At 53.1% G+C, this 57,671-nt stretch carries 51 protein-coding genes and 1 pseudogene (2 of these 52 only partly in view); 23 read left to right on the top strand and 29 right to left on the bottom strand.

Features of this window, described 5'->3' with window-relative positions; translation table 11 throughout:
• Positions 1-240, top strand: partial view of a D-alanyl-D-alanine-carboxypeptidase/endopeptidase AmpH gene (ampH, locus tag WC1_RS18680; RefSeq protein WP_003021428.1) — the 3' portion only. 918 nt of this gene lie to the left of the window's left edge; only the last 240 of its 1,158 coding nucleotides appear in the window; the start codon falls outside the window, past its left edge; the stop codon is at positions 238-240.
• Between the two features lies 1 nt (position 241).
• Here the strand turns inward: ampH and iprA are convergent, their stop codons facing one another.
• Both iprA and WC1_RS18690 read right to left on the bottom strand, forming a co-directional pair.
• Positions 242-865: a hydrogen peroxide resistance inhibitor IprA gene (gene iprA / locus WC1_RS18685; RefSeq protein WP_003847633.1), complete on the bottom strand. Its 624-nt coding sequence runs from the start codon at positions 863-865 to the stop codon at positions 242-244.
• Positions 866-954: 89 nt separating this feature from the next.
• Positions 955-3,858 carry an autotransporter outer membrane beta-barrel domain-containing protein gene (locus tag WC1_RS18690; RefSeq protein WP_016149685.1) on the bottom strand — a complete coding sequence of 968 codons (2,904 nt, stop codon included), beginning with the start codon at positions 3,856-3,858 and terminating at the stop codon, positions 955-957.
• Between the two features lie 488 nt (positions 3,859-4,346).
• Here WC1_RS18690 and hemB point away from each other — a divergent pair, with 488 nt between their 5' ends.
• Positions 4,347-5,321: a porphobilinogen synthase gene (gene hemB / locus WC1_RS18695; RefSeq protein ID WP_003021420.1), complete on the top strand. Its 975-nt coding sequence runs from the start codon at positions 4,347-4,349 to the stop codon at positions 5,319-5,321.
• A 59-nt stretch (positions 5,322-5,380) separates the two neighbouring features.
• Here hemB and tauD read toward each other — a convergent pair whose 3' ends face one another.
• Genes tauD through tauA form a run of 4 tightly spaced genes read right to left on the bottom strand, consistent with a single transcriptional unit; the run spans position 5,381 to position 8,797 of the window.
• On the bottom strand, positions 5,381-6,229 hold the full coding sequence (tauD, locus tag WC1_RS18700; RefSeq protein WP_003021417.1) for a taurine dioxygenase: 849 nt from the start codon (positions 6,227-6,229) through the stop codon (positions 5,381-5,383).
• Positions 6,226-7,056 carry a taurine ABC transporter permease TauC gene (tauC, locus tag WC1_RS18705; protein ID WP_003021414.1) on the bottom strand — a complete coding sequence of 277 codons (831 nt, stop codon included), beginning with the start codon at positions 7,054-7,056 and terminating at the stop codon, positions 6,226-6,228. Before tauC ends, tauD begins: the two co-directional genes overlap by 4 nt.
• The gene (gene tauB, locus WC1_RS18710) at positions 7,053-7,820 is read right to left on the bottom strand and encodes a taurine ABC transporter ATP-binding subunit (protein WP_003838608.1); all 768 of its coding nucleotides are present in this window, start codon (positions 7,818-7,820) and stop codon (positions 7,053-7,055) included. Before tauB ends, tauC begins: the two co-directional genes overlap by 4 nt.
• Positions 7,821-7,834: 14 nt before the next feature.
• Positions 7,835-8,797, bottom strand: coding sequence for a taurine ABC transporter substrate-binding protein (tauA, locus tag WC1_RS18715; protein WP_003021410.1), 963 nt, complete (start codon positions 8,795-8,797; stop codon positions 7,835-7,837).
• Positions 8,798-9,132: 335 nt separating this feature from the next.
• On the opposite strand from tauA, the gene WC1_RS18720 reads away from it, so the two are divergent.
• From WC1_RS18720 to WC1_RS18755, 8 genes are all read left to right on the top strand, one after another.
• Entirely contained in the window at positions 9,133-9,762 is a 630-nt protein-coding gene (locus WC1_RS18720; protein WP_003021406.1) for a response regulator transcription factor, read from the top strand.
• A complete protein-coding gene (locus tag WC1_RS18725) occupies positions 9,762-11,303 on the top strand; it encodes an MASE1 domain-containing sensor histidine kinase (RefSeq protein WP_016149684.1) in 1,542 nt (513 codons plus the stop codon). Before WC1_RS18720 ends, WC1_RS18725 begins: the two co-directional genes overlap by 1 nt.
• A gap of 85 nt (positions 11,304-11,388) precedes the next feature.
• Positions 11,389-12,693: an MFS transporter family glucose-6-phosphate receptor UhpC gene (uhpC, locus tag WC1_RS18730; RefSeq protein WP_003021400.1), complete on the top strand. Its 1,305-nt coding sequence runs from the start codon at positions 11,389-11,391 to the stop codon at positions 12,691-12,693.
• On the top strand, positions 12,690-13,721 hold the full coding sequence (locus tag WC1_RS18735) for an ABC transporter substrate-binding protein (protein ID WP_003021397.1): 1,032 nt from the start codon (positions 12,690-12,692) through the stop codon (positions 13,719-13,721). Before uhpC ends, WC1_RS18735 begins: the two co-directional genes overlap by 4 nt.
• 69 nt (positions 13,722-13,790) lie before the next feature.
• Positions 13,791-15,869, top strand: coding sequence for an ABC transporter permease (locus tag WC1_RS18740; protein ID WP_016149683.1), 2,079 nt, complete (start codon positions 13,791-13,793; stop codon positions 15,867-15,869).
• Positions 15,870-15,880: 11 nt separating this feature from the next.
• Positions 15,881-16,927: a ferric ABC transporter ATP-binding protein gene (gene fbpC, locus WC1_RS18745; protein WP_016149682.1), complete on the top strand. Its 1,047-nt coding sequence runs from the start codon at positions 15,881-15,883 to the stop codon at positions 16,925-16,927.
• Between the two features lie 620 nt (positions 16,928-17,547).
• The gene (locus tag WC1_RS18750) at positions 17,548-19,422 is read left to right on the top strand and encodes a hypothetical protein (protein WP_016149681.1); all 1,875 of its coding nucleotides are present in this window, start codon (positions 17,548-17,550) and stop codon (positions 19,420-19,422) included.
• Complete coding sequence (locus WC1_RS18755) at positions 19,391-19,807, top strand: hypothetical protein (protein ID WP_016149680.1); 417 nt, start codon at positions 19,391-19,393, stop codon at positions 19,805-19,807. The genes WC1_RS18750 and WC1_RS18755 overlap by 32 nt, the downstream gene beginning before the upstream one ends.
• Before the next feature lie 39 nt (positions 19,808-19,846).
• Here WC1_RS18755 and WC1_RS23295 read toward each other — a convergent pair.
• The 10 genes and pseudogenes from WC1_RS23295 to WC1_RS18800 all read right to left on the bottom strand — a co-directional run.
• Positions 19,847-20,025 (bottom strand): annotated as a pseudogene (locus WC1_RS23295) (penicillin binding protein PBP4B); the annotation flags it as partial.
• A gap of 56 nt (positions 20,026-20,081) precedes the next feature.
• A complete protein-coding gene (gene mmuM / locus WC1_RS18760) occupies positions 20,082-21,017 on the bottom strand; it encodes a homocysteine S-methyltransferase (protein ID WP_016149679.1) in 936 nt (311 codons plus the stop codon).
• Complete coding sequence (mmuP, locus tag WC1_RS18765) at positions 21,004-22,407, bottom strand: S-methylmethionine permease (protein ID WP_003838622.1); 1,404 nt, start codon at positions 22,405-22,407, stop codon at positions 21,004-21,006. Before mmuP ends, mmuM begins: the two co-directional genes overlap by 14 nt.
• Positions 22,408-22,681: 274 nt before the next feature.
• Positions 22,682-23,896: a 3-(3-hydroxy-phenyl)propionate transporter MhpT gene (gene mhpT / locus WC1_RS18770; protein ID WP_016149678.1), complete on the bottom strand. Its 1,215-nt coding sequence runs from the start codon at positions 23,894-23,896 to the stop codon at positions 22,682-22,684.
• 68 nt (positions 23,897-23,964) lie between these two features.
• The gene (gene mhpE, locus WC1_RS18775; protein WP_003021379.1) at positions 23,965-24,978 is read right to left on the bottom strand and encodes a 4-hydroxy-2-oxovalerate aldolase; all 1,014 of its coding nucleotides are present in this window, start codon (positions 24,976-24,978) and stop codon (positions 23,965-23,967) included.
• Positions 24,975-25,925: an acetaldehyde dehydrogenase gene (gene mhpF, locus WC1_RS18780; protein ID WP_003838629.1), complete on the bottom strand. Its 951-nt coding sequence runs from the start codon at positions 25,923-25,925 to the stop codon at positions 24,975-24,977. Before mhpF ends, mhpE begins: the two co-directional genes overlap by 4 nt.
• On the bottom strand, positions 25,922-26,731 hold the full coding sequence (mhpD, locus tag WC1_RS18785) for a 2-keto-4-pentenoate hydratase (RefSeq protein ID WP_016149677.1): 810 nt from the start codon (positions 26,729-26,731) through the stop codon (positions 25,922-25,924). The genes mhpF and mhpD overlap by 4 nt, the downstream gene beginning before the upstream one ends.
• Before the next feature lie 9 nt (positions 26,732-26,740).
• Positions 26,741-27,607, bottom strand: coding sequence for a 2-hydroxy-6-oxonona-2,4-dienedioate hydrolase (gene mhpC, locus WC1_RS18790; protein WP_016149676.1), 867 nt, complete (start codon positions 27,605-27,607; stop codon positions 26,741-26,743).
• A gap of 28 nt (positions 27,608-27,635) precedes the next feature.
• On the bottom strand, positions 27,636-28,580 hold the full coding sequence (gene mhpB / locus WC1_RS18795) for a 2,3-dihydroxyphenylpropionate/2,3-dihydroxicinnamic acid 1,2-dioxygenase (RefSeq protein WP_016149675.1): 945 nt from the start codon (positions 28,578-28,580) through the stop codon (positions 27,636-27,638).
• Position 28,581: 1 nt separating this feature from the next.
• Entirely contained in the window at positions 28,582-30,246 is a 1,665-nt protein-coding gene (locus WC1_RS18800) for a bifunctional 3-(3-hydroxy-phenyl)propionate/3-hydroxycinnamic acid hydroxylase (RefSeq protein WP_016149674.1), read from the bottom strand.
• A gap of 191 nt (positions 30,247-30,437) precedes the next feature.
• On the opposite strand from WC1_RS18800, the gene WC1_RS18805 reads away from it, so the two are divergent.
• The 3 genes from WC1_RS18805 to WC1_RS18815 all read left to right on the top strand — a co-directional run bounded on the left by WC1_RS18805 (position 30,438) and on the right by WC1_RS18815 (position 32,232).
• Positions 30,438-31,250, top strand: a complete 813-nt coding sequence (locus WC1_RS18805; RefSeq protein WP_003838640.1) for a DNA-binding transcriptional regulator — start codon at positions 30,438-30,440, stop codon at positions 31,248-31,250.
• Positions 31,251-31,385: 135 nt separating this feature from the next.
• Positions 31,386-31,691, top strand: a complete 306-nt coding sequence (locus tag WC1_RS18810) for a putative quinol monooxygenase (protein WP_003838643.1) — start codon at positions 31,386-31,388, stop codon at positions 31,689-31,691.
• Between the two features lie 19 nt (positions 31,692-31,710).
• Entirely contained in the window at positions 31,711-32,232 is a 522-nt protein-coding gene (locus WC1_RS18815; protein WP_003838645.1) for a hypothetical protein, read from the top strand.
• Between the two features lie 82 nt (positions 32,233-32,314).
• Here WC1_RS18815 and WC1_RS18820 read toward each other — a convergent pair whose 3' ends face one another.
• From WC1_RS18820 to WC1_RS18830, 3 genes are all read right to left on the bottom strand, one after another.
• Positions 32,315-32,746, bottom strand: a complete 432-nt coding sequence (locus WC1_RS18820) for a hypothetical protein (RefSeq protein WP_003838647.1) — start codon at positions 32,744-32,746, stop codon at positions 32,315-32,317.
• Between the two features lie 237 nt (positions 32,747-32,983).
• On the bottom strand, positions 32,984-33,460 hold the full coding sequence (locus WC1_RS18825; RefSeq protein ID WP_003838649.1) for a cold-shock protein: 477 nt from the start codon (positions 33,458-33,460) through the stop codon (positions 32,984-32,986).
• 86 nt (positions 33,461-33,546) lie between these two features.
• Complete coding sequence (locus WC1_RS18830) at positions 33,547-33,792, bottom strand: YmjA family protein (RefSeq protein WP_003021350.1); 246 nt, start codon at positions 33,790-33,792, stop codon at positions 33,547-33,549.
• Between the two features lie 377 nt (positions 33,793-34,169).
• Here WC1_RS18830 and WC1_RS18835 point away from each other — a divergent pair, with 377 nt between their 5' ends.
• The gene (locus WC1_RS18835) at positions 34,170-34,946 is read left to right on the top strand and encodes an MBL fold metallo-hydrolase (RefSeq protein ID WP_003838652.1); all 777 of its coding nucleotides are present in this window, start codon (positions 34,170-34,172) and stop codon (positions 34,944-34,946) included.
• An 18-nt stretch (positions 34,947-34,964) separates the two neighbouring features.
• The gene (locus WC1_RS18840) at positions 34,965-35,915 is read left to right on the top strand and encodes a GlxA family transcriptional regulator (RefSeq protein ID WP_016149672.1); all 951 of its coding nucleotides are present in this window, start codon (positions 34,965-34,967) and stop codon (positions 35,913-35,915) included.
• Here WC1_RS18840 and WC1_RS18845 read toward each other — a convergent pair.
• Positions 35,912-36,520: a class I SAM-dependent DNA methyltransferase gene (locus tag WC1_RS18845; protein WP_016149671.1), complete on the bottom strand. Its 609-nt coding sequence runs from the start codon at positions 36,518-36,520 to the stop codon at positions 35,912-35,914. The two genes, WC1_RS18840 and WC1_RS18845, sit on opposite strands and share 4 nt — an antisense overlap.
• Positions 36,521-36,684: 164 nt before the next feature.
• Between WC1_RS18845 and WC1_RS18850 the strand changes: the two genes are divergently transcribed.
• The 4 genes from WC1_RS18850 to WC1_RS18865 all read left to right on the top strand — a co-directional run bounded on the left by WC1_RS18850 (position 36,685) and on the right by WC1_RS18865 (position 42,704).
• Complete coding sequence (locus tag WC1_RS18850; protein WP_016149670.1) at positions 36,685-37,767, top strand: LacI family DNA-binding transcriptional regulator; 1,083 nt, start codon at positions 36,685-36,687, stop codon at positions 37,765-37,767.
• A 121-nt stretch (positions 37,768-37,888) separates the two neighbouring features.
• On the top strand, positions 37,889-40,972 hold the full coding sequence (locus WC1_RS18855; RefSeq protein WP_016149669.1) for a beta-galactosidase: 3,084 nt from the start codon (positions 37,889-37,891) through the stop codon (positions 40,970-40,972).
• A 51-nt stretch (positions 40,973-41,023) separates the two neighbouring features.
• Positions 41,024-42,277 (top strand): MFS transporter, encoded by a 1,254-nt coding sequence (locus tag WC1_RS18860; protein WP_003847667.1) that lies wholly within the window; start codon positions 41,024-41,026, stop codon positions 42,275-42,277.
• Between the two features lie 154 nt (positions 42,278-42,431).
• The gene (locus WC1_RS18865) at positions 42,432-42,704 is read left to right on the top strand and encodes a YceK/YidQ family lipoprotein (RefSeq protein WP_003838662.1); all 273 of its coding nucleotides are present in this window, start codon (positions 42,432-42,434) and stop codon (positions 42,702-42,704) included.
• A 44-nt stretch (positions 42,705-42,748) separates the two neighbouring features.
• Here WC1_RS18865 and prpE read toward each other — a convergent pair whose 3' ends face one another.
• The 4 genes from prpE to prpB form a co-directional block, all read right to left on the bottom strand.
• On the bottom strand, positions 42,749-44,635 hold the full coding sequence (prpE, locus tag WC1_RS18870) for a propionate--CoA ligase (RefSeq protein ID WP_003838664.1): 1,887 nt from the start codon (positions 44,633-44,635) through the stop codon (positions 42,749-42,751).
• A gap of 40 nt (positions 44,636-44,675) precedes the next feature.
• Entirely contained in the window at positions 44,676-46,127 is a 1,452-nt protein-coding gene (locus WC1_RS18875) for a bifunctional 2-methylcitrate dehydratase/aconitate hydratase (RefSeq protein WP_016149668.1), read from the bottom strand.
• A 163-nt stretch (positions 46,128-46,290) separates the two neighbouring features.
• Positions 46,291-47,460: a bifunctional 2-methylcitrate synthase/citrate synthase gene (gene prpC / locus WC1_RS18880; RefSeq protein WP_016149667.1), complete on the bottom strand. Its 1,170-nt coding sequence runs from the start codon at positions 47,458-47,460 to the stop codon at positions 46,291-46,293.
• An 80-nt stretch (positions 47,461-47,540) separates the two neighbouring features.
• Positions 47,541-48,422, bottom strand: a complete 882-nt coding sequence (gene prpB, locus WC1_RS18885; protein WP_003021316.1) for a methylisocitrate lyase — start codon at positions 48,420-48,422, stop codon at positions 47,541-47,543.
• A gap of 252 nt (positions 48,423-48,674) precedes the next feature.
• Between prpB and prpR the strand changes: the two genes are divergently transcribed.
• Positions 48,675-50,285 carry a propionate catabolism operon regulatory protein PrpR gene (prpR, locus tag WC1_RS18890; protein WP_016149666.1) on the top strand — a complete coding sequence of 537 codons (1,611 nt, stop codon included), beginning with the start codon at positions 48,675-48,677 and terminating at the stop codon, positions 50,283-50,285.
• 32 nt (positions 50,286-50,317) lie between these two features.
• Here the strand turns inward: prpR and yahO are convergent, their stop codons facing one another.
• Positions 50,318-50,593: a DUF1471 family periplasmic protein YahO gene (gene yahO / locus WC1_RS18895; protein ID WP_003021310.1), complete on the bottom strand. Its 276-nt coding sequence runs from the start codon at positions 50,591-50,593 to the stop codon at positions 50,318-50,320.
• Positions 50,594-50,865: 272 nt separating this feature from the next.
• Between yahO and WC1_RS18900 the strand changes: the two genes are divergently transcribed.
• The 3 genes from WC1_RS18900 (at position 50,866) to WC1_RS18910 (ending at position 54,292) form a co-directional block, all read left to right on the top strand.
• Entirely contained in the window at positions 50,866-51,498 is a 633-nt protein-coding gene (locus WC1_RS18900) for a LysE family transporter (RefSeq protein WP_016149665.1), read from the top strand.
• A 79-nt stretch (positions 51,499-51,577) separates the two neighbouring features.
• Positions 51,578-52,966: a diguanylate cyclase gene (locus WC1_RS18905; RefSeq protein WP_016149664.1), complete on the top strand. Its 1,389-nt coding sequence runs from the start codon at positions 51,578-51,580 to the stop codon at positions 52,964-52,966.
• Between the two features lie 219 nt (positions 52,967-53,185).
• Positions 53,186-54,292 (top strand): 4Fe-4S binding protein, encoded by a 1,107-nt coding sequence (locus WC1_RS18910; protein ID WP_016149663.1) that lies wholly within the window; start codon positions 53,186-53,188, stop codon positions 54,290-54,292.
• Between the two features lie 73 nt (positions 54,293-54,365).
• On the opposite strand, the gene WC1_RS18915 is transcribed toward WC1_RS18910, so the two are convergent.
• The 4 genes in view from WC1_RS18915 to WC1_RS18930 are tightly spaced (at most 15 nt apart) and all read right to left on the bottom strand, a layout consistent with a single transcriptional unit that may run on beyond the window.
• The gene (locus tag WC1_RS18915) at positions 54,366-55,259 is read right to left on the bottom strand and encodes a MurR/RpiR family transcriptional regulator (protein ID WP_003021298.1); all 894 of its coding nucleotides are present in this window, start codon (positions 55,257-55,259) and stop codon (positions 54,366-54,368) included.
• Positions 55,260-55,261: 2 nt separating this feature from the next.
• Complete coding sequence (locus WC1_RS18920; protein WP_003021295.1) at positions 55,262-56,209, bottom strand: ABC transporter substrate-binding protein; 948 nt, start codon at positions 56,207-56,209, stop codon at positions 55,262-55,264.
• A 15-nt stretch (positions 56,210-56,224) separates the two neighbouring features.
• A complete protein-coding gene (locus WC1_RS18925; protein WP_016149662.1) occupies positions 56,225-57,277 on the bottom strand; it encodes a FecCD family ABC transporter permease in 1,053 nt (350 codons plus the stop codon).
• A protein-coding gene (locus tag WC1_RS18930; RefSeq protein ID WP_003021289.1) for a FecCD family ABC transporter permease crosses the window boundary here: on the bottom strand, positions 57,274-57,671 show its 3' portion. It continues 616 nt past the right edge of the window; 398 of the gene's 1,014 nt are visible here — the last part of the coding sequence; the start codon falls outside the window, past its right edge; it ends in the stop codon at positions 57,274-57,276. Before WC1_RS18930 ends, WC1_RS18925 begins: the two co-directional genes overlap by 4 nt.

Genomic DNA, 57,671 nt, shown 5'->3' with positions numbered 1-57,671 from the left:
GCGCTTGGTTTGGGCTGGGTCTACATGGCGCCGAAGAATGGCCGACCGGGAATTATTCAAAAAACCGGCGGCGGCGGTGGTTTCATCACCTATATGGCGATGATCCCACAACAAAACGTCGGTGCGTTTATCGTGGTGACCCGTTCTCCGCTAACCCGTTTTACCAATATGAGTGACGGTATCAACGATCTGGTTGCAGAGTTGAGCGGGAACAAACCGCAGGTTATTCCCGCATCCTGAGTTAATACTCAAAAGGCAAACGGTTAATGCTCACCAGTTTGCCTTTATTCATTTCAATGTAACCACCTTTACGCAAAGCCGCGAGAACCTCAGCGACAACCGAGCGGGAAATTCGCGTGCGTTGGTGAATATAGTTCATGACGCCGATACGCGAACGCAGTACGTCGTCCCATTTCATCATGGATATCAGCGTCGCGCGAATCTGATCGTAGGAGTTATTGCCGATCAACTGCAGATCTCGCAATTCAAGCATGGAATTTTGCCATGCCAACCAACAAAAAGCTTCACGCCAAAGCTGGCACTCTTCAATTATATTAATTGTTTGTGAGGCAGGTAGATGGTATCCCGTACAATCGCTTTCCGTGATTAATCTGTATTGTATATCTGTTTTCATCACGCCATCTGAAAGCCCCATAATAAACGGTGCCTGTGCAATACCGACCAGCACATTCTCCCCTCGCCTCAGGGAAATTACACCATTTAAAATGATAAAGGTATCGTCACTGTTTATATCACTGGAATAAATTATTTCTTTATCGTTATCACACTCAAAGTGTTTGCCATATTTCGACAAACATTTATCAAGCTTACCAAATTCCACAAGCGGTTTATTTGCAGACAACATCTGGGCATTCCTTGCAATAAATGCCCGTCAAATCCGTGACGGGCATTTTTCTGAGTTAGATTATCTTTTCTTTAACAACGAGAGATGTCTTACCAGGTATATTTAACGCCAACATTTGCAGACCAGTCTTGATCTACATCACCACCACCGAGGTAGTTAGCATCGGTGTAGGCGCTGAAGTTTTTGGTAAAGCTGAACTGAGTACCCAGTCCAACACGTACCGCAGAACCTTCTACACCGTTGTCGATAGAATCGCCGTTTACGTCAGAATCGTTGTTAGAGTCGTCGTAAACGTAGGCCAGTTTGAAGTACGGGGTCAGCGCCTGATCTTCGCTGTAGGCGAAGGTATAACCTGCATCTACACCGAGTTCATAGCGCATGCTGTCATAAGACTGACCGTCAACTTTCATGTCGTTGCTCAGCTTATAATCATCACCAGACTGGAACAGACCGGATACGCTGCCGTATGGCGTTACGTAGCCTGCGTCACCCAGCTTCAGGTCATAACCCAGTTTCAAGCCAAAGCCCCAGGCATCAGAAGAGGTGCTGCCATCAACATACTGACCGTTGCTCATGTTGGCAGACAGATCGTTGTTGAAGTGGGAGTAGCTTAAGTTACCGTCAACAAAGATGTTGTTGTCAAAGCGAGCAGAAGAGTAGATGTAGGCAGTCTGGCTATCCTGATCCACCTGACCGGTACGGTCGCTCATATCACCTTTCGCGAAGCCTGCTGCAGCACCGACAATCCACTTAGCGTTGTTACCATCAATTTTGGAATCAACACCAACCATGATGCCGTTAACATCCTGATCGTAGTTAATGGTGCCGTTATCTGCATCGAAGCTACCACCGAAGTAGCTTACCCATGCACCACCGTTATCAACCAGACCATGACGTGCGTTAGTCAGACGAGTACCAACGGTGTCTTGTTCCAGGTTCCAGATATTGGTGTTAGCAGACGGGATGCTCAGCGCCATGTTCGCGTAGTCTGTCAGTTCCATCTGCTGCAGAACAACGGTGTTACCCTGCTGCTGTGCCTGATAGGTGTAAGCACCGAGGTCAGCTTTGTTGGCTGCAGAGAAGGTGGCAGTGGTATTCACATCGTTAACGTAGATCAGCTCTTTGCCTTTGTAATCAGCAACGGAGCCAGCGCCGGTCGCATTGTCGACACGCACTTTGTAGTTACCGGATGCCGCAACAACGTTGTCAACAGAGCTGTTATCCAGTTCGTCGCCATTGTTGATATCGCCGTTACCGTTAACGGTCAGGTGACCGTCAGAGTTCATTGCGATAGTACCGTAACCGTAGTTAGCCTGAGTGGTATCCCAGGTACGATCGTTCACCAGATCGGCATTCAGAACATAGTCGCTGCTGTGGATGTTGAATACACCAGAAACAACATGGTTGCTGTTATCAGCATAATTGCCGCTGGTCAGTTCCAGTTTATCGGTGTTGAATACTTCAGTATCAAATTGATCAACATTAACATCCAACACACCACCATTAGTTACAGTGATGGTATTGGCATACAAGTTAGAACCCGTCGCCCATCCAGTGGACTCGGTCAAATTCACAGTACTATAGCTGTTAATTGTCAGATGATCTGTATCAACTTGACCACCTTCACCAATATTCAATGAAGAGCTATTGGTTAAATCAATAGTATCTGAAGTCAGCATTGAATCAGAGACGTTAACCTGAGAACCATTGTTCACAGTCAGAGTATCAACTAATGAATCCCCAACGGTATCCCACTCAGAACCGTTGTTCAGCGCTACGTTGAACACACCGCTCTGGAAGACTTTATTATCAACAACACGTCCCCAACCATTGGCTTCAGCGGTTCCACCCGGAGTCAGGCTATTGGTTGCAACATCAAACATATTTGCTGGGTAGATAGTCTCAGCATCGAAAGTAGCCTGGCCAACCCACTTACTACCATTATCAAGAGTCAGGTTCAGTTCATCGACATTCAGGCTATCGTCAGCCCAACCAAGGTTGGTATCCGCCACACCGTCACCGTTGGAATCATGACCAATAGTGTCAAAATTGGCATTCCAGTTACTGGTAAATGCAACATCACCAATCAGCGTTGAATTGCTGAAGTACACATTGTTTTTCATTGCATAGTCTGAAGAAGAGCTATCGGTGAAAGACAATGCAACATCGCCCGGACCAGTGTAATCACTTGGCTCATTGGAATTACCAAAGAAGGCAGTATTCGATTCCAGAATGGAATCTGAACCAGAAGTTACAGTAGAGTTGTAGACGTTGATGTTGTTATCCCAGGTATGGGATTCCGTCGTATAGGTGTTGTTGTAAGTATTCCCTTGAGACAGAGCAATGCCAGCAACACGTGAGTTGTTGGAAATATTGATATTGCTTTCTACATCAAGATTAACCGCAACACCTTCGCTGGTATCAAACGTTTCATTGGTATATTTAGTCACATCAACAGATAAATAAGAATCGGTGAAATACAACGCTTCATAATCATCATCAATGGTGGAATTAGCAATATTCAGAGTGAAAATATCACCGTCATACCAGTTTCCGTCAACAACGGTAGTGTTGTTAAATTCATATCCACCAAAGCCATTGCCATCAACATCAAAACGATCGTAGTAACCGCTTGGCAACATAGATGTAATTGAACCATGAATAACAGAGTTACTGATATTCAGCTGATTCACTGCGCCATCAGTGTAGTCATGATTCAGATAATAAGTAGAAATCGTGCCGTTAACGGTATCGCCGTTAAAAGACTGATCAAAATCACCAGCCGCATTATTATAGTAAACAAAGCCACTATAATTCACGTAGTTACCATCTACAGTTCCGGCTGCATCCATATTGTCCCAGTTCAGGGCCGTAGTTGGATTGTCGTAGTAGGTCCAGGTATCGTAAGTAGAAGCATTCGCCTGAGAAGTGATTGCCAGAGTGCAGGCTAATGCTAATTGTGAGACTACGAGTTTCTTTTTCCAAGTGTGCATTTGTCATCCCTCCTCAGGGACGTAATATAGTTGATCCATCAATTATCAATGCAAAGAAAACATTTTATGTTTCGCAGGGACGATTATGCGGTTTCATTAAGGAAAGGTTCAATTATTCTTTGCCCGTTGTCCGAAACCGGACAACGTAATAAATTCAAGCCACGCCATTTAAGAAATATAAAAACCAATAGTTTCAATCAATTAAAAGAGAGCCAACATTCAAAGCATATAATTCACTAATGAATCAGAACGCAAACAAATAAATAGACAATAAATAAACACAATCTATACACCACGCTATAAAAGCAAACGCATAGATATTTAAAATAATAAAAAAACAATAAACAAAATAATGAATATGAATAAATTGCGCTAATGATTCATCCCTTCGTTACAGTAAATCCAGATATAACGCCAACTTTCGTAAACCACACGCCCTCAGGTTCGGGTATACTACGGCCTTCGATTCCACAAACATCAGGCATACCATGACAGACCTAATCCAACGCCCTCGCCGCCTGCGCAAATCTCCCGCGCTGCGCGCTATGTTTGAAGAGACAACACTCAGCTTAAATGACCTGGTGTTGCCGATCTTTGTTGAAGAAGAACTCGACGATTACAAAGCTATCGACGCCATGCCAGGCGTGATGCGTATTCCAGAGAAGCACCTGGCGCGCGAAATTGAACGCATTGCTAATGCTGGCATCCGCTCGGTGATGACTTTCGGCATTTCCCACCATACGGATGACACCGGTAGCGATGCCTGGAAAGAAGACGGCCTGGTGGCGCGCATGTCGCGTATCTGCAAACAGACCGTGCCGGAAATGATCGTCATGTCCGACACCTGCTTCTGCGAATACACCTCACACGGCCACTGCGGCGTGTTATGCGATCACGGCGTGGATAACGATTTAACCCTTACCAACCTCGGCAAGCAGGCGGTGGTTGCCGCCGCAGCGGGTGCGGACTTCATCGCGCCTTCCGCCGCAATGGATGGTCAGGTACAGGCGATTCGCCAGGCGCTGGACGCCGCGGGCTTCACCGATACCGCTATCATGTCCTACTCCACTAAGTTTGCCTCATCTTTTTACGGCCCATTCCGTGAAGCCGCGGGCACCGCGCTGAAAGGCGATCGTAAAACCTATCAGATGAACCCGATGAACCGTCGGGAAGCGATTCGCGAATCGCTTCTGGATGAAGCCCAGGGCGCAGACTGCCTGATGGTCAAACCGGCTGGCGCGTACCTCGATATTCTGCGTGATATCCGCGAGCGCACCGAGCTGCCGATTGGCGCTTATCAGGTCAGCGGTGAATACGCGATGATCAAATTCGCGGCGCTGGCGGGGGCTATAGATGAAGAGAAAGTGGTGCTGGAAAGTTTAGGGTCGATCAAACGCGCTGGCGCGGATCTGATCTTCAGCTACTTCGCACTGGATCTGGCTGAGAAAAAAATTCTGCGTTAATAACGCCTAACCGGGCCTACAGGTCGTAGGCCCGGCAAGTGAAGCGTCTCCGGTAATCATCACGCCCGATAAAACGGCTTATCTCCCAGAATCGTTGCCCGATGCATAATGCGCCGCTGCGGCAGATAATCCGCATTCGCATAATGCTGCGTCACGCGATTATCCCAAATCGCCACATCGTTGGGCTGCCAGCGCCAGCGCACCTGAAACTCCGGTTTGGTGATATGCGCGAACAAAAAGCTCAGTAACGCCTCGCTCTCTTTTTCCGTGACATCAACAATTCGTGTGGTAAATCCTTCATTCACGAACAGCGCCTGCTTCCCGCTCACCGGATGCGTGCGCACCACCGGATGCAGCAACGGTGGATGTTTAGCGACGGCCTCCAGCCAGCGCAGGTGCTCCTCTGGGGTCTTGCGATATTTATATTCCTGAAATGATTTACGGAAATCATGCTCTGCCCGCAGGCCACTCAGCAACTGACGGAACGGCTCAGACAATGCTTCATAAGCGGCAATCCCACTAGTCCACAAGGTGTCGCCCCCGGTTGATGGCAGCTCTTTCGCCGCTAAAATCGCCCCGGCAGGCGGCGTGTCGATAAAGGTGACATCGGTGTGCCAGTTGTCGTTATCCGGCGGATTATCGTTATGGGTATCCAGCACGATAATTTCTTCGACTCCTTCGGCATGCGGATAGACCGGGTGAATATGCAGATCGCCAAAACGCAGCGCCAGCGCCCGCTGTTGTTGCGGCGTAATCACCTGTTCGCGCAGAAACACCACCTGGTGGCGCAATACCGCGTGATAAAGCTGTTCAAACTGATTATCGCTCAGCGGACGCGCCAAATCCGCACCGGAAATTTGTGCGCCAATATACGGCCCCAGCGGGGTTATGCTCAGACGTTCACTCATTGTACTTCTCCATGCCAGGGCGTCAGACGGCGCTGAAGCGCGCGCAGACCCAGTTCTAAAATAAACGCGATAACGGCAATCACCGCGATCCCCGCCAGCACCACATCCGTTGCCAGAAACTCACCGGCAGACTGGACCATAAATCCTAAGCCTCGCGTGGCGGCAATCAGCTCTGCCGCCACCAGCGTCGACCAGCCCACCCCAAGTCCGATACGTAATCCGGTGAGGATCTCAGGTAATGCCCCCGGCAAAATAACAAACCACAGCACCTGCGCACGGCTGGCTCCCAGCGATTGCGCGGCGCGCACTCTCACCTGCTGCGCACTTTTCACTCCCGCCAGCGCCGACATCGCTACAGGGGCAAAAATCGCCAGATAGATAAGCAAGATCTTGGACGTTTCACCGATGCCAAACCAAATGACCATCAGCGGTAGATAGGCCAGGGGCGGAACCGGACGATACAGCTCAATGATCGGATCGAGAATGCCGCGCATCGTCGGACTCAGCCCCATAGCGATTCCAACCGGAACGCCCAGCAGCACCGCCGCCAGCAGCGCGATAACAATACGTGTCAGACTCGCCGCCAGATGCTGCCACAGCGTGGCGTCCATAAATCCCTGCGGACCGGCAATAACGATCAGCTTTTGTAAAACCTGTCCCGGTGGCGGTAAAAACAGCGGACTGACTAACTGCAGCGCCGCCACCGTCCACCACAACGCCAAAATGACGGCCAACGTACCAAGGCTTAAGGTAATCTGCCGCGAGAACGGCCAGCGCCAGTTGAGCGCGCGCTGGCGACGGGGTTTATCATTAATCACCACGCTCATGAAAATGCCTCCCGTTGTTCAAAGACTCGACCTAACACGTACTCGCGCATGGCGATAAACTGCGGATCGGACTTAATGCTGCGACTCGACTCTCCAGCCACAAAGCGACGGGCGAAATTCAGCGGCAGACGCTCCAGTACCCGGCCAGGGCCTGGCGACAGCAATACCAGCTCTGTCGCCATAAACACCGCTTCTTCAATATCGTGCGTAATCAACAGCACCTGTTTGCCAGTCTCATGCCACAGCTTCAGCAGCAGGGTTTGCATCTGCTCACGAGTAAAGGCGTCGAGCGCGCCAAAAGGTTCATCCAGCAACAACAACTGTGGATTGGCCGCCAGCGCCCGCGCAATTCCGACGCGCTGCCGCTGTCCACCGGAAAGCTGCCAGATAAAGCGTTTGCCCGCGTCCTCCAGCCCGACTTTCTGCAACATCTCCAGGGCAATACGCTGACGCTGTGGTTTATCCACCCCCGCCAGCTGCAGACCAAAAGCCACGTTGTCCTGCACGTTACGCCAGGGCAGCAGACCTTCATTCTGGAACACGACCCCGCGATCTGCCCCCGGACCATCAACCCTGTTACCCGCCAGCGTGATGCTGCCATGCTGATACGGCACAAATCCGGCAATCAGATTTAACAATGTGGTTTTCCCGCAACCGGAAGGTCCGAGTACCACCAGCAGCTCACCGCTATCGAGCGTCAGGTTGATATCCTCCAGCGCCGGTTTTCCACCGTAGCTGGCGGCAAGATGAGAGATTTGCAGCATCAGCGCCTCCTTATTTATTGCACGAAGCGATCGGTCACATACTGGCTGTAATCCGTCGCAACAGCGGGGACTTTGCCCTGCTCTTTGAGGAACTGCGCGGTGTCGATAATGGCTTTGTTCACCGGTCCGGTCAGTTCGGCAGTCTGCTGTTGCGGCGTCAGGTAAGTGTTACCTTTCACCAGTCCCGGCACATCCGCTTCCGGCACGCCGCTTAAACGCGACAATTTGCTGATATTCTCCGGCTGCTTCAGCCACTCATCGGGATTAGCGATATAAGGTTGCTGCGCATCGATAGCGCTTTTGGCAAAGGCTTTCACCACCTCAGGATGCTTCTCTGCAAAATCTTTGCGTACCACCCACACGTCCAGCGTCGGTGCGCCCCACTCACCAACCTGCGATGAGTCGGTTAACACCTTGCCGTCTTTTTCCAGCGCATTGACCGCAGGAGCCCAGACGTACGCGCCGTCAATATCCCCGCGCTGCCATGCGGCAATAATCGCAGGTGGTTGCAGGTTCACAATCTCCACCTGACCGGGTTTAATCCCCCAGTGTTTCAACGCCGCCAGCAGGCTGTAATGGGTGGTGGAGATAAACGGCACCGCAATGCGTTTGCCAATCAAATCTTCCGGTTTACTGATGTTTTTCTTCACCACTAGTGCCTCGGAGTTACCAAGCTTTGACGCCAGCAGAAAAACTTCAATGGGTACTTGCTGACTGGCGGCGACCGCCAGCGGGCTGGAGCCAAGATTACCGATCTGCACGTCGCCGGAGGCTAGCGCCCGGACGATGCTCGCGCCGCTGTCGAATTTGCGCCAGTCAACGGTAGCGCCGCTCTCTTTGGCAAAAGTATTATCCGCCTGCGCCACTTTGGCGGGTTCGGCGGAGGTCTGATAAGCGACGGTTACGTTCACCGCCTGCGCCTGAAATGCGATGAATGCCAGTGCACCGAGAAGTGCGTTACGCGATGAAATAGCCATGATTGTCTGCTCCCCTGTCTTGTTATGGAGGCAGTATTTCGTTGCGGCACAATTTGATAAAGGAATTAAAAATTCTGGCTAAGAACAAAGCGTTTTTAGAAAAAAAGCGGCAATAGTTAGCGATTTTGCTCATTACAGATGGAATTCGTAGGCCTGATAAGCGCAGCGCCATCAGGCACTGTTGCCGGATGGCGGCGCAAGCGCCTTATCCGGCCTACAACACCCGGCAAATTATTGCGATTTTGTTACATTCGTTACATAACTACACCTGGATGATTGCCAGCGCGGCGCTGACCGGCATCATAGACGCCATTATCAGGCAAGAGAGTAAAATCATGATTCATGTTGTGCTGGTGGATGACCATGTGGTGGTGCGTTCCGGCTTTGCGCAATTACTCAGTCTCGAAGACGATCTCAACGTTACCGGTCAGTACAGCAGCGCAGCGGAGGCCTGGCCTGCACTTCTGCATGATGACGTCAACGTTGCGGTGATGGATATCGCCATGCCGGATGAAAATGGTCTGAGCCTGTTAAAACGACTGCGGGCACAGAAGCCCGGTTTTCGCGCCATCATTCTCAGCATCTATGACTCACCCACGTTTGTGCAAAGTGCGCTGGATGCCGGCGCCAGTGGCTACCTGACCAAACGCTGCGGACCAGAGGAGCTGGTGCAGGCGGTACGATCGGTCGGTATGGGCGGGCATTACCTGTGCGCCGATGCGCTGCGGGCGCTACGCGGCGGCGAACAGCCCGCGCAGGTACTGGAAGTACTGACCCCACGCGAGCGCGAAGTGTTTGAGCTGTTGGTCAAAGGCGACAGCGTAAAAGAGATCGCCTTCAAGCTCGACCTCAGCCACAAGACGGTGCACGTTCATCGGGCGAACGTGCTGGGCAAACTGCAATGCCACAGCACCATCGATCTGGTGCATTTTGCCCTCGACCACCAGCTATTAACGGGGCATTAATGTCGCGTAGCCTTCGGCATTGGGTTATTTCTCTGTTTATTCTGCTGGCCTGGGGATCGGGCTGGTTGATGCTGTGGACGCTGGGGTTTTACCTGACCCACAACGGCCAGCAGGCGGCGCTGTTCCTGCCACACGGCGTCTATCTCGCGCTGCTCATCCTGCTTTCTCGCCGTTACTGGCCCGCGCTGGTATTGCCGCCGGTGCTGATGTTGTTCTGGCTGCACAGTGAGCAATTATTGAATGGCTATATCCTGCTGGCTGCGCCGTTAATTAGCCTGATTCCGGCGAGCATCGGCCAGTCATACTGGCACCGCTTCCCCCTTTACTGGCAGCGCTTAACGCTGCTGCTGGCCGCGGTGACGCTCACCTCATTGCTCAATACCGCCCTACTTTCACCGTTTATCCAAAGTCCGGCAACGTTAATTGGCCTGGCGTCGTTTACCGGCGGCGTGCTGCTGACGCCGTTTGTCTATCTGATCTATGAATTTTTGCGCCAGCAGCACCGCTATCATTTGCTCGGATTGGATACCACCAATCCCCCGCTGCGCACCTCGCTTATCATCTGGTGCAGCCTGTTTTTTATTATTGGCATCGGCACCCAGATGGTGTTGTCGCCGGAGATCGAGCGCCTGTTGCTGATCGTGGTGTTCTTACCGAATGTGGTGATGGCGTGGAAATTTGGCTGGCAGGGCGGCGTGTTGTCCGGATTACTCGGCAGTATGATGATCACCATCGCCCGGCAAATCGGCGTCGGGTTCAGTAATTTACTGGAGCTGGAGATTTTCCTCGCCACCCAGGCGCTGCTCGGCATAGGGCTGGGGATCGCCATCAGCCGCCAGCAGCATCTGGCGCAAAACCTGCACCATTATCGCCAGCGTCTGGAAACTGAACTGGCGGCGCGTCGCGCGCTGACCGAACAGCTGATCCGCACCGAAGAAAACACGCGCAAAAGCCTGGCGCGGGAACTGCACGACGAGATTGGTCAGAACATCACCGCCATTCAAATTCAATCACAACTGGTCAAACGCGCACCGGGTCGCGAGCAAACGCTTGAGGCGGCAAATCAGATCAACGACCTGGCCCGGCGTATTCACCACTCCACCCGCCAGCTGTTGCGCCAGCTGCGCCCACCCGCGCTCGATGAACTGTCTTTTAAAGATGCACTACATCATCTGGTGAATGAATTTGCTTTTGCTGAACGGGGTATTCGCTGTCGCTTTGATTATCAGCTAGAGAATACGCCAGAAAACGAAACGGTGCGCTTCACGCTGTATCGCCTGTTGCAGGAGTTACTCAATAACGTCTGTAAACATGCCGATGCCAGCGATGTGTCGATTACGCTGCGCCAGCAGGAACATAGCTTGTTTCTGGACGTCGCTGACAATGGCGTGGGTATTCTGCCGGAAAAAATTCCCGGTTTCGGTATCCAGGGAATGCGTGAGCGGGTGAGCGCCCTTGGCGGTGAACTGACGATCGAATCAAACAACGGCACACGGGTAATTGTTAACCTGCCCACAAATTTGCAACAAATCAGCCGCTAACCAGGAAAAAGTCTTAGCCACTCTGGACTTTCTCTCATCCCCTTTTGCTTTCACTTTCCTATAGTCAGCACAAACGGAGACTGCCATGCATACACGCTCAGCCAGCGAAACAGATCAACAATACCGGGCGCTACGCCCTCGGCTGCTGATGTGTATGGTCATTGGCTATGCCGCGTTTTATCTGACGCGTAAAAGTGTCAACTACGTCCTCCCGGCGCTACAAACGGACCTGGGTCTGGATAAAGGCGATATCGGCCTGCTGGGGTCGCTGTTTTACCTGACCTATGGCCTGTCGAAATTTACCGCCGGACTGTGGCACGACAGCCATGGACAACGCGCATTTATGGGCATTGGCCTTTTCGCCACCGGTGTTTTGAATGTGCTGTTCGCCTTTGGTGAATCGCTGACGCTACTGCTGGTGGTCTGGACGCTGAACGGATTTTTTCAGGGCTGGGGCTGGCCGCCCTGCGCCCGACTACTGACCCACTGGTACTCGCGCAACGAACGCGGATTCTGGTGGGGCTGCTGGAATATGTCGATCAACATTGGTGGGGCAGTTATCCCGCTGATTAGCGCCTTTGCCGCCCACTGGTGGGGCTGGCAGGCAGCGATGCTGGCACCGGGGATTATCAGCATGGCGTTAGGCATTTGGCTCACTCTGCAACTGAAAGGCACGCCCCGGGAAGAGGGATTACCGACGGTTGGGGAATGGCGGCATGACCCGCTGGAGCTGCGTCAGGAACAGCAAAGTCCGCCGATGGGGCTGTGGCAAATGTTACGTACCACCATGCTGAAAAACCCGATGATCTGGCTGCTCGGCGTGTCGTATGTATTGGTCTATTTGATCCGCATTGCGCTCAACGACTGGGGCAACATCTGGCTGACGGAAAGCCACGGCGTGAATCTGCTCAGCGCCAATGCCACGGTGATGCTGTTTGAAGTTGGCGGTTTGCTGGGGGCGCTGTTTGCCGGATGGGGCTCGGATCTGCTGTTCAGCGGTCAGCGTGCGCCGATGATTTTGCTGTTCACGCTGGGGCTGATGGTCTCCGTCGCCGCGCTGTGGCTGGCGCCGGTGCACCACTACGCGCTACTGGCAATGTGTTTCTTTACGGTGGGCTTTTTTGTGTTTGGCCCACAGATGCTAATTGGCCTCGCGGCAGTGGAGTGCGGACACAAAGCGGCAGCAGGTTCAATTACCGGTTTTCTCGGGCTGTTTGCCTATCTGGGGGCCGCGCTGGCGGGTTGGCCGCTGTCGCTGGTCATAGAACACTACGGCTGGTCGGGAATGTTCAGTTTGCTCTCGGTCGCCGCTGTCTTTATGGGTTTATTGCTGATGCCACTGCTCATTGCAGGCATTACCCCTTCTCTCAGTCAAAGGATAAAACAATGAAACTGACGCTTACCTCTACACTAATTGCCTCCGCTCTGACGCTGGCAGCCTTCAGCAACGCAGCTCAGGCGCAGGGCCGTCTGGTGGTGTATTGCAGCGCCACTAACGAGATGTGCGAAACCGAAACCAAAGCCTTCGGTGAAAAATATGATGTGAAAACCTCATTCATTCGCAACGGTTCGGGCAGTACGCTGGCGAAAGTGGATGCCGAGAAGAAAAATCCACAGGCGGATGTCTGGTACGGCGGTACGCTGGATCCGCAGTCCCAGGCCGGGGAAATGGGCCTGCTGCAGCCGTATAAATCACCCAATCTCGAACAGATCATGGAGAAATTCCGCGATCCCGCGAAGGTGAAAGGCAATCTCTCCTCGGCGGTTTACGTCGGTATTCTGGGCTTTGGCGTCAATACCCAGCGCCTGAAAGAGAAAAACCTGCCGGTGCCAAAATGCTGGAAGGATCTGACCAAACCGGAATACAAAGGTGAAATCCAGATTGCTGACCCGCAAAGCTCCGGTACCGCCTATACCGCGCTGGCGACTTTTGCCCAGTTGTGGGGTGAAGATCAGGCCTTTGACTACCTGAAACAGCTCAACGCCAACGTCTCTCAATACACTAAATCAGGCATTGCCCCAGCGCGTAACGCCGCCCGTGGCGAAACGGCGATTGGCATTGGCTTCCTGCACGACTACTCGCTGGAAAAAGAACAGGGCGCACCGCTGGAGCTAATTTCACCGTGCGAAGGTACTGGCTATGAGATCGGCGGCGTTAGCATTCTGAAAGGCGCGCGCAACCTCGATAACGCCAAACTGTTCGTTGACTGGGTACTGTCAAAAGATGCCCAGGAACTGGCGTGGAAGAAAGGTAAGTCCTATCAGATCCTGACCAACACCACCGCCGAGACGTCTCCTAACTCGCTGAAGCTCGACGACCTGAAACTTATCAATTACGACATGGATAAGTACGGCTCGACCGACGTGCGTAAAGCGTTGATCAATAAGTGGGTCAGCGAAGTGAAGATGGGTAAATAAGCCTACATCGGCGATCATTTGCCGGGTGCGGCGTAAATACCGCATCCGGCCTGGAATACCGGAACCGCTATGTCACACACACTTGCACTCCATCCCGTGAAAAAACGGGATGCGATATTTCTTTGGGTTTTGCTTGGCTGGCTGGCGTTTGCCCTGTTGCCAAGCTGGAGCCTGGACTACGGTCTGCTGGAGTCGACAGGCGAGGAAATACTCGCCGCCTACGGCTGGTCACAGTTCAATATCAGTTGGTTATGGTATCTGCTGCCGAGCCTGCTACTGGTGCGTCCGTTCCATGAGGCCAGGCGCGAACAGCGCTGCCGCCATTATCTTGATGCGGGCTGGGCTTTTTTCTGTATGGCGTTTATCGTCGCCAGCGCGACTCTTGAGGGGCGCGGCTTAGGCTATGCCACCATTGTGCTGTTTGTGGCACTTGGCGCGATCATGACCCTGGCGCTCACCCGTCTGGAATGGCTGGGCGGCGACCGTTTCGTCATCGGCTCGCTCACCGCGATTGTCGCCTTGATCGGTATTTTTATCGTCTGGCCAAGTATCGCTATTTTTATTCCGATGTTCACCAACGACGCCGGGGAATTTGCCCCGCTGGCGTTTATGAATGTGCTGTCGCAGGCACATATCATTCAGGTGATCCTCAACTCGATTATGCTGTCGATTGCCGTCGGCGTCGGCTGTACCTTCTTTGGTCTGGTACTGGCTATCTATACCACCCGTATCGCCAGACGCAGCGCTATTATCGGACGAATTTTCTCGATTCTGCCGATCGTCACCCCGCCGTTTGTCGTGGGTTTAGGCGTCACGCTGATGATGGGACGCTCCGGCTACATCACCGAATTTATGGTCGAATGGTTTGGCTTAACCAACACCAACTGGCTGTACGGTTTTACCGGCATCTGGCTGGCGCAGGTGCTGGCCTTCACTCCGATGGCGTTTATGATCCTCGACGGAGCAATCAAAACCATTCATCCATCGCTGGAAGAAGCGTCGTACACCCTGCGTGCCAGCCGCTGGCAGACCTTTAACGGCGTGTTTGTCCCGCTGCTGAAACCAGCGCTGGCGAACGCCTTTTTGATTGTGGTTGTGCAGTCGCTGGCTGACTTTAGTAACCCGCTGGTGCTCGGCGGTAACTTCGACGTGCTGGCAACGCAAATCTACTTCTACATCACCGGTTCGCAGCTCGACTACCAGGCCGCCAGTACGCTGGGTGCCTTCCTGCTGCTGTTCTCGCTGCTGGTGTTCTGCGTGCAATATATGTGGATTGGTAAACGCTCATACGTCACCGTTTCCGGTAAATCCTACCGGGGCGACGTGCAGCCGTTACCTGTGACGCTGGTATGGAGCGTGGTCGCGCTGCTGGCGGTGTGGATTGCCTTTAACGCCCTGCTGTACGGCAGCATTTTCTACGGCAGTTTCACCGTTAACTGGGGCGTGGACTACACCCTGACGTTAGCGAACTTTACCAAACTGTTCGGTCAGGGGATGAGCGACGGCGCATGGCCTTCACTGCTCGACACCCTGCTCTACGCCGGTATTGCCGCGCCGATCACCGCCATCTTCGGCCTGCTGATCGCCTGGGTAGTCGTGCGCCAACAGTTTAAGGGCAAGAAGACCATCGAGTTCACCACCATGCTGTGCTTTGCCGTCCCGGGCACCGTCGCGGGCGTATCGTACATTCTGGCCTTTAACAGCGCCCCGGTGTACCTCACTGGTACGGCGGCGATTGTCATTATCTCGATGGTAATGCGTAACGTCCCGGTCGGCATTCGCGCGGGTATCGCGGGCTTAGGCCAGATCGATAAATCACTGGATGAAGCCTCGCTCAGCCTGCGCGCCGGTTCGCTGCGTACCATTACGCATATCCTGCTGCCGCTGCTACGCCCGGCGATCCTTTCGGCGCTGATTTACAGCTTTGTGCGCGCCATTACCACCGTCAGCGCCATTGTGTTCCTCGTCACGCCGGATACCCGCGTGGCCACGGCCTACATCCTTAACCGCGTGGAAGACGGCGAATACGGTGTGGCGATTGCCTACGGTTCCATTCTGATCGTGGTGATGCTGGCGATTATTTTCATCTTTGACTGGCTGATCGGTGAATCACGTACCTCCCGTTCAAAAGCCAAAAACCAGGCGTAATGGAGCGCACTATGACTCAGAAAAATTTCGTTGAACTGCGCAACGTCACCAAACGATTTGGCAGTAATACGGTAATTGACAATATCAACCTCACCATCCCGCAGGGGCAAATGGTGACGCTGCTCGGCCCGTCCGGTTGCGGTAAAACCACCATTTTGCGCCTGGTCGCCGGGCTGGAAAAACCGAGCGAAGGGCAGATTTTCATTGATGGCGAAGACGTCACCCATCGCTCAATTCAGCAGCGTGATATCTGTATGGTGTTTCAGTCCTATGCCCTGTTCCCGCATATGTCGCTGGGAGAGAACGTTGGTTACGGCCTGAAGATGCTCGGCGTGTCCCGCGCTGAGGTGAAAACCCGTGTCAAAGAGGCACTGGCGATGGTCGATCTGGAAGGATTCGAAGAACGCTATGTTGATCAGATCTCCGGCGGTCAGCAGCAGCGCGTAGCGCTGGCCCGCGCGTTGATCCTCAAGCCGAAAGTGCTGCTGTTTGATGAGCCGTTGAGTAACCTCGACGCCAACCTGCGTCGCAGCATGCGCGACAAGATCCGCGAACTGCAAAAGCAGTTTGATATCACCTCGCTGTACGTCACCCACGATCAGAGCGAAGCCTTTGCGGTTTCCGATACCGTGCTGGTGATGAACAAGGGGCACATCATGCAGATCGGTTCACCGCAGGATCTTTACCGCCAGCCCGCCTCGCGCTTTATGGCAAGTTTTATGGGTGACGCCAACCTGTTCCCGGCCACCTTCGGTGACCAATACGTTGATATCTACGGCTACCACCTGCCGCGCCCGCTGCACTTTGATACGCAAGGCGAAGGCATAGTCGGCGTGCGCCCGGAAGCGATCACGCTTAGCGATCGCGGCGAAGAGAGTCAGCGCTGCGTGATCCGCCACGTGGCCTATATGGGCCCCCAGTATGAAGTCACGGTGGAATGGCACGGGCAGGAGATCTTATTGCAGGTCAACGCTACGCGTTTACAGCCGGACGTCGGCGAGCAGTATTATCTCGAAATCCATCCGTACGGCATGTTTGTTCTGGCGGATGCAGCATAACGTTTTGTGGCTTTGTAGGCCGGATAAGGCCTACATCTTTCAAAACTATTGACAATAATTCAATTGCGAATCCATCGTAATACTATGATTTTACGATGGATTTAACAGGTGTGAAATCTCAAATACGAGCATACAATTTTAAAGTAACAACATACCCTGCTGTTATGCAATTACGAAAAGCAACGAAATGCCTATAATGCAAAAATTTTGGAGTCTATTGTTTAATGCGTGATATAAAATGATCTTTTAAAACATTATCAGAGATTCTTCATTTTACTGAAAATGAGAAAGATATTGTTAATCAGCATATACATAAAAGTATAGGTGAAATATTATGATAGTTACGATTATATCGTTGAAAAAAGTGAGACAACAATAAAATGCAAGAAAGCAATCCAGATACTGCCATCAAATGATGGGTTACTGATATTCAATTGTCAATTAAAAAGAAACAAGAGTTTTAACACACAAGGCAAATGAATCACCTGAATGATATTTACGACCTGAATCTTTAATGTAAGAATTCAGGTTTTTTTTTGAAGTTTGAGATTGGTATCACAATAAAAGCAATAAAAATAGTCTGATATCAAAGTTTGACATTGCATGCGAGAACTTTAGTTATGAGATCTATTAATTGGCGTTCTGAAGGGTTTTTATTATCGCCAGGAGATCAAACAAGTTGTGGTGGATTTATAATAAGGAATAAGGAATGCCATATTGTCGAAGGAATGGAAATAGTATATGAAATGGATGAGTATGTATGTGGAGCAAATGGCAGAACATATAAAATAAAAGGTGGCGTACCGAAAGGTTCATGGATTGAAAGAGAGAAGGGTTTATTTCGTCGAACAAGCCTAAGTTCCTGGGATAGTGATATTGACTCGGAGGGTCGAAAAATAGAATCACCATCATCAAGGATAAAGCGACTCAAAGAAGAAACATCTTTGTACAGGCGTCAACCCGATTATCTTCGGGATTCTGAAAACATAAATGAACGTAGTAGATTTGTCGGAAGCGCGGGGGGAACGATAAATCTGAGAAAAAGAACAATCCTTAATAATGAAAAAGAAGATATTTTTTCACATAGAACATCTAATTTCCGATTCCGAACCAGAATAAGTAATGAATTATATAATCATTACTTAATAATAGGGCGTGATATGTCTCAATACGAGACAGAAATCATATGCCTGCTGGCAGGTTCAGCACATAGCAGAGGTACATGTCCTTGCCAATGTCGATTTATACCCCATTTGAATATTACATACAGATATGATGATTATATTTTAGCAAGCTATGAAGCAGCAAACAGGCCTCAAAATTCAACACCACCAGTTCGCGCAGCAAGACAAATTGCAGAGTCGAGACAATCAGTTGAACCGGGATTTTGTGTAGTACCAGAATTGACGACACCTAAATCATATGAATGTGAATTAATGGTTAGTCCACCATCAGGAGTAAAAGAGTTATATCATCAGTTGAATCCAGAAAAAAAGAAAAAGCCCGGTTCAATTTTAGTTGTTGCTGATCCACTATCCCAATCGCCTGAAAAAATTGCGCAAGTACAAACAGCAAGGGACAGAATTGATAAAGCACTTGAACCACTGACCACTGAGGAAGCCAAATTACTGTATGAAAACAGAACCCCAATAGATATATTTTCATCTAATATATACAGCGATGCTTTAGGACAAAGCGGGGATATTTTTGGTTATATAAAGGATGTGGGAGGTGGTTATTATGAAGAAATAAATAAAATACTAAACGAAATTCAGGAGCTTTATAAAAAAACATATAACCAAAATTCTGGACGCATTTCTGGAGAGGAGTTTTTTGGTCAGCGAGAAAGGTTATTTAAAAAGCTAGATGGTATTTTGAATAAATTTTCAAAAGAACAATTGAATTTAAAACAATACGAACAAATAAAAGACGCATTGGGTTTATCCACAAAATCCATTATGTATAAGTGGGATCAAACAGGTGTGAAAGATATTGAAGGTTATGCAAGCTACATAGAAAAATCTGCCAAACTTCTAAAAATAATGAAAACAACAGGCTATGTTGGTATTGGTCTTGATTTTGCCAGCTATACAACAAATGTGTATGACGCTTGCGCAAAGGGACGAGAGAGCGAATGTAGAAAAACAGCAATAACGGAGTATAGTAAATTTGGCTCTAAACAGATAGTGGGTATTGCTGCGGGAGGTGCCGCTGGACCAGCAGCAAGGGCAATCTGTATGTGGGCATTAGGACTTATCACAGCAGAAGCGGGGGCAATTGGTGCGGGACTGTGCCTGGCAACTGGAATCGGTACGGGAATTGTAGCTGGAAAAGTAGCAGAGAAAAAAGGTGAAGGATGGGGGGAGTATTGGGGAGAAACTATTAATAATGCGATAGATAATAATCCAGATAAGTTAACCCATTCACCCGACACGTTTAATGAAGAAGCAGGTATATTAATATATGAAAAACTTTTTGATAGAAAACTTCGATAATATAAAATTTTTATTTATTACGGCTATTTTATTTAGTTTTTTTGTATTAGTATTTGTTTCATATGTAATTAATAAAAATAGCTATGAGAAAATCGTGAAATTATATGAGGAAAAATTTGACCATTTACCTCTGACAGCACGTATGGCAAGGGGGGCAAGTTTGATCGGTACCCCGGCAGCATATCATGCAAAAATTGGTTTTATAATGGGTAGCCTAATATTTCCATATAATCGTGTTACGAATCATGATATGAGCATGGAAGGGTATAGATTTATTCGCAGTTTACCAAGTGGTCTGATTACCGGTTTTAGAGTAGAAGCGGCTGTGTGGTTTGTATTGATTATGCTAATATCTGGTTTGATTTGTATTGAAAATATAGTGTAAGTTGAAAGAAGGGACTTTATAAAAGTTCCTTCTTTCAACTTATTTCAATGCCCCATATATCTGATCAACAATCCATCCGTAAGTAGCAGCAGGTAATAACCCACTAAAAAAACATTTGGATTCACTTTAGGATCGGCTACTGGCGAATGTGGTCTGTTACCTAAAATAACAATAGCCATATGACTAACTGGATCGATAGAGGTCAGTGTTACGATCCAGCAATGCCTGATGCGCTTATCAGACCTACAGTGAACGATGCAGGCCCGATAAACTCTCAGCTTCGCGCTTTTAGCACGGCAATATCTTTCGGCGTGGTGCGACAGCACCCGCCAATCAACCGTGCGCCAGCGGCCTGCCACTGCGGCAGATAATCCGCCAGACGCGCACAATGCTCACCGTGATGATGCCAGGTTTTGCTCACGGCATCATACTGCTCGCCCGAGTTCGGATACACCACCAGCGGCAGCGCCGTTAAACCGTGTAAATGCTGCAACGCAGCGGTGGTGTTTTCCAGCGCAATGCAGTTAATACCTAGCGCCACCACCTGCGGATAACCCGCCGCCAGCAACGCAACCACGTCACGCAGCGGCGTACCGTCGCTCAGGTGCTCGCTGTCGCGCAGGGTAAATGAGAACCACGCCCGCGCACGCGGATATGCAGTCAATAACTCAGCCAGCGCGCTAATTTCGGCAAAATTTGGCAGGGTTTCACAGGCCAGAAGATCGGCCCCGGCATCCAGCAAGGCTTCCACGCGCGGGCGGTGAAACACCTGAAACTCTTCAGCGCTACGTTGGTAATCACCACGGTATTCAGAACCATCCGCCAGATACGCGCCGTAAGGCCCGACCGATCCTGCTACCAGCAGCGTACCCGCCTGCGGGTTCTCGGCCAGATACGCTTCACGGGCTTTACGCGCCAGCTCCACGCTTTTGCCAATCAGCGCTTTCGACTGCGCTTCATCCAGATCTCGCGCGGCAAAGCCCGCCGGCGTCGCCTGATAGCTAGCGGTGATCGCGCATTGCGCCCCCGCCCGGTAGTAATCGAGATGGACTTCGCGGATAAGCTCCGGATTTTCGACCAGCACTTTGGCTGACCACAGGCTATCGGCTAAATTACAGCCACGCGCTTCCAGCTCCGTCGCCATCGCACCATCGAGCAACAGGAAATCCTGTTTATCGAGGATGGCGCTTAACGGATTATTCTGCGACATGTTCGGACTCCTGTTTGGCTTTACGCGGTTGAGTAAGGAAATAAGCACCATAACACACTGCCACAAACGGTAACCCGCACCACAGCGCAATTCTCTGCGCTGGATCGAATGCCAGCCCGACACAAGCCACCAGACACAGCACAAATCCCAGTACCGGCACCAGCGGATACCACGGCGCGCGATAATGCAATTCACTCAATGCCTTACCCTGCTGCAGATGACGGCGGCGAAAGACGAAGTGTGAAGCACAAATGCTCAGCCACACCGCCACCACCGCAAATCCGGAGATTGCCGACAGCGCGACAAATACCGTATCCGGGGCCACCACGCTGGAAAACAGCGCCAGCACACCACCGAGCATACTGACCGACAGCGCCGTCAGCGGCACGCCATTTTTCGTTACTCGCGCAAAACAGGCCGGTAGCGTACGTTCATTTGACAGCGACCACAGCATGCGCCCGGAGGCATACAGCCCGGAGTTCGCCGCGGATAGAATAGCCGTCAGGATCACGAAGTTAAAAATATCGGCGGCGTAAGGAATCCCCACCTTCTCAAACACCAGCACAAACGGGCTTTTCTCCACGCCCGCCTGCTGCATCGGGATCAGCGCCGCCAGCACAAACACGGTGCCGATAAAGAAAATAATCAGTCGCGCGATAGTGGTACGAATCGCTACCGGAATGACCTTGCGCGGGTTTTCTGTTTCTCCGGCGGCAATACCGATAAGCTCGGTTCCCGAAAAAGCAAAATTCACCGCCACCATCGTCATCAGGATCGGTAAGCCACCGTGTGGGAACCAGCCTTCCGCCGTGATATTACTCAGTCCAGGCGCGGGCGAGCCATCCTGCATCGGGATAAAACCAAAAATCGCCGCCCCGCCGAGGATGATAAAGGCGATGATAGTGACCACTTTTACCAGCGAGAACCAGAACTCCCCTTCGGCAAAAAAGCGCGTGGAGATGACGTTCAGGCCAAAAATAATCGCGCAGAACACCACACACCAGACCCAAACCGGCACCTGTGGAAACCAGTACTGCATACAGAATCCGGCGGCGGTAAAACTCGAACCCAGCGCTACAGTCCAGGTCAGCCAGTAGAGCCAGGCCACGGTATATCCCGTTGCGGGGCCGAGATAACGCGCAGCATAGACGTGAAACGCCCCGGTCTCCGGCATCGCGACCGACAGCTCGCCCAAACACTGCATAACCAACCAGACCACCAGCGCGCCAATCAGATAAGCCAGCAGCGTTCCCGCCGCCCCGGTGGTGGAGATGATGTACCCGGTATTGAAGAATAACCCTGTCCCAATCACGCCGCCTAAGGAGAGCATTATCAGGTGACGCGTTTTCATTGTGCGCTTCAGTGGCGCATTTTGTTGTGTTGTTTGCATGTAACCTTCTAAACGTATGGACATCTAAACATCCAAAGAAGGTTTGTTATACCGCGTTTGTTAACAGAATGCAAAGTCAACCCTGCACCAGGCGCAGATGCCCGCGCCGGGCGCTTAATATCGGGTGGGGATTAATAATCAAATACAAAAAGGGCCGCCAGCTCATAACGCCTCCGTTGCCAGGCTTTATGTAAACTCTGGCAACGTCCTCACCGACTGGCGTTCACCCGGAAGTGGGAACCGTATCTCCCTGCTCATACTACCGAATGAGCGCTTAAGCACCGCTGGCAGGGATCGGCATCTGCGATTTGCGGCTCATCAGAATAAATACCGCCAGCCCTGCCAGCAATATCCCCGGCGCAGAAGCCGCCATCACCCCTACCGTTCCGGTGCCGAGCGCTAACATTTTTCCTGCCAGCAACGGACCACTCATCGCGCCCAGACGCCCGACGGCGACGGCGGTTCCCACGCCGGTGGCGCGGATCTGCGTGCTGTAAAACAACGGTGCCAGCGCATACAACACGCTTTGCCCACCGGTGGCAAACATCCCCGCCACAAATCCCGCCATCAGCATGCCGCTCAATGACGATACCGTGCCCAGCGCCAGCAGTGAAGCCAACATCCCGGTGTAGATCAGCAGCGACATGATCACCGGACGCAGTTTGTCCATCAACGCCCCGAGAATTAACGTCCCGCTGGCCGCGCCGATTTGCAGAGCAAACATCACTCCTGCTGCCTGCGAGGGCTGAAAGCCCTGCTCGACCAGCAGCATCGGCAGCCAGTTGATCAGCATATACACCACCAGCAGGGTGAAGAAATAGCACAGCCACAGCAGCAGCGTGGCTGTCGCGGTGGTTGGTGCAAACAGGGCGCGCAGCGGCGCGGCAGCCACCTGCGTTTGTTGGGTATACACCTGTGATTCCGGCAGCCAGCGCATTAACAGCGGAACCAGCAGCAGCGGGATCACCCCGCCAACCCAGAACACGGTTTGCCAGGCAGAGGCCAGACCGCTAAACCCGAGCGCGGCCGCCAGCGCCGCGCCAATCGGCACACCGCAGTACATCAGGCTCACCGCCGTACCACGAAAACGCGGGCCCGCCGCCTCAGAAGTCAGCGCGATCAGGTTCGGCAACGCCGCACCCAGCCCAACACCGGTCATCAGGCGAGCAAACACCAGCGATGAGAAATCCCAGGATATCGCCGTCGCCAGTGAGAACAGGCCGAACAGCGCCACGGAGGCAATAAGAATGCGTTTGCGACCATAGCGATCGGCCAGCATGCCACCCACCAGCGCGCCGGGCAGCAGCCCAAGAATGCCCGCGCTGAAGATCCAGCCCATCTGCATTTTATCCAATGCAAACGCATGGGCGATACCGACGGCAGCGATCCCGGCGGCCTGTAAATCCAGCCCTTCCATCAGGGCGACTAAAAAACACAGCCCGACGGTCAACGTCAGGCGGGATGAGGATGCGGGGGTACGGGTAGTCATAAGATGTACCTCTGAGGTCACGATGCAGGTGAATCGCGGCTGATACGTTGCCAGCCGCGTAATCATTTTTATTTTCTGTTACGCAGATCCAGCGCCACGTCGACGATCATATCTTCCTGGCCGCCCACCATCCGGCGTTTGCCCAGTTCCACCAGAATATCTACCGCGCTCAGGCCATAACGCGCCGCCGCCACTTCGCAGTGGCGCAGGAAGCTGGAGTACACGCCGGCATAGCCCAGCGCCAGCGTTTCGCGGTCCACCCGCACCGGGCGGTCCTGCAGCGGACGCACCAGATCGTCGGCGGCGTCCATCAGCGCATACAGATCGGTGCCGTGCTGCCAGCCAAGCTTATCCGCCGCGGCGATAAACACCTCCAGCGGCGCGTTGCCTGCGCCTGCGCCCATACCGGCCAGGCTGGCATCGATACGATCACAACCCTCTTCTACCGCAGCAATCGAGTTCGCCACGCCAAGGCTCAGGTTGTGGTGGGCGTGCATCCCGGTTTCTGTTTCCGGCTTCAGCACCGCTTTCAGGGCGCGGAAGCGGTCACGGATATCAGACATGTTCATCGCCCCGCCTGAATCGACCACATAGATACAGGTCGCACCGTAGTTTTCCATCAGTTTCGCCTGCTGTGCGAGGTTTTCCGGCGTGGTCATATGACTCATCATCAGAAAGCCGACGGTGTCCATGCCCAGTTCACGCGCATACTGAATATGCTGGGCCGACACGTCCGCTTCGGTGCAGTGGGTCGCCACGCGTACGACGCGCGCCCCAGCCTGATACGCATTTTTCAGGTCATGAATCGTGCCGATGCCCGGCAACAGCAGCGTGGCGATCTTGGCGTGCTTGACCACGTCCGCCGCCGCTTCAATCCACTCCAGGTCGCTGTGCGCGCCAAAGCCATAGTTAAAACTGGAACCCTGCAGACCGTCGCCGTGCGCCACTTCAATGGAATCCACCCTCGCGTCGTCCAGCGCTTTGGCAATCTGGCGCACGTTTTCCAGCGAATATTGATGACGAATGGCGTGCATGCCGTCGCGCAGGGTCACGTCAGAGATATAGAGTTTTTTACCGTTCATGCTGCTTCTCCTGCCTGACGAGTGAGTGACTGCGCCATTTTCTCAGCGGTCGCCAGCGCGCTGGAGGTCATAATGTCGAGGTTGCCCGCATAGGCAGGTAAATAGTGCGCCGCGCCTTCCACTTCCAGATACACCGCGGTTTTCAGCCCGGAGAACTGACCGATGCCCGGCAGATTGACCGGTTTATCCTGCGGGATGACTTCAAACTGGACACGCTGTTTCAGACGATAGCCCGGCACGTAAGCCTGCACCGCCGCCGCCATCTCATTAATCGATGCTTCAACTTCAACCTCAGAGGCCGCTTCGCTCAGCACATACACCGTGTCGCGCATCATCAGCGGCGGCTCGGCTGGATTAAGGACGATAATCGCTTTACCTTTTGCCGCGCCGCCAACCACTTCAATCGCCTTCGAGGTGGTTTCGGTAAACTCATCGATATTAGCGCGCGTGCCTGGACCCGCAGATTTACTGGCGATCGAGGCGATAATTTCGGCGTAATGGACTTTTGCCACGCGAGAAACTGCCGCCACCATCGGGATAGTCGCCTGCCCGCCGCAGGTCACCATATTAACGTTCTGCTGATCAACGTTGGCCTCCAGATTCACCACAGGCACGCAGTACGGGCCGATTGCCGCGGGCGTCAGGTCGATCAGGCGGATCGCTGGTTTAACGGCGCGCAGCGCGGCGTCGTTCTTCACATGCGCGCCTGCGCTGGTGGCATCAAAAACAATGTCGATGTCGGCGAATTCCGGCATGGCGATAAGCCCTGTCACCCCTTCATGGGTGGTGGCAACGCCCATGCGTCGGGCACGCGCCAGACCATCAGAATCTGGATCGATACCGACCATCACCGCCATTTCCAGATGCTTCCCGTGACGCAGAATTTTTATCATCAAATCGGTACCGATGTTGCCGGAGCCGATAATGGCGACTTTACGCTTACTCATGACTGACTTCCTTTTGTAACCGCCGCTGAAAAGGTGGCGGCAACTGAACCAATACCGTCGATATGGGCCTCGAAACGATCGCCCGCATTCACCGCCACCATCGGGCCTAACGCGCCGGTGAGAATGATATCTCCGGCACGTAGCGGCTCGCCGAGGCTGGCCATTTTGCGCGCCAGCCAGACGGCGGCGTTGATCGGATGTCCCAGGCATTCGCTGCCGCGTCCGCTGGAAACCTCTTCGTTGTTGCGCGTCATTTTCATCGCGCAGTTTTTCAGATCTAATCCTGCCGGACGCTGTGCCGGACCGCCGACCACATACACACCGCAGGAGGCGTTATCCGCCACGGTATCAACAAACTTGATTGACCAGTCACGGATACGGCTGCCGACCACTTCCAGCGCGGGCAGCACCCACTCGATGGCGTTATACAGCTCGTCAAAAGTAGTGTCGGCATTGGGCAGATCGCGGTTCAGCACCAGCGCGATTTCCGCTTCAATACGCGGTTGCAGCACGCGCTCAAACGCAATGGTGTCGTTATCGCCGTAGCACATGTCGGCAAACAGCGTACCGAAGTCCGGCTGATCGACGCCAAGCTGCTGCTGCACTTTCGGGTGTGTCAGCCCTACTTTGCGCCCGACCACGCGACGCCCGCGCGCCACTTCATACTGCACGTTGATGCGTTGAATGGCGTAGGCCGCTTCGCCGTTGTCCACACCAATCAATTCACGCAGTGGGGCGATAGCTTCCCCTTTTTCTTCAGCCTGACGTAAATCGGCGGCCAGCTGCTCAAGATTATGATTCGTCATGTCCGTTCCTTAAGGGCGTGCGAGGAAGTTCAGCACCAACTGGTTAAAGGCATCCGCATGCTCCCACTGCGCCCAGTGCCCGCAGTCGCGGTAGATATGCAGCTCAGAACCGGCAATTCCGGAGAGCAGGCGCAGACCGGCATCCATCGGCACAAAGCGGTCATTGCGTCCCCAGACAATCAGGGTCTGGGCTTTGATTTCACCCAGACGCGGGCTGAAATCCGGGAACTGTTTCGGGTTGGCCTCCAGACTCTGGACAAAGTTTTCCAGGTGATCGCGACGCGACAGCATGTTATTCAGGCGTGCCTCAAACAACGCCTCGGTCAGGTCGCTGGTGTCGAAGACAAAGATCTCCATCATCAGCTTCAGGTTCTCGATGGTCGGCTCGCGGTATAGCTGATTCAGGCGCTTGATACCTTCGGTCGGCATCGGGGTAAACAGACTCATGCCGCCCGTTCCGCCGCCCATTAGCACCAGTTTGCCCACGCGCTCCGGCCAGCTCAGGGTAAACGCCACAGCACTGTGACCGCCCATCGAGTTACCCAGCAGGTGGACTGTTTGAATATCCAATTGATCGACCACGCTTTTCAGGATGCGAGCGTTGAGATCAGATCGCGAACCGCGGTTAACGATCCCATCGCTTTTGCCCCAGCCAGGACAATCCAGCAGGATCACCCGGTATCCGGCCTGTACCAGCGGATCAATATTGCGGCTGAAGTTTGCCCAGCCCGTCGCGCCAGGACCGGAGCCGTGCAGCAGCACGACGGTCTCTTCGCCCTGTCCACAGTCATTGAAATGCACGCGTAGTGTTTCGCCTGCTTCCTGCACCTCCAGAAAACGACTGGTAGCGGCTTCGGTTTGCGGTTGGTAAGTCATGATGTTCTCCTGCATATTCAGTTCTGTTTCAGTTCTGTGTGGTAGCGCTCAGGGAGCCGAATCCGGCGATCCACTCCGGGATCGGGCGGTAATAACGGCCTTCACTACGCCAGCTACCAAAGGCAGAAATGGCGGCAAAGGCGGCAACCCAGGTTTTAACTTCGTGCGTTGATTTGCCCGCCATCACGGACAGCTCTTCGTTACTGACCGCGTCCAACTCCTGCAAACGCCCCTGCTCAAGCAGGCTCATAAAGCGGTTATCCCAGACAGGGTTCAGCGGATGCAGCGTGTTTTGATCGGCCACGAACTTCTCGGCGGCGCTGATCACCCGCTGCTGGCGCAGCTCGCGTTCGTTTTCAGGTAACTGTTTGCCGCTGCCGAGCAGGCGGTCACGCATATGGGCATCAGCCTTCGCCAGCTCCGGGACCGGCGGTTGATGCGATAGACCACCGGAGCCTAAAAAAAGCACGCGCTTATTCAGCGAGCTGGCGAAACGGCCAATCGCTTCCCCGAGCAAGCGGGTACGCTGAAAGCCCGGCAGCGGCGTGGCGACGCCGTTAATAAACACCGGCAGCACCGGCACCTTATCCAGACCGCCGAGCAAAAACTCCAGCGGCTGCGCGAAGCCGTGATCGACCTGCATGTTGTAGGACACGGCAAGATCGATGCCGCTTTTCATCACCGCGTGGGCGCAGGCTTCAGCGAGATCTGTCGGCACCGGCAGTTCCCCCGCCGCGCTGCCGAAATCGCCGATCGCCGTGGCTCCCACGCCTAAACAGAACGGCGGCATCACATCGTAAAAAAAACCGTTGTAGTGATCGGGGGCAAACAGAACTACAAGTTCCGGGTCGAACGCCGCAATACGCGCCCGGGCGCTGGCGATCACGCCGTTAACCTCGTCAAGCACAGCCTGAGCCGGGTCGACATAGCCCACCAGCGGCGAGTGGGAAAGACAGTGAAGATAAGCGTGCATATCAGGCAACCTTTTCAACAGGAATATCGGCAGTAGCGCGGATAAGTGTCATCACCGACGCCAGTTTATTCAGGGTGCTGCCCAGGGTTTGCGGAATGGCGATGGCGGCCACGAAGCGGTCCGGGCGCATTACCACCAGCGCGGCGTTGTGCTGGGCAAACCACGCGCGCAGGCGGTTTTGCGTATCACCAATGCGGGTAACGCCGTCGTGGTTATCCTGATCGGTATGTATCTGCGTATCCGGCACGACCTGGATAAAACGCGTCCCCAGCGCCTGCCACTGTTGGATCTGCGACTCGCTCATGCCCCATAGCGGGTTACAGCCCCAGCCAATCACCGCGAAATTCGGTCCAATAACGTTGTCGAGCAGCGTCACTTCGCCCGATTCCAGCGTCACCTTCGGCTGGATAAACATCTTGCCGACCGGTGACGTTTTCGCGTCGCCTTCACGTACCAGTGCCCCGACGTGGTACTGCGGCATCGGCTTAAAGCGCATTTCCAGGAAGTAACGTTTGACCGGCGGAATATAATTCAGCAGCCAGGAAACCCCGTCGCGTACCGCACCGTGCCAGCGTTTTGGCGGTGCAAGTACGTTGCCAGCGGTCACGGAGAGGTCGATCATCGCTTTGGCGTGGTCACGGCGTTCCTGCTGGTAGGTATCCAGCAGCGCATCACCGGCTTTACCCTTGATCACCAGCGCCAGTTTCCACGCCAGGTTGAAGGCATCACGCATGCCGCTGTTGTAACCCTGCCCCTGCCAGACCGGCATAATGTGCGCCGCATCGCCCGCCAGCAGCACGCGGTCAATGCGAAAACGTTCGGCCAGACGGGCGTTATGGGTATACACGCGCTGGCGGATCAGTTCGACGTTGTCCGGGTTCGGCAGCACTTTGCTCAAAAGCTGACGCATATTCTGCGGTTCACTGAGCTGCGCTTCGGTTTCCCCCGGCATCACCATAAATTCGAAACGGCGCACTGCATGCGGCAGCGCAGCGGAGACATACGGGCGCACCGGATCGCAGCACAGATACACATGCGGTGTGCTGAGCGGATCGTTGGCAATATCCACCACAATCCACTGATTCGGCGCGGTTTTGCCTTCAAACGGCACATTCAGCGAGCGTCTGACGTTGCTGCCGCCGCCGTCGCATGCCACCAGCCACTGGGCCTTCACCGTTTCGCGCTGGCCGTCCGGAGCTTTCAGATTCAGCGTTACTTCACCGTTCTGTTGGCTAAAGGCTTCCAGTTCGCGGGAGAACAGGCAGCGCACGTTGGGAAAACGCGACAGCCCTTCCAACATCACCGCATCCACCAGTGGTTGAATAAACGCATTGCGGCGCGACCAGCCAAATTCGTCGGTCATCGGCTGGATATCAGCAAAGCAGCGGCCTTTCGGCGTGAGAAAGCGCATCGCGTGCCACGGCGTGGTGTGCGGCAAAACGCGCTCGACCAGCCCCACAGACTGCATGGTGCGCAACGCTTCATCGTCAATGCCGATGGCTCGGGGATAGTCGATCAGCGTGTCGAGCTTCTCCACCACCAGCACGTCAATGCCCATCTGGCCAAGATAGTTGGCCATCATTAGCCCCACCGGGCCGGCACCAGCAATCGCGACCTGAACGGTGTGCTGCACAGCGGGTTGGATATCCGGGTTTTTTGTTGTCATTTCAGAACCTCACGACTCGGACAAAACGCAATTGCGGACCCTGGTGAGGCGCAATTTGTTTTGTTAAAAATATGTGAATAATTTTTTGTTGTGCGGTCAGTATAGGAGTGAGTTTTTGCGCTACAATCAAAACATGCCTGGATGTGCACTAAGTGCACAACGTTGTTTTACCTGTAGATTTGTCAATGAATATGAAAAATGACGAGAGCACTGAGTACAAAACCGTACGCGGATTAACGCGCGGATTAATGTTATTAAATATGTTAAACCGGCTCGATGGTGGGGCCAGTGTTGGCTTACTTGCTGAGTTAAGCGGCCTGCATCGCACCACGGTCAGACGGCTGCTGGAAACCCTGCAGGATGAGGGTTATGTTCGGCGCAGCCTGTCCGATGACAGCTTTCGCTTAACCATTAAAGTCCGCCAGCTCAGCGAGGGATTTCGTGACGAGCAGTGGATTTCCGCACTCGCCGCCCCGCTGCTGGGGGATTTGCTGCGCGAGGTCATCTGGCCGACCGACGTTTCCACGCTGGATGTGGACGCGATGGTGGTACGTGAAACAACCCACCGCTTCAGCCGCCTGTCGTTTCACCGGGCGATGGTCGGGCGTCGTTTGCCATTGCTGAAAACCGCATCCGGCCTGACCTGGCTGGCATTCTGTCCGGAGAATGAACGTCAGGAACTGATTGAAATGCTGGCCTCCCGACCAGGAGAAGAGTTCCAGCTTGCGCGCGAACCGCTGAAGCTCAATGCCATTTTAACCCGGGCGCGAAAAGACGGTTTTGGCCAGAACTTTCGCGGCTGGGATCAGGAGGAGAAAATCGCTTCTATCGCTGTCCCCATCCGTAGCGAACAGCGGGTGATCGGCTGCCTGAATCTGGTGTATATGGCCAGCGCCATGACCATCGAACAGGCCGCGGAAAAGCATCTTCCGGCCTTACAAAAGGTGGCGAAACAGATAGAGGACGGCGTCGAGTCGCAGGAGATTTTGGTGGCCGGGAGGTGAGATGGATCACAGTTATGCGGATCATCTGATTGATAGCTGGGATGACTCACTCACCTGCCGATATAACATTGTGGTGTCTTGCCCAAATGATATCTACATTACATAGTGTGCATTGTTTATTTGCCAGGAGGCTGCGTGTTAAAGGTCATTGCCGAAGATTTCATCAAACCTGAGTTTATTGAAACCGTTCTCCCGTTGTATCGTGAGCTAATATCGGCAACGAAGAAAGAACCGCATTGTATTGCTTACGACCTCTATATTGATGAAAAAGATCCGGGTCATTTTATTTTTATCGAAGAATGGCCAAACCACGCGGCTCTCGATGAACATTGTGCCAGTGAGCATTTCCGACGACTTGTACCGTTAATTGATCAATACACACGACAGGAAGCACGTTACATATTGATGGATGGCGTGGTAAATCCAACGGTCACATCATAATTAAGAAATAGGATAGGTAATGAAGAAAGTACTTGGTTTACTATTAATTATGTTTTTAACAGGATGCTCCACACCAGGCAAACCAGCCTTTTACTACCCCTGGACACAGTACAAAACGGGCATCGATATTCAGCTGCCAAAAGATCCTAAATATAATGATGCTTTCCATGGGACTTTACGCCTCGACGACGATGGCGATTATGCAATGATCGTTATTTATAACGGCGGTAATGTGGTTACCCAATTCGGCTATGTCACGAAAAGCAATCTTGAAAACTGGATCACACTTTATTCTGGCTTCTTAAAATGGGATCCAAATGATTCAGGTGTAACAACAACGTTCACCATTCCTGATACAGGCTCAACGTTTAACAAAGAATACGATGTTGAGTATCGTGTTGTTCAGAGCAAAAAGCTCTTTGTCATTAATAAACATAGCTCCGGTACCTGGTTTATCGACTTCTCAGAGATATCGATGGACGAGGCAAATGTGCAGAAAGCACTGGATGTCTATGAAGGATTACGAGGCAAGCTTAAGTAGCCAGATGCTGAACCTGGTCTCTTGTAAAGAGGCCAGGGCCATATCAATAAAGAGTGGCGTCAATAGTCTCTCCTTCTGCTTTTCATAATCGCAACATCAATTTTAATTTTTTAATATTTTCATCATCCGGAACCTGGTGTATGTCAACACAGTAGCTCTCTTCATACTCTTCAATTATTCTTTGGGCCTCTCCTCTACGGTTTCGGCCATTCATCCATAACTCATCTCTGGCATCCTGACCTATTCTCATCATGTCATAAGAGCTAATATGCGGTGGTGAGCGGCCAAATATGGCCGTGACACCGTTTTTTTCGTAATTTTCTTGTGCCAGGGAATTACCTATCTCATTAACTGCCAAACCACACTTTAGTAATTTTTTAACTTTCGTTTCCTGACTATCACAACCCTGCAAAACAAACAAACCCGCTATAATGATCACTATTTTATATATTTTCATCTTTCGCCCGAAAAATTCATATAAACTCATTACGAAGTGATCAATTCCGACAGACATTTATGTCCTCATAATGAGGTAAGCATCAGACCTCGGTTTAGTCACTTTCGGGATAACTGTATCATCTGGAATGCTTACAAAACAATTCAATATAATCAAAAGCATTCTTATGCTGCTGCAAGTGTGATTAGGGTTGTCAAAGAAAGCTATTCTTATTTCAACCCATTCACACAATACTAAACCGAAACCCGCTCTGAAAAGAGCAGTGTTTCGGCATTCATTCACTCTGAATGGGCTTCAGACCTTAAGCAGTTTCACCGTCTCGTCAATGTCGATTTCATCTTCAGAGAAAATCAGCGTCGTGCCCTGGAAGGTGGTGATAGCCAGCTTTTTCAGCGTGCGCATTTCACCAGGCTTCACGTCTGATTTTGGTCGGATGCTGTTCATCAGCACGCCGACAGACAACACTGCATTTTCTTTGTCGATACGGGTCTCGGCAGGGACTTCTTCGCTGTAGACCAGAAATGACTTGATCGAGGTGAGCTTCAGACGCTCGCCTGCGATATAGATGTACTTGCTGTCTGGTATGACTTTTACCGCGTAGGCAGACAAGCCTTTGTTATTGGTGGTGGGCTCAAAAGTCACCGCCGCGTCTTTCTTGATCAGCTCAGGATTAGCAACCTTAATCACATGAAAATAGCGATTGTCGCCGTTTTCATCTTTGATAAATCCAAAGCCTTTATCTTTAAACCACGTTGTGATTGTTCCGTTCATTGCTGTTTCCGCCTGATTAAACCTATTACTCGTAGAGTATACCTACTCAATTTGCGCGCAGTGTAAAACACAGGCCATACCTTTGGCTACTCGTTACCCCAACGATTGAGGAACTCCGCGATATCATCGATACGCTGAGCGTCGACACCGGCCACGGTTGCCATCTCCTGCTGCGCTTCTTCGCTGATCTCTTCGTTGTTCATCAAACGGGTAATCAACTGCTGGAAGTAGTGCGCCAGCGCGTCACGTTCTGTGTCGCTCACCGGCTTTGCGGCCTCGGTCGCGTACTCGTCGGCGATATCATAATATTTAAGCGGAATGTCGTTGTTCATCAGTTGCTCCGGGGGGATATGCGTGTGCCAGCAGTTGCCTGCCGCGTCTGATGTGAATGATAGCATTCTTATTTCATGGTTCGCGATCTGTTTTATTGGTCACTATGCATTACATATATCAATAATGTTTTCTGGCACCGCTTCGTATTTAATAAATTTTTCCGTATTTAAGTAACAGCACTCTTATTCATTTCGATATAATGGCAGCAAATTAAATAACGAGTCACAAAGGAAATATTAAATTACTTTAATTACATAATTGATATATGTAATCTGCTATTGGCCCAATCCCATCGCTAGTCGCCCATTTGCCCACATTCATCTTCTGGACAACACTCTACGATGACACCACTGATCCAACACGTGGAGCAAACATCATGAACATCACACAAATCCGTAACGCCACGCAGCACATCACCTTTGGCGGTAAAACTTTTCTGATTGATCCGATGCTGGCGGATAAAGGTACTTATCCGGGCTTTGCCGGAACGGCTCGCGCCGAGATCCGCAACCCGACCGTTGATCTGCCTGTCGATATCGACAGGCTGCTCAACGTTGATGCGCTGATCGTGACCCATCTGCATGAAGACCACTGGGATGAAGCAGCGGCTCGTGTCGTGCCGAAAGACAAACCGATTTATGTGCAAAACGATCGCGATGCGCAGGTACTGCGGGAACAAGGTTTCACGCAACTGACCGTACTGACGCAAAACACCGCGCTTGGTGATATCACCCTGCGTAAAACCGGCGGCCAGCACGGTTCGGATCGCGCTTACGCCATCCCGCAAATGGCTGAGCGTCTGGGTGATGCCTGCGGGGTTATCTTCCAGCATCCGGCGGAAAAAACGCTGTATCTGGTCGGGGACACCATTTGGCGCGACGAGGTGGAAACCAACATGCGGACTTTTCAACCAGGCGTGGTCATTCTGAACGCAGGCTTTGCCCACGTTATCGGGTTTGGCCCAATTATCATGGGCGCGGAAGATGTGCTAAAAACCCACTTCGTACTACCTGAGGCACAAATTGTGGCGACCCACATGGAGGCGATTAACCACTGTCTGCTGACCCGCGCGGCCTTGAAAGAGTACGCCCGCGACAACCAGATTGCGCAATTCATTAACGTGCCGGAAGATGGCGAAACCCTGACGTTTTAAACTCCACAGAGGAATCGTATGCAACCGCTTAACGTCGCCATTGTCGCCGTGGAAGATTTCAGCCCGTTTCACTTCTCAGTGCCGTGCATTATTTTCAGTGACAAAGTGGCGGCGAAAAAGCGCTTTGAGGTGCAACTGTGCGCCGAACAGCCGGGCATCGTTTCCTCGCAGGATGGCTTCGCCATTACCGCAGCCTACGGCTATGAAGCAGTGGAGGCCGCCGACATTGTAGTGATCCCCTGGTGGGGCACCACGACACATCGACCACCACAAAGCCTGCTTGATGCGCTCAACCGCGCACGACAAAACGGCGCGCAAATTGTTGGGTTATGTCTGGGCGCGTTTGTTCTCGGCTATGCCGGTCTGCTGGATGGCAAACGGGCAGCTACGCACTGGGAGTTCGAGCAGGATTTTCAGGCGCGCTTTCCGGCGGCCCGTCTGGATATCAACGCGCTATACGTGGATGACGACGGTATTATTACCTCGGCAGGGACCGCCGCCGCGCTGGATTGCTGCCTGTACGTCATCCGCCAGCGTTTTGGCAGCACGGTGGCGAATCAGATTGCCCGACGGATGATTGTGCCGCCACATCGCGAGGGCGGCCAGGCACAGTTTATCGAACAACCGGTAGCGAAAAATACCCAGGATCAGCGCATCAACGCCCTGCTCGACTATTTGCGCCAGCATCTCCACGAACCGCATAATCTCGACGAGCTGGCGCAGCGAGTGATGATGAGCCGTCGTACCCTCACTCGTCATTTTATGAAGGCCACCGGGTCAAGCGTAGCCGAATGGTTGATTGCCGAGCGCCTGCGCCGTAGCCAGACGTTGCTGGAGTCCAGCCAGTTACCCGTTGAACGCATTGCAGAACAGGTTGGTTTTCAGTCGCCTGTCACCTGGCGTCAGCATTTTAAATCCCACTTTGGTGTTAGCCCGGCTGAATGGCGTAAAACCTTTCGCGGCGATTAGCCTCTTTTTTGCGCCAGCCAGACAGTGTGCCCGGCGCAGTGCGGATCTTCCATCACCATCTCGACCACCGCAAAGCCATGCGCTGACAGCAATGCGCGGTATTCGTCCGGCGCGAGGCTGGCGTGAAACAGCGGCTCACCCTCAAATTGCCCCATCGCGATGCCATTGTCCGTACCGCTGGTAAACATCAGCGCGCTGCCGGGATGGCTGAGGCGGTCAAAAATCGGGAACATCTTTTGCTGGTCCTGCTGAGTTAAATGGAAAAAACTGTCCCAGGCGATCAGACCATCGAAAGTCTCATTGAGTGCCAGTTCGCGCATATCCTGCTCCAGCCAGCGCTGTGCGGGAAAAGTGTTTCGGGCCCGCGCCAGCATCGCCGGGGAACCATCAACGCCGGTAAGCCGCAAACCTTGCTGGATAAAATAACCGGCAATCGGCTGGCCGTTGCCGCAGCCAATATCCACAATGCTGCCCTGCCCGCCCATCACGGAAATGAATTTATCGAGCCAGCTTTTCTCGAACAAGGTGCGCGAGCGCTGGCTGGCAAAGGCATCCGCATGACGTCGGTAGATGGACAGAATATTATTTGCCGCAGAGTCGCTCACAATGTCCTCACTTTTTTCTTCTGTTAAGAAGAACGACGATAAATGCTCCAGCACACGATCCGCAACCCTGGAATGCGCCTCGCAGAACCTATGCGTAAATCCCCCAAAACCGTCCCGCTGTGGCATCATAGCGCGCAGATAACGTCATGACAGGGGTGATAAACGTGAAACCGGTAACGCTATACGATGTGGCAGACCATGCAGGTGTCTCTTACCAGACCGTCTCGCGCGTCGTTAATCAGGCCAGCCACGTTTCCGCAAAAACCCGACAAAAAGTTGAGGCCGCGATGGCGGAACTCAATTACATCCCTAACCGCGTCGCACAGCAGTTGGCTGGCAAACAGACGCCGCTGATTGGCGTTGTGACGGCGAACCTTGCCCTGCATGCCCCCTCACAAATCGTTGCCGCCATAAAATCCCGTGCCGACCAGTCCGGTGCCAGCGTGGTGATCGCCATGGTCGAGCGCAGCGGCGTTGAGGCATGTAAAGCCGCGGTCCACAACCTGCTTTCTCAGCGCGTAACCGGGCTTATCATCAACTATCCGCTGGATGAAGAAGACGCCATTGCCGTGGCCGCCGCCTGCGGTACGGTGCCGGTGCTGTTTCTCGATGTCTCTGACCTGACGCCAATTAACAGCGTGATTTTCTCGCATGACGACGGCGCGCGCCTCGGCGTTGAACATCTGGTGCAGTACGGACATCAGCGTATCGCCCTGCTGAGCGGACCGCACACTTCCGTTTCGGCAAGGCTTCGCCGTTCGGGCTGGCACAAGTATCTGGCACATTACCAGCTACAACCCGTTGTGGAGCTGGAAGGCGACTGGAGCGCGATGTCTGGTTTTCAGCAAACGATGCATATGCTGAATAACGGTAACCTCCCTACCGCCATGCTGGTCGCCAACGATCAAATGGCGCTGGGCGCGATGCGCGCAATCAGCGAGTTCGGTCTGCGGGTGGCGGTAGATATCTCGGTGATTGGCTACGATGATACCGAAGACAGCGCCTGCTACATTCCACCGCTGACCACCATCAGGCAGGATTTTCCGTTATTGGGTGAAACCAGCGTCGACAGGCTGCTGCAACTTCCCCGTGGCGAATCAACCGTGGGCAACCAACTGCTGCCCGTCACCCTGGTTAAGCGCAAAACGGTTCTGCCACCCAATACGCAAACTATCTCTCCCCAGGCGCTGGCCGATTCATTGATCCAGCTCGCGCGGCAAGTTTCTCAGCTCGCCCCCAAATTGTGAACGCACAACAATTGTGTGAGTGAGTTCACTCATTGAACGCCCCAGCCTTTACAGTTGGGATCGCTTATCCGTATTTTGATTGAAATTGTGAGCGAATAACAAATTCAAACAGGATACCGTTATGAACCTGAACACAGATTCACTCTCCGCTGTTCTGGCCCGCCGTGACTGGGAAAATCCCGGCGTCACGCAGCTCAACCGCCTGGAGGCGCATCCACCGTTCTGTAGCTGGCGTTCAGCAGATGACGCACGTACGAATCAGCGTTCAAGTCAGTTACGCTCGCTTAATGGCCAGTGGCAATTTGCCTGGTTTGCCGCGCCGGAGGCTGTGCCGGAAAGCTGGCTGACAAGCGATCTGCCACAAGCTGATACTGTCAACGTCCCCTCGAACTGGCAGATGGACGGTTACGATGCGCCAATTTATACCAACGTCACCTACCCAATCCCGGTTAACCCTCCGTACGTTCCGGCACAGAACCCGACGGGATGTTACTCGCTCACATTTCATATTGACGATGCCTGGTTAGATGAGGGTCAGACGCGCATTATTTTTGACGGCGTGAACTCCGCATTTCATTTGTGGTGCAACGGCCGCTGGGTCGGCTACGGACAGGACAGCCGCCTGCCATCTGAATTCGATCTTAGCGATTATCTGCAGCATGGCGAAAACCGTCTGGCGGTGATGGTGCTGCGCTGGAGCGATGGCAGCTATCTGGAAGACCAGGATATGTGGCGCATGAGCGGTATTTTTCGCGACGTATCTTTGCTGCATAAGCCCACAACGCAAATTCGCGACCTGCGCATTAATACCCGGTTTAACGACGACTTCAGCCGCGCCACGCTGGCAGTGGAAATCAGAGTAGCGGGCAACGCGAGCGAAGATTTACGCGTAGCCCTGCAATTGTGGGAGGGGGAAACGCTCACAGCCGAAACGAACTCCCCACTCGGCAGTGAGATTATTGATGAACGCGGTGCTTATCATGACCGGGTGACTCTGTGTCTGAACGTCGAAAAACCGGCTCTGTGGAGTGCCGAAACGCCCAATCTGTACCGCGCCGTTGTGCAGTTGCGCACCGCGGACGGAGCGCTGATAGAAGCGGAGGCCTGTGACGTCGGCTTTCGTCAGGTTTGCATTGAAAACGGACTACTGTTACTCAATGGTAAGCCGCTGTTGATTCGCGGTACCAACCGCCATGAGCACCATCCGATCAACGGCCAGGTGATGGATGAGGCGACGATGGTACAAGACATCATCCTGATGAAGCAGAATAACTTCAACGCCGTGCGCTGCTCCCATTACCCAAATCACCCGCTGTGGTACACCCTGTGCGATCGCTACGGCCTGTATGTCGTCGACGAAGCCAATATTGAAACCCACGGCATGGTGCCGATGAATCGCCTCACCGACGATCCCGCATGGTTGCCTGCCATGAGCCAGCGCGTCACGCGCATGGTGCAGCGCGATCGCAACCATCCGAGCATTATCATCTGGTCTCTGGGCAATGAATCCGGCCATGGCGTCAATCACGACGCGCTCTACCGCTGGATAAAATCAGAAGACCCGTCACGCCCGGTACAATATGAAGGCGGCGGTGCAAATACCGCAGCGACCGATATTATTTGCCCGATGTACGCCCGCGTCGATCAGGATCAACCCTTCCCCGCCGTCCCCAAATGGTCGATTAAAAAGTGGCTGTCGATGCCCGGCGAGCAGCGTCCGCTGATCCTTTGTGAATATGCCCACGCCATGGGCAACAGTTTCGGTGGCTTTGCCAAATACTGGCAAGCGTTCCGTCAGTATCCGCGCCTGCAGGGCGGATTTGTCTGGGACTGGGTGGATCAGTCTCTGACCAAATATGATGAGAACGGCAAAGCATGGTCAGCCTACGGTGGCGATTTTGGCGACACGCCTAACGATCGTCAGTTTTGCATGAACGGGCTGGTGTTCGCCGATCGCACCCCACACCCGGCGTTATACGAGGCCAAACATGAACAGCAGTTTTTCCAGTTCACGTTACTGCCGGGCACTGAACACCAGATTGAAGTGACCAGCGAATATCTGTTCCGCCGCAGCGATAACGAAGTTCTGCACTGGTCTATTGCCCAGGACGGCAACCCGCTGGCCGCCGGAGAAATCGTTCTGGATATCGCTCCACAGGGTCGCCAGGTGATTACCCTGCCAGATGTCCCGATGCCGGAAACCGCAGGTCAGCTGTGGCTGACGGTACGCGTAGAACAACCTCAGGCAACCGCGTGGTCAGACGCCGGGCACATCAGCGCCTGGCAGCAATGGAAGCTTCAAGAGAAGCTCAGCCTGACGCAACTGCCGTCTGCCCGCACCGCGCCACAGCTCAATGTGAGCGAAAATGTCTTTACCGTTGAGAACGACAACAAGCGCTGGCAATTCGACCGTCAGTCTGGCCTGCTGACACAGTACTGGATTGGCGATTCAGCCCAACTGTTAACTCCGCTTACTGACCAGTTCACCCGCGCCCCGCTGGACAACGACATCGGCGTGAGCGAGTCAACCCGCATCGACCCGAACGCCTGGGTCGAACGCTGGAAGGCCGCCGGTCACTATCAGGCTGAAGCAACGTTACTGCACTGTGCTGCCGACACGCTGAGCGATGCGGTACTGATCACCACTGAACATGCGTGGCAGTATCAGGGCGAAACGCTGTTCATTAGCCGAAAAAGCTACCGCATTGACGGCAAGGGTGAAATGCAGATAACGGTGGATGTCGACGTTGCCAGTGGTACGCCGCATCCGGCCCGCATCGGCCTGAGCTGCCAGTTAGTGCAGATCGCAGAGCGAGTGAACTGGTTAGGTCTCGGTCCACATGAGAACTACCCGGACCGTCTGGGCGCCGCCTGTTTTGATCGCTGGGATCTGTCGCTTGATGAGATGTACACCCCGTATGTTTTCCCAAGTGAAAACGGTCTGCGCTGCGGCACGCGCGAACTGCACTACGGCGCGCACCAGTGGCGTGGGGACTTCCTGTTCAACATCAGCCGCTTTAGCCAGCAGCAACTGATGGCAACCAGCCACCGCCATTTGCTGCAGCCTGAGGCGGGCACCTGGCTCAATATTGATGGCTTCCATATGGGCGTTGGCGGCGATGATTCGTGGAGCCCTTCCGTGTCGCCGGAATTTCTGCTGAGCGCCGGACGCTACCACTTCCAGTTCGTCTGGGGCCAAAAATAATAATATAAGTTGGGCAGGCCCAAACCTGCCCGCATTTATAGGAAGTCTGTTATGTATTATTTAAAAAACACTAACTTTTGGATGTTCGGCTTTTTCTTCTTCTTTTACTTTTTTATTATGGGTGCGTATTTCCCATTCTTCCCTATCTGGTTACACGAGGTAAACCATATCAGCAAAGGCGACACCGGCATCATCTTCGCCTGTATCTCACTGTTTTCTTTGTTATTCCAGCCAATTTTCGGACTACTATCCGACAAGCTTGGCCTGCGTAAACATCTACTGTGGGTAATTACCGGCATGCTGGTAATGTTTGCCCCGTTCTTTATTTACGTTTTTGGTCCGTTATTACAAGTTAATATTTTACTGGGTTCAATTGTCGGTGGGATTTACCTTGGCTTTATTTACAATGCCGGCGCTCCGGCGATTGAAGCCTATATTGAAAAAGCCAGCCGCCGAAGCAACTTTGAATTTGGTCGCGCGCGCATGTTTGGTTGCGTGGGCTGGGCGCTGTGCGCCTCGATTGCCGGCATTATGTTCACCATCAATAACCAATTTGTCTTTTGGTTAGGCTCCGGCTGCGCGGTCATTTTGGCATTGCTGCTGTTATTTTCAAAAACAGATGCCCCCTCTTCTGCAAAAGTCGCGGATGCGGTAGGCGCCAATAACTCGGCATTCAGCCTGAAGCTGGCGCTGGAGTTATTTAAACAACCAAAACTTTGGTTCCTTTCCCTGTACGTAGTTGGCGTTTCCTGTACTTACGATGTGTTTGACCAGCAGTTCGCCAACTTCTTTACCTCGTTCTTTGCCACCGGCGAACAGGGTACCCGCGTGTTTGGCTACGTCACGACGATGGGAGAATTACTCAACGCCTCAATCATGTTCTTTGCGCCGCTGATTGTGAATCGCATCGGCGGCAAGAACGCCCTGCTGCTGGCAGGTACGATCATGTCGGTAAGGATTATTGGCTCCTCATTCGCCACCACTGCGCTGGAAGTCGTTATTCTCAAAACGTTGCATATGTTTGAGATACCGTTCCTGATCGTCGGTTGCTTCAAATACATCACCAGTCAGTTTGAAGTGCGTTTCTCGGCGACGATTTATCTGGTGTGTTTCTGCTTCTTCAAACAGTTAGCAATGATTTTCATGTCAGTTCTGGCCGGAAAAATGTATGAAAGTATTGGTTTCCAGGGAGCTTATCTGGTGCTGGGGATCATTGCGCTGAGCTTCACGCTGATTTCCGTATTTACCCTAAGTGGGCCGGGGCCGTTTTCCCTGCTGCGTCGTCGCGAAAGCGTCGCGCTGTAAAAGCATCTTTGCCGGATGCCCCAATCACGTGGTTTATCCGGCCTACAACGCGTCATCTTCACACGACCATCCTGACCTGGAGGTTTAAGTTCTGCGGGCAACAAACCGCTTTTTTACCGTTATGGTAAAACGGGGTGAGAAGCCAGGTCATAGCATGAGCAGAAAGACAATTGCGGTAACGGCGCTCTTTATCAGCGCACTACTTTCAGGATGTGGCAGCATTGATGCACGCACGGCAGGCGAGAATTCAGATACCTATTACGTGGGTATGCATCATGATATTGATAAACTAAAAAACCCAGGCGCTTACGATTATAACTATTTCGATTTAGCGCTGTTGTTTGTTGATGTGCCGTTATCGTTCGTGGCCGATACGGTTTATGCGCCGTTTGATTACTATCACGGGCCGTATAAGAAAGTGGATTAGAACGTAGGCCCGGTAAGCATCGCGCCACCGGGCATCACACGATGTTACTCCTCGATCGCCTGACGGATTTGCTGCAGCGACGCGGGATCGTCAATGGTCGTCAGATCGCCGGGATCGCGGCCTTCGCAGATCGCCTGGATCGTCCGTCTGAGCATTTTACCGGAACGTGTTTTCGGCAACTGCGACACAAACCAGACGTGTGCCGGACGGCCAAAGTTGCCAATCTGGCTGTCCACCAGCGCCATAATCGCCTTCTCTTCCGAATGTGCGATGTCGCGATCTTCAAGGCTGTCGCTTTGTTTCGGAATAACAAACGCGACCGCTACCTGCCCCTTCAGCGCGTCCTTCACGCCGACTACCGCCACTTCCGCAACGTTCGGATAGCTGGAAATACTCTCCTCGATCTCTCGCGTCCCCAACCGGTGTCCTGCCACGTTTATCACGTCATCCGTACGGCCAAGTATGAAGTAATAGCCGTCAGCGTCACGAATGCCCCAGTCAAAGGTGGCGTACACCTGGCGAGAAAACAGCGACCAGTAGGTATTCACAAACCGCGCATCATCCCCCCAGATAGTCTGGATACAGCCCGGCGGCAGCGGCCCTTCAATCACCAGCATACCCTTCTCATTCGCCGCACAAGGTTCACCGGTCACCTCATTGAGCAGTTGTACGTTGTAGCCGTACATCGGCACGCCGGGACTGCCCAGACGCGACGGCCTGTCGTCCAGCCCGCGGGCAATTGCCATAATCGGCCAGCCGGATTCGGTCTGCCAGTAGTTATCGATAACCGGGACGCCCAGCGTTTCTGTTACCCAACTGGCGGTTGGTTCGTCCAGCGGTTCCCCCGCCAGATACAACACCTCCAGCGAGGAGAGATCGTGATTACGGATTTGCGCGGTCGGGAATTTCTTCAGCACGCGGATGGCGGTCGGGGCGGAGAACATCCGGCAGACCTGATATTTCTCAACAATTTTCCACCATACACCACAGTCCGGATACGTTGGCAGACCTTCGTAAACCACCGTCGCCATCCCCGCCAGCAGCGGGGCATACACGATATACGAATGCCCAACTACCCAGCCGATATCCGACGCGCAGAAGAACACGCCGCCCGCTTTACCGCCGAAAATGGTGTCCATCGAGGTCGCCAGCGCGACCGCATAGCCGCCAACGTCGCGCTGGACGCCTTTCGGTTTACCGGTTGTCCCGGAGGTATAGAGAATGCAGGATGTTTCGTTTGATTCCAGCCAGACAACTGGTACCCGCGCGCCGAGATGCTGTTGGCGCAGGGCGGCAAAGTCGAGGTCACGTCCCTCGACCCGCGCCATTTTCGCCAGACCACGATCGACCAGCACCACATGACGCGGTCGGTGCTGCGCCTGTTCGATCGCATCATCGAGCAGCTTTTTATACGGCAGGATCTTGCCCCCGCGCGCCCCGGCATCCGCCGAGACGATAACCACCGGTCTGGCGTCGTCGATGCGCGCCGCCACGCTGTGCGAGGCGAAACCACCGAACACCACCGAATGAATTGCCCCAATGCGTGCGCAGGCCAGCAGCGTAATGTGCGCCTCGGCGATCATCGGCATATACACCAGCACCCGATCGCCACGCTGTACGCCCAGCGACAATAGCATCGCCGCCGCGACGTTCACTTCGTCATACAGCTGACGAAAGGTAAAAGTGCGTTCTTCTTCGGTTTCTGATGACACAGCAATCAGCGCCAGCGCGTCAGGCTGTTTCTCCAGCCAGCGGTCGATGGCGTTATGGCACAGATTGGTCGTGCCGCCGCAAAACCAGCGGGCAAACGGCGGGTTGCTGTGGTCCAGTACCTGCGTATACGGCTGCTGCCAGTCAATACGCTGGGCCTGCTCGGCCCAGAACGACTCCGGTTGCGTTATAGAACGTTGATAAAACTCGCTATAAGACATAATGCTCTCCTGTTGAACTTACGCCTTGCTGCACGCTGGTTTAAATAATGAAGAGATCCATATACTCATTGACCGGCATCTGCTCCAGGCGAGTTCTGTCCAGGGAGACATCCAGGATGCGCTGCTGCTGACGGGTCGGGAACTGACGCGCCAGGTTGATTTTGAACTTCTCGACCAGCTTCGGCATGCCGTCAGTACGACGACGCGCATGGCCGATTGGGTATTCCACTACCACTTCTTCAAAGCGTGAGCCGTCGGTGAATTCCAGAGTGATGGCGTTGGCGATGGCGCGTTTTTCAGGGTCGTGGTAATCGGCGGTAAAGGCTGGATCTTCGAAGCAGTTGATCTTCTCGCGCAGTGCATCAATGCGTTTGTCCTGCGCCACGCCGTCTTCGTAATCTGCCGCCGTTAAGCGCCCGAACAGCAGCGGAATGGCCACCATATACTGGATACAGTGATCCCTGTCCGCCGGGTTATTCAGCGGGCCTTTTTTATCGATGATGCGGATACAGGCTTCGTGCGTACGAATGGTCACTTTTTCGATATCGGCAGCGGTCTTACCTGCGGCCTGTAACTGCTCGTACAGCGTCATGGCCGCTTCTACCGCGGTCTGCGAGTGGAACTCGGCCGGGAAGGAGATTTTAAACAGCACGTTTTCCATCACATAAGAGCCGTACGGGCGCTGGAAGCGGAAAGATTCGCCTTTGAAAGAGACGTCATAGAAGCCCCAGGTTTTCGCCGTCAGCGCAGACGGATACCCCATCTCACCGGTTTTAGCCATCAATGCCAGACGTACCGCGCGCGAGGTCGCATCGCCTGCGGCCCAGGATTTACGCGTGCCGGTATTTGGCGCATGGCGATAAGTACGCAGCGACTGGCCGTCGACCCACGCCAGCGACACGGCGTTGAGAATTTCATCCCGGTTCAGGCCAAGCATCTCAGCGACCACTGCCGTGGAGGCCACTTTTACCAGCAGGACGTGATCGAGACCAACACGGTTAAACGAGTTTTCCAGCGCGATACAGCCCTGAATCTCATGAGCTTTGATCATGCCGGTCAGCACCGTTTTCATGGTCAATGGCGCTTTCCCCACCGCCACCGCATTACGCGACAGCCAGTCAGCCGTGGCCAGAATACCGCCGAGGTTATCAGAAGGATGACCCCACTCAGCGGCAAGCCAGGTATCGTTGAAGTCCAGCCAGCGGATCATCGCACCGATGTTAAACGCCGCCTGCACCGGGTCGAGCTGGAACTGGGTGCCAGGTACGCGCACGCCGTTCGGTACCACTGTACCTGGGACGACCGGCCCCAGCAGTTTTTTACAGGCCGGATATTCCAGCGCTTCGAGGCCGCAGCCTAAGGTATCAAGCAGGCAATAATGCGCAGTGTCATACGCCACCTTCGAGGTGATCTCGTAGTTCATGACGTAATCAACGATATCAACGATTTCACGGTCAAATTCGGGGCGGACGTTCGAAATATGTGCGGACATAGGGTACATTTCCTGTTTTTTATCTTTATACCCGTCATACTTCAAGCTGCATGCGCGTTGGCTACGCTCGCTCCCCCCAGTCACATAGTTCGCTATGCTCCTGGGGATTCACTCACTTGCCGCCTTCATGCAACTCGAATTATTTAGGGTATGAGGTTTTGAATTAGCAACGTTTTTCAATCGGGACAAATTCGCGATCTTCCGGGCCGGTATAGTTGGCGGAAGGACGGATAATTTTATTGTCCTGGCGCTGTTCGATGATGTGCGCCGCCCAGCCGGTGACGCGGGCGATGACAAACAGCGGGGTGAACATTTCGGTGGGAACGCCCATCATGTTGTAAGAGACCGCCGAGAACCAGTCGAGGTTGGGGAACATCTTTTTTGTTTCCCACATTACGTCTTCCAGACGGTCAGCGATGTTGTACATTTTCAGCGAACCACCTTCCTGAGAAAGCTGTTTCGCCACGCGCTTGATCACCTGATGGCGCGGATCAGCGATGGTGTAAACCGGATGACCAAAGCCAATCACCACTTCTTTGTTTTCCACGCGTTTACGGATATCCGCTTCGGCTTCGTCCGGTGTTTCGTAGCGCTGTTGGATCTCCAGCGACACTTCATTCGCTCCGCCGTGTTTCGGTCCACGCAGTGCGCCAATCGCGCCGATAATCGCGGAATACATATCGGAACCGGTCCCGGCAATCACGCGGCCGGTAAAGGTGGAGGCGTTAAATTCGTGCTCGGCGTACAGCACCAGCGAAATATGCATCGCTTTTTCCCAGCTTCGCGACGGTTTTTCGCCATGCAGCAGGTGCAGGAAGTGACCGCCAATGGAATCATCGTCAGTTTCCGGCTGAATACGCTCGCCGTTATGGCTGTAGTGATACCAGTACAAAAGGATTGAACTGAGCGATGCCAGTAGCTTGTCGGCAATATCGCGCGCGCCGGAGACGGTATGACCTTCTTTTTCCGGCAGCGTACAGCCCAGCGCGGAGACGCCGGTGCGCATCACATCCATCGGATGCGAGGCAGCAGGCAGCGCTTCCAGCACGGTGCGTACGTTAGCAGGCAGTCCGCGCAGCGCTTTGAGTTTGCTTTTATAGGCGGTGAGTTCATCGCGGGTGGGTAATTTCCCGTGGATCAGCAGATGCGCGACTTCTTCAAATTCGCACTGCTGCGCCAGGTCGAGAATATCGTAGCCACGATAGTGCAGGTCGTTACCGCTTTTGCCTACGGTACACAGCGCGGTATTTCCGGCGGCAACGCCTGACAGCGCAACCGATTTTTTAGGTTTAATGACATGGGTACTATTTTGCAGGATCGTTGTGTCGCTCATGTTGTCCTCGTCATTTTTATAATATGTAGGGTACAAATTTATTGCCGGATGGCGGCTGTGCCTTATCCGGCCTACGACGGTTACTTTTTGCTATACAGCGCGTCGAGTTTCTCTTCGAACTGGTAATAATTGATGCTTTCGTACAGCTCGTTACGCGTCTGCATAATGTCGATCACGCTCTTTTGCGTTCCTTCCTGACGCAGCACGTTGTAAACCTTTTCCGCAGCACGGTTCATAGCGCGGAAAGCCGACAGCGGATACAGCGCCATCGCGACGTTAGCGCTGCGCAGTTCATCGGTGGTGAACAGCGGCGTAGCGCCAAATTCGGTAATGTTGGCGAGGATCGGCACCTGCACCGCGTCGGCAAACTGGCGGTACATCGCAAGCTCGGTGATGGCTTCCGGAAACAGCATGTCCGCGCCTGCTTCGACGTACGCCTGGGCACGATCGATGGCTGCCTCTAACCCTTCCACCGCCAGCGCATCGGTCCGCGCCATGATGACAAAGTTGGGATCGGTACGTGCATCCACCGCGGCGCGGATCCTGTCGACCATCTCTTCTTTAGAGACGATCGCTTTGTTCGGGCGATGGCCGCAGCGCTTAGCGCCGATCTGATCTTCAATATGCAGCGCTGCAGCACCCGCTTTGGAAATCGACTTCACGGTACGCGCCACGTTGAACGCTGACGATCCAAACCCGATATCCGCATCCACCAGCAATGGCAGCGGGCAAACATCCGTAATGCGACGAATATCAGTCAGCACATCATCAAGGGTTGAAATACCGAGATCCGGCAGCCCCAGCGACCCCGCAGCGACGCCGCCGCCGGAGAGATAAATCGCCTGATACCCGGCACGTTGGGCCAGCAGAGCGTGATTGGCGTTGATGGTGCCCACGATTTGTAATGGATTTTCTTTGCTGAGCGCGGCGCGAAACGCCAGCCCTGGGGAGTGTAGAGACATATCCCGTCCTCTTGTTATCAACTTGTTAGCATTCGTTGATTTACTTAAAGCAAGGGGTATGCCAAAGACCTTAATTTTTAATTAATTTATATATTTCCCTTAAAAAACAATATATTAATATAAGTTACTGTATCTTTATTGCACAAAAGCGTGTCAGCTATCGTTTCATGAAACGTTCCTTCATGTTTCATTGCAACATTTATGAAACACAACTAAACCCTAATACTCGGTTCCTTACTTTTTGGGTTAGTTATGGCTGATACGCATCTTCCACCGCGGGTGAACGACGACAAACCGGTTATCTGGACGGTTTCTGTCACGCGCCTGTTCGAACTGTTTCGCGACATCAGCCTGGAGTTCGACCACCTGGCGACCATCACCCCCATTCAGCTTGGTTTCGAAAAAGCGGTGGCGTATATCCGCAAAAAACTGGCTACCGAGCGTTGTGATGCCATTATTGCGGCTGGCTCCAACGGGGCGTATCTGAAAAGCCGTTTATCGATCCCGGTGATCCTGATTAAACCCAGCGGATTTGACGTGCTACAGGCGCTGGCAAAAGCAGGAAAGCTCACCTCGTCGATTGGCGTCATTACCTATCAGGAAACCATTCCTGCGCTTCTCGCCTTTCAAAAAACCTTTAATTTGCAGCTTGAACAGCGCAGCTATATCACCGAGGAAGATGCCCGCGGGCAAATCAACGAGCTGAAGGCTGGCGGCACGCAGGCGGTAGTTGGTGCGGGATTGATTACCGATCTGGCAGAAGAAGCAGGTATGACCGGCATCTTTATCTATTCGGCGGCCACCGTGCGCCAGGCCTTTGTCGATGCGCTTGATATGACCCGCCTGACGCTGCGTAGAAACGGTCAGTACGCTTCTGGCGATACGTTACGCACCCGCTACGCGCTCGGTGATATGCGCGGTCATTCTGCGCAGATGGAACAGGTGCGACACACCATTATGCTCTACGCCCGCTCGCGTGCGCCGGTGCTAATTCAGGGTGAAACCGGTACGGGCAAAGAGCTGGCGGCACAGGCCATTCACCGTGAGTTTTTCACTCGTCAGGAGAATCGGCGCGGTAAACCCTCGCCGCCGTTTGTTGCCGTCAACTGCGGAGCAATCACCGAATCATTGCTGGAAGCGGAGCTGTTCGGCTATGAAGATGGTGCCTTTACCGGCTCTCGTCGGGGAGGACGCGCGGGCCTGTTTGAAATTGCTCATGGCGGAACCCTTTTTCTTGATGAGATAGGCGAGATGCCGCTGCCGTTACAAACCCGGCTGCTGCGCGTACTGGAAGAAAAAGAGGTCACCCGAGTCGGTGGGCATCAGCCTATTCCGGTCGATGTCAGGGTGATTAGCGCCACACACTGTAATCTGGAGCAGGAGATGAAACAGGGGGAGTTTCGTACCGATCTGTTTTATCGCCTGAGCATTTTACGCCTCAAGCTGCCGCCGCTACGCGAGCGCTTGCCCGATATCCTGCCGCTGGCAGAAGGTTTTTTAAAACAGTCGCTGGCGGAACTGGATGTGCCGTTTTCTGAGCCAGTACGCAAGGGGCTGGGTTTAAGTCAGCCGACGTTACTGAATTATGGCTGGCCGGGGAATATCCGCGAACTGCGTAATATGATGGAGCGCCTGGCGCTATTTTTAAGCGTCGAGCCGCAGCCGGAGCTGAATGTTGATTTTTTACAACAGCTATTACCGGAACTGGCCATTGTTGCAGACTCACCACAATCATCGTCATTGCTGACGCCGCAGCAGGTGTTGGCACAATTCAATGGTGATAAAACCGCGGCTGCACGCTATCTCGGAATTAGCAGAACCACGTTCTGGCGCAGATTAAAAGAAAACCCGCCGGTACAATGACCGGCGGGAATAGTGATTTTTACAGCAGCGTATTATTTTTTCTTGTAGATATTGGCTGTGCCATGGATCTTATTATCCGTTTGACCGGAAGTTAATACCACAACATCGGCACCTTTCTCTTCGGCTTTCTTCAGCAGTTCTTCTTTGGCATCTGCGACAGAAACTTCATTACTCGTTGAGATATCACCGATTTTTGTGTACTGCGACTCAACCTTTTCAAACTCAAGCTTTGTCATAAACTCCGCGGCATATGCGTTGGTCACGACAAAAGCTAACGCACCAATAAGTACTTTAATTCCAGTTTTCATAGACCAGCTCCAGGTTTTGTTATGACGCCATCATCGATCCCTGAACATGAGATAACGCGATTCAAGGATGATTAATAACTAGTCCAGCCTGGATAAAAAATCCACACTCAGCAGAAATATATAGAAATTTTGCAGCGCAGAAAAACCGGCCGTCGAGTATCAGCACATCAACCAGATCAAAGTTTCAATAGCCAGTGTGAGTTGATCCTCAGAACAGCCAGCTCGCTGAAATTATAGTGTTAACTTTATGAATATTTGAGGAATGGTTGCCTATGGAACCGTTACACGCCGTCATACTCACTGTTAGCCTGTTTGTTTTAACCTTTTTTAACCCCGGCGCAAATCTGTTCGTAGTGGTACAAACTAGCCTGGCATCCGGACGACGCGCAGGTGTGATGACCGGTCTGGGGGTCGCCTTAGGTGATGCGTTTTACTCCGGCCTTGGGCTTTTTGGTATGGCAACGCTAATCACCCAGTGTGAAGAGATATTTTCATTGATTAAGATTGTCGGCGGCGTCTATCTGCTGTGGTTTGCCTGGAACAGCATCCGCCATCAGGCCACGCCGCAAATGCCCACGCTACAGCAGCCGATTTCCGCCCCCTGGTATGTATTTTTCCGCCGAGGATTACTAACGGATTTATCGAACCCGCAAACCGTACTGTTTTTTATTAGTATCTTCTCGGTCACCTTAAGCGCAGACACACCTACGTGGGCCAGACTGATGGCCTGGGCAGGTATTGTGTTGTCTTCCGTTATCTGGCGTATTTTTCTCAGCCAGGCATTTTCTTTGCCTGCAGTGCGACGGGCGTATGGTCGCATCCAATGCGTTGCCAGCCGAGTCATTGGCGCAATAATAGGTGTCTTCGCGCTCAGGCTTATTTATGAGGGTATTAGCCATCGATAAGAGAGTTTAACTTGACCATCGTGAGGTAATTGTCCGTAATACTGCCTGAATTTTTAATCGCATGTTGAGTGGCAGCGAGATGGAACAGATTGAACCGGTAAACGACACATTACTCCTTACAGAATGGCAGGCGCTGATACGACAAACATCGCCTGACGTTCACACGCTCCTCACATCGTTAAGCGATGAAGAGATCCACCATTTAGTGACCATTTTTTATGACTATATGCTCTCTCATGCCCAGAGTGCATTGTTCCTCAATACAGAACAGGTCAGTACCCGCCTCAGCGGCAGTATGTTTGACTGGTTACGCAGCGTGCTCGGCAGCGCGCACGAAGATCTCTCACAGTTGCTGGCCAAACAACGCAAAATTGGCGTAGTGCATGCCCGTATCGGTCTGCCCATCGATCTGGTGAACCGCGGCGCGCGTAAGCTCAAAGATGAGCTGTATCGGGTGTTGAAAACCAAAGCTGACGACTCGTCTTCCCTGCTGAGCAATGCTATCTGTTTCAGCAGTCTGGCAATGGATACTGCGCTGGAGGCCATGACCGTCTCCTATTCCCCAAGCTACCAAAACTCCCTGCATACACAAGAGCAGTATCGTCTGCAGACTATTTACGATGACGTTAACGTCGAGCGCGAGCGGCAAATCCGTTCGTTTACCGACTGGGAAAACCAGTTTATCTATAACATTGCTACCGGAATGCCTTTCGGTGAAATGGTGTTTCTGGCGAACTCTGATTTTGGTATGTGGTTCTCACATAAGGGAAAACATATTCTTGGCAACAGCAATTTGCTCAAAGAAATGGAATCACTGATTGCAGAGATCGACACCCGTCTGACGACAACCCTGTCACCTCAGCATCAGCCCACAGAACCCGAGCGGATGAGCTTATTACAGGATGTTCGCCAGCTGTCGGCAAAAATCCATTTCCTGCTCGCTTCAATGTTTGAGGCGCTGGTTAAGCAGGAAAATGGTAAAGATTCGCTGACCCAGTTGCTTAATCGCCGCTTTATTCCGACCATCATGCGACGTGAAATCTCGCTGGCGTTACATGCGCGTAAGCCTTTTAGCCTGGCGATGCTGGATATCGACTACTTCAAGCAAATTAACGATAACTTCGGGCATAATATCGGCGATCTGACGCTCAAAAATGTCGCAGCGGTCATTTATGAACATATCCGTAGCAGCGATTACGTGTTCCGCTACGGTGGTGAAGAATTTATGATTCTGCTCGTCGAGTCAGATGAATCGCAGGCCAGTATTATTCTGGAAACGCTGCGCATGAAAATTGCTGAGATGCGCATGGCAGCCTCTGCGACAGAAACGTTTTCTATTACCGTCAGTATCGGTATTGCCGAATATGATTATCATCCCGACTACAAACAGCTGGTTGATAAAGCCGATCGCGCACTTTATCTGGCAAAAAGTAATGGTCGCGACCGCGTTGAGGTTTATCAGGAATAACCATTGCCCTGCAGAGAAATAAATACCCCGTTCAGGGTATTTATCTGGCTTGCGATAAATATCGAGCTGTTATTTTTATTCAGGCATATTTGCATGATGAAAATAACAGCCACGTAATAAGATGCAAATCAAATACACCAAATCTAAATGGCGCTAGCATATCCCGGTGATAACGCCTTCTGAATGCAGAAGGGGAAATATGAGGGATAGTATAAAATCATGAATGGGAAGAAGAGAACGCGCTGGCAGCGCCGTCCTGGCACGATCGGAGGCAAACTGCCGTGGAATGACTGGCGCAATGCCAGCAGCTGGCGAAAAGCCACCCAGTTTCTCCTGCTGACTATTAATATTTATATTGGCGTAACGTTCTATTACTGGGTCCGCTATTTCGAAACCGCCGGCACCAGCGTCTATATTCCAAGGCCTGGTGGTATTGAGGGATGGCTACCGATCGCGGGTTTGATGAATATCCGCTATACGCTGGAAACTGGTTTTCTTCCTCCCATCCATGCCGCCTCCATGCTACTGTTAGTTGCGTTTATCCTGATTAGTCTGTTGTTAAAAAAAGCCTTCTGTTCGTGGTTATGTCCGGTGGGCACACTGTCCGAACTGCTCGGCAATCTGGGGAAAAAAGTCTTTGGTCGCAACTTCACGCTGCCGCGCTGGCTGGATATCCCGCTGCTCAGTCTGAAGTATCTGTTGCTGAGTTTCTTTTTGTATATCGCCCTGTCGATGCCTGCACAGGGGATTCAGTATTTTCTAATGTCGGCCTATGGCATGATTATCGACGTGAAGATGCTCGATTTCTTTCGCCATATTGGCCCCGCTACGCTCATCTTTGTTGTCGTTATCAGCGTCCTGAGCCTGTTTATTCGCAATGCCTGGTGCCGTTATCTGTGCCCTTATGGCGCGCTGCTCGGCCTGTTCTCGCTATTCTCGCCGTTTAAAATCCGCCGTAACGCAGACAGTTGCATCGACTGCGGAAAATGCGCGAAAAACTGCCCGTCGAATATCCCTGTCGACAGACTGATCCAGGTGCGTACCGTGGAATGCACTGGCTGCATGACCTGCGTTGAATCCTGCCCGGTAGCCTCAACGCTGAGCTTTTCACTGCAGACTCCGCCTGGCGCACAATCAGGGCATAGCGCAGCGCCGACACCATGGTGGCGACAAGGTAGGTTATCAGGGTGGACAATGACGCTACTGCTGCTCGGTATTCTGTTTGCCGCCGTAGGTTATGCGGTGTACGCCAACGTCTGGCAGACGCCGGTGCCGGATCATATGTATTTCCAGCTGATCCCGAAGGCCAGAATGATCGGCCATTAATGGTTTGAACTGTCTGCATTTATGCCGGGTGGCGACAACACCCTACCCGGCCTACACAGCGGATATCACCGGTTTATTTCTTCGCCCCGGATTTACCAATGCCCCGATACAGTTCGTTAATCCGCTTCACGGATTTAATTGATCGCTGCGGCGCAGTGGAAGCGACAGACAGCACAATCATTTCCAGACACACCAGCACCGTACCGTGGAGCGGCATTTTCCCATTCTCGCCGCCGCGCGGCACGTTAATCACCACATCCGCTTCTTTACTAAAACGGGAGTCCAGCGCGTTCGTCAGTAAAATAACCGGGACACCCAACCGCCTGGCCTCGCGAATGGTCGTCAGCCCTTCCCGGTGCGGAGATTTCTGCGCCATCATGATCAGCACATCTCCACGCTGCAATGCGATCAGTTGCTCCGCGAGGTTAATCCCGGTGCGATTAAATGCTACCGCAGGCAGGCCAATACGGCTGAGCAGACGAACGGTATAATCCGCCAATACGCCGGATGCGCCAATACCAAAAATTCCCACCTGACGGGCTTCTACCAGTAATGCCACCGCCTGGGCAATTGCATAGCGGTTTTGCGGTGTAGAAAGCGCTTCACAGGTACGCTGATGCCCCTGCAAGACAAAATCAATACTGGAATTAACATCGCAAGAGAGCGTATTCACCGTGGTGGTCATCTTCTCTTCTGAGGTCACGCCAGGGCCAAACCAGTGTTCAATGGTCTGCTTTAAATCGCGCAACCCGGCAAACCCCAGCGCCTGAATTGCCCTGACCACCGTCGCGTCAGATGTTTGCGTGGCGGCAGCGATTTCTATCGCTGTAAACTCCAGCACCACTTCGCGGTTTTCGTTGATATAACGCGCCACGGCCTGCATACGTGGCGAGAGTAAATGCGCCCGGGCGCGAAAACGGTCACCATAGACATCAATACGGTTTTTGGCTTTTTTCGCCGTCAGCATGGTTATTTAGCCTCCGGTAGCCATCGTCCGGCGATGTGCGTTTGCACCTGCGCCACCATCAGACTGAGCGAGGCATAGGAATTAGATATCGCCTCTTCACGGGAGAGTAAAACGTAATGTCCGCGCTGGCAGGCGGTCAGGAACTCACACCAGCCAGGCATCACCGCATCCATCGCCGCGATTTCATCCTGCGGTTTACCGCCGGTATCGCCACGCCAGGTCGCGAAGACAAAATCGGCATCCAGTTCAGGCAGACGTTCCGCACTGACATCAATGCGCCCACCCGGCGGAATACTGTCGATAATCTTCGGGAAAGTGAAACCAGCATCGCGTAAAACTCGCCCCAGGGAATGATAGGTGTGCAACGCATTGATTTTGCCCTGATTGGCCTGTATTACCGCCACAGAGATGTGCTGCGTATCGACCGTCCGCTTGAGCTGGGCTATTTCTTCACGGTAGCGCCGTTCCAGCAATGCCAGCCGGTTCTGCGTACCGGTAAGCTGCGCCAGCTTGCGGTAGATTTCCGGCGCACCGCCATCAAGATGATCGATGCTGACCGTCGGCGCTATTTTTTCCAGTTGCTCAATCGGCGTGTTACGGCTGGGTTCGGTGATAATTAAATCCGGTTTTGCCGCCACAATGGCTTCAATATCAATGTCTGCCGTACCGATATACGTCATGTTCGAATTATCAAAATCCACGCCGGTCAGCAGCACGCCGGAGCGTAAAAAATGGCTGCCATCCGGGCGCGTTCGGCCATGACTGGCCACCGGAGGCACGCCAAGTTCGATCAGCGGAATAGTGATGTCGAGATCGTGCAATGACACAATACGCTGCGGATGCAGCGGCACGTTCACCACTCGCCCGAGATCGTCAGTAAATGACTGAACAGGCTCCGCCGCCTGGACGGTGCAGCCGACCAGCAGCAGCAATGAAAAGATTAAACGCATATACCCTCTTAACAATTACAAACGATCCCGGCGACGCCAGAGCAACAGCAAAAAGAACGGTCCACCGACCAGGGCAATGACGATCCCGGCGGGGATTTGCAGTGGTGCAAACGCCAGACGACCCACGGTATCGGTGACCAGCACCAGCAACGCACCGATCAACGCACTTCCCCACAGCAGCGCTGTTTGTCCGCCACGCAGCCAGAATCGTGCCATGTGTGGCGCCATCAACCCGACAAAACCGAGGCTGCCCACGCAGGCAACACTGGCGGCGGTGAGTACAACCGGCGCGAGAAAACGCAACAACGCCAGTCGGGGTAAATGGACTCCTAGCCCCGTTGCCGTCGCATTGCCAAGTAGCGCCACATCCGAAGCGCGCGCCGTGGCAAATAAGATGATGGCCGCAGGCAACGTCCAGACCAGTGCCACCAGCAGCAGTGGCCAGGTGGCGGCATGAAGGCTCCCCGCCAGCCAGACCAGTGCAGTCTGTACGTCACGGACATCGGCGGTGGTCATAAATACGCCCATTCCCGCGGCAAAGAACCACGACACGCCAATGCCTATCAACACGAAGCGAGGCCGGGAGAAATCACGGGCCAGCAGCATCACCAGTGTGGCGACCAGTGCGCCGCCGGCCATTCCCGCCAGGGGCCGCCAAACCAGACTTGCGGACGGGAAAAACAGCACCAGGGCCAGTACCACCACGCAACTCCCTTCTTTGACACCGATAAGCCCGGGATCGGCCAACCCGTTGCGGGTGATAGATTGCATCGCCGCCCCTGCCAATCCGAGCATCGCCCCGCACAGAAGCGCCATCAGCAGTCGAGGCAGTCGTACATCCCAAACGACATACTGTTGCTGAACCGTCAACGCCTGAGGGTCAAACACCGCCCGTCCGATAGCGGAAGCCGGAACCGGGAGCGACCCCTGCATCACGCCAAACAGCAGTAATGCGATTGCCAGCACCGTCAGGCTGAGGCTGTACAGCACGGTTTTGGGACGAATGACACGAGAAAATCCACCCACCCGCCATGCACGAAGCCCTGCACGTTGCAGCATATCGTTCATTTCAAAAACCTCGACGCAATGAAAATAAACGCCGGTGCGCCCACCAGGGCGGTCATGATCCCTGTAGCCAGCTCCTGCGGAGCCAGCACCGTGCGGGCGGCAATATCCGCCAGCAGCAGCAGCGCCGCGCCCAGCAATGCCGACGTCGGTAGCATCTGACGAATATCTTTTGTTACCAGACGGCGGGTAACGTTAGGCACTAACAGGCCGATAAATCCCAGCGGCCCCACGACAGAAACTGCCGCACCGCACAACAGCGCAATGGCGATCATCGCCAGCAAGCGTATGCGCAGAATGTTCACCCCTAACCCACAGGCCATACGGTCGCCGAGAGCCAGAATATTCAGGCCCGGCGCGATAGCGATCGCCAGCACCATACCGGCAAGCGACGGGG

The sequence above is a fragment of the Citrobacter sp. KTE30 genome (assembly GCF_000398825.1).
In the GTDB taxonomy this organism is placed as follows: Bacteria; Pseudomonadota; Gammaproteobacteria; order Enterobacterales; family Enterobacteriaceae; genus Citrobacter; species Citrobacter freundii.
The sequence above is the reverse complement of the archived record's forward strand: the minus strand, read 5'-3'. Positions and strand labels throughout refer to the sequence as shown.

What these genes read in the sequence shown, in the direction of transcription:
- iprA (WP_003847633.1), bottom strand. Translation starts at nt 865, where the DNA reads ATGTTGTCTGCAAATAAACCGCTTGTGGAATTTGGTAAGCTTGATAAA.
- WC1_RS18690 (WP_016149685.1), bottom strand. Translation starts at nt 3,858, where the DNA reads ATGCACACTTGGAAAAAGAAACTCGTAGTCTCACAATTAGCATTAGCC.
- hemB (WP_003021420.1), top strand. Translation starts at nt 4,347, where the DNA reads ATGACAGACCTAATCCAACGCCCTCGCCGCCTGCGCAAATCTCCCGCG.
- tauD (WP_003021417.1), bottom strand. Translation starts at nt 6,229, where the DNA reads ATGAGTGAACGTCTGAGCATAACCCCGCTGGGGCCGTATATTGGCGCA.
- tauC (WP_003021414.1), bottom strand. Translation starts at nt 7,056, where the DNA reads ATGAGCGTGGTGATTAATGATAAACCCCGTCGCCAGCGCGCGCTCAAC.
- tauB (WP_003838608.1), bottom strand. Translation starts at nt 7,820, where the DNA reads ATGCTGCAAATCTCTCATCTTGCCGCCAGCTACGGTGGAAAACCGGCG.
- tauA (WP_003021410.1), bottom strand. Translation starts at nt 8,797, where the DNA reads ATGGCTATTTCATCGCGTAACGCACTTCTCGGTGCACTGGCATTCATC.
- WC1_RS18720 (WP_003021406.1), top strand. Translation starts at nt 9,133, where the DNA reads ATGATTCATGTTGTGCTGGTGGATGACCATGTGGTGGTGCGTTCCGGC.
- WC1_RS18725 (WP_016149684.1), top strand. Translation starts at nt 9,762, where the DNA reads ATGTCGCGTAGCCTTCGGCATTGGGTTATTTCTCTGTTTATTCTGCTG.
- uhpC (WP_003021400.1), top strand. Translation starts at nt 11,389, where the DNA reads ATGCATACACGCTCAGCCAGCGAAACAGATCAACAATACCGGGCGCTA.
- WC1_RS18735 (WP_003021397.1), top strand. Translation starts at nt 12,690, where the DNA reads ATGAAACTGACGCTTACCTCTACACTAATTGCCTCCGCTCTGACGCTG.
- WC1_RS18740 (WP_016149683.1), top strand. Translation starts at nt 13,791, where the DNA reads ATGTCACACACACTTGCACTCCATCCCGTGAAAAAACGGGATGCGATA.
- fbpC (WP_016149682.1), top strand. Translation starts at nt 15,881, where the DNA reads ATGACTCAGAAAAATTTCGTTGAACTGCGCAACGTCACCAAACGATTT.
- WC1_RS18750 (WP_016149681.1), top strand. Translation starts at nt 17,548, where the DNA reads ATGAGATCTATTAATTGGCGTTCTGAAGGGTTTTTATTATCGCCAGGA.
- WC1_RS18755 (WP_016149680.1), top strand. Translation starts at nt 19,391, where the DNA reads ATGAAAAACTTTTTGATAGAAAACTTCGATAATATAAAATTTTTATTT.
- mmuM (WP_016149679.1), bottom strand. Translation starts at nt 21,017, where the DNA reads ATGTCGCAGAATAATCCGTTAAGCGCCATCCTCGATAAACAGGATTTC.
- mmuP (WP_003838622.1), bottom strand. Translation starts at nt 22,407, where the DNA reads ATGCAAACAACACAACAAAATGCGCCACTGAAGCGCACAATGAAAACG.
- mhpT (WP_016149678.1), bottom strand. Translation starts at nt 23,896, where the DNA reads ATGACTACCCGTACCCCCGCATCCTCATCCCGCCTGACGTTGACCGTC.
- mhpE (WP_003021379.1), bottom strand. Translation starts at nt 24,978, where the DNA reads ATGAACGGTAAAAAACTCTATATCTCTGACGTGACCCTGCGCGACGGC.
- mhpF (WP_003838629.1), bottom strand. Translation starts at nt 25,925, where the DNA reads ATGAGTAAGCGTAAAGTCGCCATTATCGGCTCCGGCAACATCGGTACC.
- mhpD (WP_016149677.1), bottom strand. Translation starts at nt 26,731, where the DNA reads ATGACGAATCATAATCTTGAGCAGCTGGCCGCCGATTTACGTCAGGCT.
- mhpC (WP_016149676.1), bottom strand. Translation starts at nt 27,607, where the DNA reads ATGACTTACCAACCGCAAACCGAAGCCGCTACCAGTCGTTTTCTGGAG.
- mhpB (WP_016149675.1), bottom strand. Translation starts at nt 28,580, where the DNA reads ATGCACGCTTATCTTCACTGTCTTTCCCACTCGCCGCTGGTGGGCTAT.
- WC1_RS18800 (WP_016149674.1), bottom strand. Translation starts at nt 30,246, where the DNA reads ATGACAACAAAAAACCCGGATATCCAACCCGCTGTGCAGCACACCGTT.
- WC1_RS18805 (WP_003838640.1), top strand. Translation starts at nt 30,438, where the DNA reads ATGAAAAATGACGAGAGCACTGAGTACAAAACCGTACGCGGATTAACG.
- WC1_RS18815 (WP_003838645.1), top strand. Translation starts at nt 31,711, where the DNA reads ATGAAGAAAGTACTTGGTTTACTATTAATTATGTTTTTAACAGGATGC.
- WC1_RS18820 (WP_003838647.1), bottom strand. Translation starts at nt 32,746, where the DNA reads ATGTCTGTCGGAATTGATCACTTCGTAATGAGTTTATATGAATTTTTC.
- WC1_RS18825 (WP_003838649.1), bottom strand. Translation starts at nt 33,460, where the DNA reads ATGAACGGAACAATCACAACGTGGTTTAAAGATAAAGGCTTTGGATTT.
- WC1_RS18830 (WP_003021350.1), bottom strand. Translation starts at nt 33,792, where the DNA reads ATGAACAACGACATTCCGCTTAAATATTATGATATCGCCGACGAGTAC.
- WC1_RS18835 (WP_003838652.1), top strand. Translation starts at nt 34,170, where the DNA reads ATGAACATCACACAAATCCGTAACGCCACGCAGCACATCACCTTTGGC.
- WC1_RS18840 (WP_016149672.1), top strand. Translation starts at nt 34,965, where the DNA reads ATGCAACCGCTTAACGTCGCCATTGTCGCCGTGGAAGATTTCAGCCCG.
- WC1_RS18855 (WP_016149669.1), top strand. Translation starts at nt 37,889, where the DNA reads ATGAACCTGAACACAGATTCACTCTCCGCTGTTCTGGCCCGCCGTGAC.
- WC1_RS18860 (WP_003847667.1), top strand. Translation starts at nt 41,024, where the DNA reads ATGTATTATTTAAAAAACACTAACTTTTGGATGTTCGGCTTTTTCTTC.
- WC1_RS18865 (WP_003838662.1), top strand. Translation starts at nt 42,432, where the DNA reads ATGAGCAGAAAGACAATTGCGGTAACGGCGCTCTTTATCAGCGCACTA.
- prpE (WP_003838664.1), bottom strand. Translation starts at nt 44,635, where the DNA reads ATGTCTTATAGCGAGTTTTATCAACGTTCTATAACGCAACCGGAGTCG.
- WC1_RS18875 (WP_016149668.1), bottom strand. Translation starts at nt 46,127, where the DNA reads ATGTCCGCACATATTTCGAACGTCCGCCCCGAATTTGACCGTGAAATC.
- prpC (WP_016149667.1), bottom strand. Translation starts at nt 47,460, where the DNA reads ATGAGCGACACAACGATCCTGCAAAATAGTACCCATGTCATTAAACCT.
- prpB (WP_003021316.1), bottom strand. Translation starts at nt 48,422, where the DNA reads ATGTCTCTACACTCCCCAGGGCTGGCGTTTCGCGCCGCGCTCAGCAAA.
- prpR (WP_016149666.1), top strand. Translation starts at nt 48,675, where the DNA reads ATGGCTGATACGCATCTTCCACCGCGGGTGAACGACGACAAACCGGTT.
- yahO (WP_003021310.1), bottom strand. Translation starts at nt 50,593, where the DNA reads ATGAAAACTGGAATTAAAGTACTTATTGGTGCGTTAGCTTTTGTCGTG.
- WC1_RS18900 (WP_016149665.1), top strand. Translation starts at nt 50,866, where the DNA reads ATGGAACCGTTACACGCCGTCATACTCACTGTTAGCCTGTTTGTTTTA.
- WC1_RS18905 (WP_016149664.1), top strand. Translation starts at nt 51,578, where the DNA reads ATGGAACAGATTGAACCGGTAAACGACACATTACTCCTTACAGAATGG.
- WC1_RS18910 (WP_016149663.1), top strand. Translation starts at nt 53,186, where the DNA reads ATGAATGGGAAGAAGAGAACGCGCTGGCAGCGCCGTCCTGGCACGATC.
- WC1_RS18915 (WP_003021298.1), bottom strand. Translation starts at nt 55,259, where the DNA reads ATGCTGACGGCGAAAAAAGCCAAAAACCGTATTGATGTCTATGGTGAC.
- WC1_RS18920 (WP_003021295.1), bottom strand. Translation starts at nt 56,209, where the DNA reads ATGCGTTTAATCTTTTCATTGCTGCTGCTGGTCGGCTGCACCGTCCAG.
- WC1_RS18925 (WP_016149662.1), bottom strand. Translation starts at nt 57,277, where the DNA reads ATGAACGATATGCTGCAACGTGCAGGGCTTCGTGCATGGCGGGTGGGT.